Origin of the sequence: Sorangium sp. So ce128 (assembly GCF_051525245.1) — a bacterium.
In the GTDB taxonomy this organism is placed as follows: domain Bacteria; phylum Myxococcota_A; class Polyangia; order Polyangiales; family Polyangiaceae; genus Sorangium; species Sorangium cellulosum_B.
Window position 1 is genome coordinate 7235804 of sequence record NZ_CP150313.1, and the last position, 57671, is coordinate 7293474.

Here is a 57671-nt window from a genome sequence, read left to right on the forward strand (position 1 = left end):
CGCGGCCGACGGGCGCGCGCCGGAGCGGCGCGGCGTCGGCAGTCCCCGGGGGTGCTACCCGTGAAGCAGCCCTGCCTCGGCCATCGCGGCAAGGAACTGAGCGCCGAGCGCCTCCGGCAAAGCGCCCGCATCGCCGAGGCGCTGCAGATGCACGATGGGCGGCGCCGCATGGACCTGCGCGGTGACGAGAGGCGCTGGCGAGAGAAGCGAAGGGGGCGCTGGAGGCGCGCTGGATGACGCTGCCTGGCGCGGAGGCCCGGCAGGCGCGGCGACCGGTGCTCGACGCGCGTCGAACGGCGTCGCGGCGGAGGCGATCGCCCTGGCCGCGTCCTCGGGCTCGAGCGAGGTCGTCTCCCCGAGCGGATCGCGGACGCCGCCGGGCCGCGACGGCGCGACGGCTGCCGCGCGCGGGGCGACCGCCGGCTGCGACGTCGCCGGCGTCGTTGAGCGCGCAGGCTCCGAAGGCCCTCGCATTGTGCTGAACGGCATCGCCCCGGCGGCCACCACCCTGGCCGCGTCCTCGGGCTCGAGCGCGTCCGTCTCCCCGAGCAGATCGCGGACGCCGCCGGGCCGCGCGGGAGGGGCCGCATCAACGCGCGGGGCGACGGCCGGCTGCGACGCCGCCGGCGTCGCCGAGCGCGCGGGCTCCGAAGGCACTCGCGTTGCGCTGAACGGCGTCGCCGCCGCCGCAACCACCCTGGCCGCCTCCTCGGGGCTGAGCTGGTTGGTGCCGTCCAGCGTGCTGGCCTTGGGGTTTTGCTGCGAGGCCGATCCCGAGGGCGCGGCGCGCGCGGCGGACGCGCTGCCGGCGGCGAACGGATCGGCCCATGCGATCGGCTGCACCGGGAGCTCCACGCCCGCGAGCACGCGCAGCGACTCGATCTCCGCCTCCTCGACGGGCGTATGGCCGCGCCACACCACCGAGCAGCGACGCCGATCCACGTCGACGTGCACCGTGTCGGCGCGGAGCGAGATCGGCTCCCCGGCGCGCGGCGAGGCAAGCTTCTGGCGGTACAGCCGCGCGACGCCGCGCGCCTCGGGCAGCTGCGTCCGGAGCTTCGGCCGCAGCGCGATCATGCCTCCAAGCACGATCCACTCGTCGCCGCGCAGCGCCGGGATGCGCTGATCCATGGGCGCCGCCTGGAAGTAGCTCCAGTCGAGCCCCTCGGGGATGTCGAGCAGCGAGCCGTGAACGCGACGCGCGTCGACCGCGCCGAGCAGCCGGCTTCGCAGCGGCGAGGTGCGGGGAAGCGGCCCCAGGCCGTCGATACGGACGTGGGAGCGGGCTGGCCCGACGCGCGCGGAGCCGTCGAGCTGAGCTTGTTTGTCGATGCGGACCTGGCCGTCCTGCACGACCGTCAGCCGGACCATGGCGTGCGGCGACGAGAAGCCCGGCGGCAGCTCTGCATGGCCGGTCACCACGACGCCGCACGGATCGAGGTACGGCGCGAGATCGCTCGCGGCCTGGAGCCGCTGGCCAGAAGGATCCGGCTGCTCCTCCGCCGCGATCGGGTCCGGGGCAACGAGCGACATGCGCCCCTCGGGGACGAGCGCGAACGTCGCCTTCACGACGACGGTGACATGGAGCCGGCCGCGAAGGCGAAAGCAGACCGTCGCAGCGACAGATGGGCCGAGCGGGGTGACAGCGACTCGCTGGCTGGACGCAGACATCGAAGCGCGCGTCATGTCGGAGACGATACTACGTCGGAAGCTCGGAGTTGCGCCGTCAGGTGCGCCCGAGCCCTGCGCCGCGCCGCCGGGCCGGCCGCACGGGACGGACACCCCTCCCGCCCTGTGCTAGAGCGGCGCCTGAATGCGCATCGCGCTCGTTTATCCGCCGACCTGCGATCCCACAGCCCCGTACCTCGCGGTGCCGATGCTGACCGGCTTCCTCCGCGCGAACGGCGTGGAGGTCCTGCCCGTCGACGCGAACGTCGAGGCCTTCGACGCGCTCCTCACGCCGCAGCGCATGGCCGACCTCCGCGACCGCCTCGAGGCGCGCCTCGGGGAGCTCGACCGCCGCGCCTCGCTCGCGCACACAGACCAGCTCGAGTACCTCGCCCTCGCCCGCGCGCGCGGCGACGCGCACGCCGTCCCGGAGGCGGTGGACCTCGCCAAGGCCACGCTCCGCTCCCCTGACGCCTTCTACGATCCGGACGCCTACGCCCGCGCGGTCGCGACGCTCGACGCGGCGCTCGGCGTCGTGTCCGCCACCCACCACCCGCTCAAGCTCGACTTCACGGCGTACCGCACGCCGTTCGGCCTCACGTCGATGGACGAGATCGCCCGGTCGAGCCGGCCGGAGCACGACCCGTTCGACGCCTGGGTGCAGCAGACGCTCGTGCCCCGGCTCCGCGACGCGCGCGCCGACATCGTGGGCCTCTCCGTGTGCTTCCCGGGCCAGCTCCAGCCCGCGTACGCGTTCGCGCGCAAGATCAAGGAGGCGCTTCCCGGCGCGCACGTCACGTGCGGCGGCCCCGGCGTCACGCAGCTGCTCCTCCGGCTGTCGGGCGAGCGGCTCGCGCGCGCGCTCGGCCCGTTCGACTCGGCGTGCCTGTTCGAGGGCGAGCACACCCTCCTCGCGCTCGCGCGCGCGCTCGACGAGGGCCGGCCGCTCCGGGACGTGCCGAACGTCGTCGCGCGCGATCGCCTGATGGGCGCGCGCTGGACGTCCGGCCACGGCATGGAGGACCTGAAGGCGCTCCCCGCGCCCGACTTCGATGGGCTCCCCCTGGAGGCGTACCTCGCGCCGGCGCTCGTGCTCCCGTACGACCCGACGCGGGGCTGCTACTGGGGAAAATGCACCTTCTGCCATTACGGGCTCGCGGAGGTCGGCACGGCGGCGTACCGCGAGCGCGCCGTCGAGACCATCGTGGCGCACCTCGCGGCCCTCGGCGCGCGGCACGGCACGCGCCACTTCTACCTGTCGCAGGACTCGGTCGCGCCGAAGACGCTCGTGAAGATGGCGCAGGCGATCCTCGACGCCGGCCTCGACGTGCGGTGGGCCACCGACCTCAAGCCGGAGAAGTACCTGACCAGGGAGCGCGCGGACGTGCTGCGCCGCGCGGGCGCCGTCGCGTGCGCGCTCGGCGTCGAGTCCGCGTCGCCGCGCGTCCTCGGCCTCATCGACAAGGGCGCGCCCGTCGAGGTCGTCTCCGACGTCATCGACCACCTCGCGTCCGCGGGCGTGGCCGCCGAGGCGATGTGCTTCACGGACTTCCCCACCGAGACGCACGCCGAGGCCGTCGAGACGCTCGACTTCCTGCGCGCGCGGCGGGAGGCGCTCGCGGTCTACATCGTCGGAGAGTTCGGGCTGACGCACGGCTCGCTCGTCGCGCAGACCCCGGAGCGCTTCGGGATCGACGAGGTGTTCGCGCTCGAGGGCGACGAGCTCGGGCTCGGCCTGTTCTTCGTCCCGCGGGAGCCGTGGAAGACCGACGCCGAGCGCTCCGACGTCGACGCGCGGCTCTCCGACCTGTCGCGCGGCTGGACGTTGCGCAGCTATCCGTGGGCCGGCGCCGTGTCGACCGCACACACGATCCTCCAGTACGACCGCTTCGGCCCCGGCGTCTTCCGCGATCGCGCGGCGCGCCGCCCCGACGACAGCATCCCCGGAGCCAGCACCATCGAGCGCGGGCTGCGCTTCGATCCGCGCGCCGCCGAGCACGCGGAGGCGCGCGAGGCGGAGATCTGGGCGACGCTCGTCCACGAGGAGCGGCGCGTGGGGCGCGACGCCTACGAGCGGCTCGCCCGGTCGTTGCCGCCGCTCCGGCCGAGGCCGGTGCGCGTCAGGTTCGTCGCGGGCGCCGCGCCGGCCGTGACGTCGGGGCGACGGCCGTCGCACGCGGCCAGCTCGGCACGCTGAGCCTCGATCCGCACAGGAACGGCGATCGACGCATCACGCGATGGCTCGCCGTTGCGCATCGAGGCGTGGATCAGCCGACGATGCATGGGTGGCTTGCGTGCCTGGCCGCGCGCCGCGACGGCAATGTCGTCCGACGTGAGGTGAAAGCGGCCTATCGTCGCACACGCGATGAATCGATGCATCAACGATGAATCAAATGGACTTCCCACTAGCCTTCACGATCGGTTAAATTCCGTCGTTGGAGGTCCGTCGCCCCCGAGCCCCCGAGTCAGCGAAGCACAGGAGGAGGCTCCGGGAGTCGATAGGACATGCGCCTTCGGCGCGCTTTCTTGGGGAAGCCGCGTGCGGGTCGTCACGCGGTGGAGTTCAAAGGCATCATATAATGAAAAGTTTCAACGCATTCGCAATCCTGGGTTCGGTGTTCGCGCTGGCGGGGTGCGTCGTCGACGCCGACTCCTCGACGGAGCTGGGGGACGACGCGGAGGTCGACGAGCAGACCGCCGTCGCCGAGCAGGCGGAGACGAAGGGCGCGGTGAACGCCGCCTGCGCCCAGTCCCTCACCCTCCGCAGCTCGGCCGGCGGGCAGGCGGTCATCGGCACGATGTACACCGGTCCGCTCAACGGCGTCTCGAAGTTCTACGTGCACTCGACGAGCGGGAGCTGGTCCTACGGCTACTCGTACTCGCTCGGCCAGTGGGGCTGGGCGATGACGTACTACCTGACGGCGAGCTACACGGAGACGGGGACACCGGGGCAGCTCGGCTATTATTACGCGTGTTATCGATCGGACGGCACGGCCATGGGCGGCGGCGTCGGCTGACCGGCGCGGCGGGTCGCGGGCAGCGCTCCTGGGGCCGCCCACCCGGCGCTATACCGCCGCCGCCCCGCCGGCGGCCGTCGGCGCTCGGGAGGGTAGGGTGACGTGGCGGATGAGCCCATGACCTGAGGCGATGGTCAGAATCATGCCGGCTCTCTCCAGTTCTCCAGAACCAGTGGGTAGCCGGCTGATTGAACACGGCTGTAATCGGACGTGTTGCCTGTCACGAGGGGCAATCCGTGATGGATCGCCGTCGCGGCGATCATCGTATCCGGTACGCCGATCGGCGTTCCGGCCATCCGCAGGTCGGCCAGGATGCGACCAGCGAGCTCGGCCGCGGTCGCATCGAACAGCAAGACCTCGCTCCGGTGTGCCATTTCCAGGAACCGCCGCGTCTTCTGGCCGGCTCGCTGCTGCGAGTAGCCAGCGACGACCTCCATGACCGAGACGACGGAGAACGTGAAGCGGCCGTAGGCAGCGATGTACGAGCGCGCGCGCTCCACGACAGCCGGGCTCCTGGCCCTTGGTGATCTCGGACAGAATGTCCGTGTCAAGGAGAGCCCTGCTCATCCTCTTCCTCGACATCGCGCAGCCTGGAAGAGCGACGATTTTCCCGGACAACCTCCATCATGGCATCGACGGCCCCGGGGTCATCGGCGAAGAGCCCGATCAAGGAGGGTGCTGCCTCGGCTTCACGCGGCAAGCCCTCGCTCGCGGATCCATCCGCGAGCTCATGGACCACACGCTCGATGAGCCGGAGCCGCTCCTGGACCGGCAGGCCCTGGATGGCCTCGAAAATCTGCTCGACGCTGGTCACGGGGCCGACCTCCTGTTCGCACGAACCACAGCCAAGCGTACCCCGATCCGAGGGCGCACGGGGTTACCCTCTCCGTGCGCAGGCGGGCCCCCCGCCTGGGCCGGCTCGCAGACGCCCATCAGCGCGCCCGCGACCGCTCCCCGGCGGAGGGACCTCCCCCGGCCTCCTACACCGCCGCCGCTCCGCCCCCGCCGGCCGCCTGCGCGCGCGCCCGCTTGCGGACCATGATCTCCGGCGACTCCGCGACCGCCATCCCCACGAGGCGCATGCCCTCCAGGAAGTGCTTCACCCCGCTCCGGACGAGCTCGTGGCTCGCCTCGCCGACCTCCGGGTAGCCCCGCCCCGCCGCGTCGGGCTGCACCTTGCCCCAGTTCGCGAAGAGGCGCCCCCACGGGCTCTCCAGCACGGGGGCCATCTTCTCCTTCGCGTAGCGCGGGTACCAGAACATGTCGTGATACGTGACCGACGCCACGTAGGCCCAGGGGGCGAGCCACGTCTTGAGCGACCACTCGATCGGCTTCTTCAGGGGACCCCAGTAGATGCGGTGCTGGTTGCGCGAGGCGAACGTCATCTCCTTGAACGGTCCATCGAAGTTCCACTGCTCGTTCGCCGCGTCCACGTCGCCCACGAGCTCGATGTCGCGCACGTCGCCCGTCCCGAGGCCGAGGTCGTGCGCCAGCCGCACGAACTTGAGATCGCGCAGCGGGTCGAACCCCATCAGCTTCGCCGCCACGGCGTCGATCGCCACCTGGTCCGAGGACGCGAGCAGCACGTTCTTCACGTGCGGCACCATGCAGCGCGGCCCCGGGCCGTCACCCGCGAACGTCCCGTCCATCACCGCGAAGACCCCGCGGTGGATCTTCTTCTGGATCATCAAAAGATCCACGAGCGTCTCGTGGATCACCGGGTGCGTCCAGTGCCGGTGCTCGTTCAGGAGGCCGCCGAACGCGTTCTTCATCGCGCCCGTCGTCGTCGTGAAGATGTGGGTCTTCACCGTCGGCAGGTGGATGATGTTCTCCCCGATGAAGCGCTTCGGGATCGAGAACCCCTTCGGGTACACCTCGTTCAGACAGAGGAACTTCTTCCGCAGATCGCCGACCGCGTCCCCGATCGGGATCCACTCCTCCCCTTCGTAGAGGTGGACGTTGCGCAGGCCGTGCGCCTGCACGACGTCGATCTGCTTGTTCTCGCGCTCGCCGAGGTGGGCGTCGATGACGACCGTGCGGTTGTGGCAGGCGTGGATCAGGTCCTTCGAGTACCCGTCCTGCGTCATCGCCCGGATGACCCCCTCGAGCTGCCAGGGCGTCGTGGATGAGCTCGGGTAGAAGAAGTGCCAGGAGATGTTCACCTTGAGCGCCGTGTCGGCGTCCTTGGCGACCACATCCTGATAACCGGCCAGGTTCATCAGCCGGTGGTAGTCCGAGAGCACCGTCGCAGGCGACGTGCGGATCACAGCGACCTTCGATTTCGGCATGGCCGGGTCCTTATAGCCCGTCCAGAGTCGCCCGTTCCGGGAAGTTGCAGGGCGTCCGCGTGGAGCCTCCGTGCAGGCGCCGTCGACGCGGAGCAACGCGGCGCAGGGGCGCGCGCTCGCCCGATGCCCCTGTTCCGCGCTCCGCCTACGCGCAGGTCCACCATGTCACGATCGAGGCATCTTGCCCCAGACGTGAAGCGCCGCACGCGTGCCCGGACGGAAGCGGCTGGGCCGATCTCGGCGCTAGCCGCCTCGCGCCGCCGAGAACGCGCCGGCCGACAGCCTCTGCCGCCGGCCGGCACGGGGACTGCAACAGCCAGGGAGCAGCAGGGAACAGCAAGGAACCGCGGCGAACAGCCGCCATCAGGAACCACGTTGAGGTCGTCTCCACGAAACAACGGATCGACCCCTGACCCCCCCTTGGAGGACATCATGCTCGGCTGGACTGTCACCTTCTTCATCATCGCGATCATCGCCGCAATCTTCGGCTTCGGCGGGATCGCCGCCAGCGCCGCGTCGATCGCGAAGATCCTGTTCGTCGCGTTCCTGGTGCTCGCCGTGATTTCGCTCGCGCTCGGGCGCCGCATGCCGGCATGATCCGGAGACAGGGTGGAGGCCATGAAGAACGCGTCGCAACCGCGGAACGGTGAGAGGAACGATACGTTGAACAGCACGTTGAACAGCGCGCCGAACGGTGAACCCTGGAAGCCCGGCGCGCCGCAGCCGGCGGCGAGCCCCCCCGGCGAAACGCCAGCGCCGCCAGCGCCGCCAGCGACCCCCGGCTCGCCCGGTCGCACGTCGCCGGACCGCGAGATCCAGCTCCCGGGGACGGCACAGCCCGGAGGAGATCCGGGGACGAGGCACCAGCCCGAGGTGCCTGCGCCCGCGCACACGCAGGAGATCCCGGCGCCGCCGCCTCACGAGGTCCCCGGCCACGATTTCCCGCGCGCCGGGAGCGGCCCCTAGGCGATATGCCAGAGACTCCCGCCCTCCCTCCCGCGCCCGGCACCGGCGTCCCGCGCCGGCAAGGCCGCTTTCGCCGGGCGCTGGCCCGCGCGGCCGCGGTGTCGGCAAGCGTGATCGGCCTGGGCGGTGTCTTCGTCGCAGCGGCGGCGGTCGGCGCCGTCATCCACCTGAACGCCGGGTCGACCCGCAACCTGACAAGGCAGCTCGTCAACGACACCCTGCGGTCCACCCTCGAGGGACGGATCGAGATCGAGCATGTCGACCGCCTCGGCCTCTTCACCGCCGACATCTCCAGGGTGACGGTGAGCCACCCGAACGGAACGGAGCTCCTGCGCGTCAGCGGCGTCCACGCGGACTTCAACGCGCTGTCGATCGCGACGGAGCTCCTCCTCGGCGACGGCGACCTCGCCGTCACGATCCCGCTCGTCCGGGTCGCGGACGCGGACGTGCTGCTCGAGCAGGACGAGCAAGGCGCGCTCACCCTGGCCGAGGCGTTCACGCCGACGCCGTCGCCGCCGGAGGAGCCGCCCGCCGAGCCTGCGCGGCCGCTCCGCCTCGAGCTGTCGCGCGTCGTGCTCGATCGCGCGGCGGTCCACGGCACCGTCGCGCCAGGGAGCCCCATCGACGCGACGATCGAGGGCCTCGCCGGCGGCGTCGTCGTCGCGGACCGGAGCCGGTACGCGCTCGAGCGCGTGCGCATCACGGAGCGGCGCCTGCTGCCGGTCCCGGTCGAGGCGACCAGCATCTCCGGGAGCGTCAGCGTGCCCGCGGACGCGCCGATGGAGCTCACCGCGAAGCTCGAAGGGAGCGTCGGCGCGATCCCGCTCACGGCCGAGGGGACCCTGAAGGACGAGCGCCTCACGGCGCGGGTCTCGTCCGCGCGCGTGACGCCCGAGGCGGCCCTCGCGATCGATCCGAGCGCGCCGCTCGCCCGGCCGCTCTCGGTGCTGGTGACGGCCGACGGAGCGCTCTCGGACCTGGCCGTCACGGCGCGCGTCGCGGTCCTCGATCCGCTCGTCGCGAGCGACGCCGTGACCGGCGAGGTCACCGCCAGCGCCCGGCTCGACGCGCTCGATCCGAAGCGCATCACCGCCGAGGTGCGGATCTCGGAGCTCGACCCGCGCGCCTTCGTCGGGGCGGCGCCCGCCGCGCGGGTGAGCGCGGAGGCCCGAGGGGAGATCCACCTCGACGAGGAGGGCGGGCCGCGCATCGTCGCCGAGGCCAGGACGGAGCCGTTCGTCTTCGCGGGGCAGCGCGTGCCGGCGACGGAGGCGCGCGCGACGCTCGAGCGCGGCGCGCTGCGGGCCGCGGCGACGATCCACGAGCCCGGCGCGCCCATCGAGGCCAGCGTCGCCCGCTCGAAAGACGGGGTGCTCAGGTTCGAGGCGCAGAGCGAGATCCCGTCGCTCGGCGCGGTGCAGCGCGTCCCGCGCGGCATCCACGGCAGCGCCGCGCTCCACGTCGAGGGAACGCTCAGGGACGAGGCGCTCGACGCCGAGGCGACCGTGCGCGTCGCCGGGCTCCGCGTCGGGTCCGATCTGAAGCTCGGGCGCGGCGAGGTCCGGGCCAAGGCCAGGGGGCCGCTCGACAAGCTCACGATCGACGGCGTGTTCCGCGGAGCCGACCTCCGCGCCCAGCAGTACGCGTTCCGCAGCGTGGCGGCGAGCGCCGCGGGGCCCGTCACGGCGCCGCGCGTCCGCGTGTCGCTGGCCAGCGCGGAGCGCCGGATCACGGCCTCCGCCCACCTCGATCTGCCGCGGAGCGAGGCGCGGCAGCTCCGCGTCGAGGTGGCGCGCGGGGAGGACGAGGTGACCGCGCAGGCCGCCCGCGTCGCGTGGGACCGCGGGATCGCCCTCCGCGGGCTCGCGCTGCGCGGCGACGGCGTGGGGGAGATCGAGGGGAGCCTCTCGCTCGCCGGGGACGAGATCGAGGGAGATCTCCGCGGCACCGCGATCGACCTCGCGCGCATCGCCGACATCACCGGCGCGCCGCTCGGGATAGGAGGCCTCGCCAACCTCGACGTGTCGGTGCACGGCCGGGGGGCGCGCCGCGCGGGGCGCGTCCAGATCGAGCTCGAGGACGGCTCGGTCCCGGGCGTGGCGCCGCGGCTCTCGATGAACGTGACGGCGCGCCTCGACGGGGAGGCGCTGAAGGCGGACGGCCTGGTCCGGCTGCTCGCGCCGCCCGAGCCGCCGCCCGCGCAGGCGCAGGAGGCCCAGCGCCGGGGCGCGGCGCCCGACCAGACGCTGACCACGGCCTTCGACACGGCGTCGCAGCAGAAGGCGCCACCCCCGCCGGTGTGCCACGGCGCCATCGCGCGCGTGCTGGTCGACGGGAGCGCGGCGAGGCTGCGCGGGCCGCTCCTCTCGGCGCGCACCTGGCAGACGGTCACCGGCTCGGCCCGCATGGACGCCGACGCGTGGCAGCTCGGGTGCCTGGCGCAGGCGTCGCCGGTCCAGCTCGCCCTGAGCGAGCTCTCGGGCCGGCTCACCGCGCGCCTCGCGGTGGCGCGCGAGGCGGGAGAGCGGCTCCCGTCGGTGCGGAGCCTCCTTGTCCGCACGGAGGGCCTGCGCGCGGCCGGGCCGATCGACGCGCAGACGGGCGCGCCCGCGTGGGTGTCGAGGAAGCTCGACGCGCGGATCGCGGGGGATCTCGACGCGAAGACCGGCGACGCCCACGTCACGCTGTCGGTGTTCGATCGCCAGCTCGTGGCGGAGCTCTCGGCCGCGCTCGACGCCGATTTGCCGGCGCTCCTCGCCGATCCCGCCGCGGCGCTCCCGCGGACGTCGATCGCCGCGCACCTCCGCGTGCCGCGCCGCCGGCTCAACGATCTCACCGAGCTGGCCGCCCTCGGGAAGCGGACGCCGGTGCTCTCCGGCTCCGCGGGGCTCGACGTGTACTTCGCGGGGAAGCTCGCCGAGCCCCGGCTCGTGGTCCGCGCGACGGCGGCGAACGTGGGCGGCACGGCCGGCCCCTCGCTCTTCGGCAAGCTCCGGGTCGACACGCTGCTCGTCTATGACGGGCGCGACGCCGCGCTCGACGCGTACGCGTTCCGCGGACCGATCACGTACATGACGGCGAAGGCGAGGCTGGGCGCGGACGCCGCCGCCCTCCTCGGCGGGGCCCCTTCCGCTCGGCGCTTCAGCAACGGCAGCCTCGAGGCGAAGATCGCGGATCTGCCGCTCGCGGAGGTGCCCGTCCTCGCCGACATGCAGATCGGCGGCGAGGCGCGCGGCGAGATCTCCGTGCGCGGGCTGTTCGAGGCCGCGCCCGAGGTCAGGGCGCACCTTCAGTTCCCGGGCCTCACGCTCGGCCCCGACGCGCGGTACGAGACCGCCGAGGCGTCGCTCGACATCGCGCCGCCGGGCGGCGCGGGGCGCACCGCGGCCGTGGCCAGCGTGCGGCTCGAGGGGCGCGACGGCGGCCGGCTCGAGGCCAAGGCCCAGGCGCCCATGGTGTGGGACGCGAACGTGATCCCGACGCTCACCGACGATCGGAACGCCTCGGTGTCGCTCGCGGTCGATCGCTTCCGCCTTAGGGCGCTGGAGCCGTTCGTGCAGGGCTCGGTGAACCGGCTCGACGGCACGCTCGACGGCGAGGTGCGGCTCGGGCTCGGCGCGCAGGCGGGCTTCTCCGGCGAGATGCGCCTCGAGGGCGGCGTCGTCCAGGTGGCCACGATCGGCCAGCCGTTCGAGAACGCCTCGTTCCGCGTCGCCGCGAGCCCCTCCGGCGAGCTCCGCGTCGACGACCTCCGCGCCGACGCAGGCAACGGCCAGGTCCGCGGGAACGCGACCCTCCAGATGGAAGGGCTCGCGTTCCGGAACGCCCGCGCCGAGCTCTCGATCCCCAGCGGCCGGGCCCTCCCGATCGCGCTGGAGGGCGTCCCGATGGGCGAGGTGCGCGGCCGGGTGGCGCTCGCGGCGGAGAAGCGGGCCGAGGAGATCGCCGTCCGCGTCGACGTGCCCTCGCTCGATCTGACGCTGCCGCCCACGATCGGGCGGAGCGTGCAGCCGCTCGGCGAGAACGCGGACATCACGACGTCGGCGCCGCTCAGCCAGGAGGAGTACGAGGCGCGGCGAGCGCCGGCCGAGCCGCCGGAGCAGGCGAAGGAGAGCGCGGGCGGCACGCCGATCGCCATCGAGGTCCACCTGGGCAGGATCGGCGTCGAGGGCGACATGGTGCGGGCCTCGCTGTCGGGGGATCGGGCGCACCCCCTCCGCATCAAGGTCGCAGGGGAGACCGAGATCCGGGGCAACGTGAACATCGTGTCGGGCAGGCTCGAGGTGCTCGGCAAGGAGTTCGAGATCGAGCCTGGCGTGGTCGCCCTGCAGGGGGATCCGTCGAATCCGTTCCTGAACGTGAGGGCGTTCCACGACACGCCGGAGGGGACGCGCATCTTCATCGACTATGTGGGGCAGCTCAACCCGATCACCGAGGACAAGATCACCTTCCGTTCGGAGCCGCCGCGCCCGGAGAACGAGGTGATCGCCGAGCTCCTGCTCGGCAGGGAGTTCGCGGAAGGGACGCTGGCGGGCGGCACGTCCGAGCAGCCCGCGTCGGGCGGCGGCAGCGCCGCCGGCGGGGTCGCCGCCAGCGTGGGGACGGGGCTCGCGTCAGCGCAGCTCAACATGATCCTCCAGAGCATCGGTCCGCTCCGGAACTTCGAGACGAAGCTGGGCACGACCGAAGAAGGCGCGCTGAAGACGACCGTGGGCTACCAGCTCGGGCAGCAGGTGACCGCGAGCGCGAGCTACGAGGCGGGGCCGACGGGGCAAGGACAGGGGCCAGGGTCCGGGGGCGGCAACACCGGCGCGCAGGCGCGCACCGAGGTGAGCCTCGAGTGGCGCTTCCGCCGGGACTGGTCCGTGCGGGCGGCGATGGCCACCGGCGCGAACCCGGCGACGAGCCTCGACCTGCTCTGGAAGCACCGCTACTGAGCGCCGTCGCGCTGCGGGCGCGCCCGTTCGTCAGGGCGGCGCATCCCCTTCGGCGCCGGCCGCGCGCCGGCTCAGCGCGCGACGCAGATGCCGCCGCAGTCGGCGCCGATCGGCGGGCTGCAGTCGTCGCCCGGATCGTCGATGCAGGTGAGCCCCTCGGGGCACGGGCGCGCCGTGATGCCGCCGCACGCCTGCGGCCGGGGCTCGGGCACCACGCAGATGCCGCCGCAGTCCGCCCCGCCGTGCTTCGGGTCGCAGTCGTCGCTCGGATCGTCGATGCACTCGAGCCCCTCGGGGCACTCGATCCCCGCGAACCCCCCGCAAAACGGCGGCTTGGGCGTCGGCTCCACGCAGATGCCGCCGCAGTCCGCCCCGCCGCGCGCCGGGTCGCAGTCGTCGCTCGGATCGTCGACGCACTCGAGCCCGTCGGGGCACGGGAAACCCGCGAATCCGCCGCACATCGTCGTCGGCGGGTCCTCGACGCACACGCCGGGACAGTCCGCGCCGCCGTGCTCGGGGTCGCAGTCGTCGCTCGGATCGTCGACGCAGGCGAGCCCGTCGGGACAAGGGGTCCCGAGGAACCCGCCGCACGTCTCTGATCCGGGCGGATCCGGCGGCTCACCGGTGTCGCCGCCGCCGTCTCTGTGGCAGCCCACGAGCCCGATCACGATGAGCAAGAGAGCCATCCCTTTGTGGCGCATCAGAACCTCCGCGTTGCGTTTGTCCGAACCCCACCATGAAGCAGCTTCGGTGCCACGGGAAGCGGACGCAATTCGGGCGGAGCGCGCGGTCCTCGGCGCGGGCACCGCGATCGCGGCGTCTTGCTGTGTCGCGGTTGTGCCAACGGCTTGACGGGAGGATCCGCGGGCGGGCGCGGAAGTCGTCTCCTCCGCGAGCCCAGGGGCGGCGTATGCATTGTATGCATTCCGCGCGCCGCCCCTGGGCGGGCCGCGTCGACGGGGGCGCCGACGCGTCAGAGCGCGGTGGAGAGCCGGTCGAGCACGGCGTTCATGATCGGCCGATAGCCGTAGTCAGGCGACGAGGTGTCGACCAGCTGCCTCGGGCAGATCGAGCCGGCGACCCCGCGCTCCCCGAGGCTCCGGATCAGCTGCAGCTCGCGGAGGCCAGGGTAGGCCTTGGCGTGGTCCTGCGTCGTGGACCGCGCCCCGGGATCCGCCGGGTCGTTCGTGCCTTCCGGCTTGCACAGCGGGTTGTCGCTCGGCGCGCCGGTGATCGGCCTGCAATCGCACGACTGGGCCGCACCGTCGCAAATGCGCTCCTCGGCGAGGGGGAAGATGCAGGCGTACTGGAGATCTCCAGTGCTCCCCGTCGGGATCGTGTACTCGCGGCCGTTGATCGCGTTCCAACCCGCGGAGCTCGGGTGGACGATCGCGTCGCCGGTGATCGGGTTCATGCCCGAGCGGGGCGCCGCCGACTCGACCATGAGCGGATCCGCGGCGGGGACGTAGTTCGCCGGATCGCCGAGGATAGCTTCCCAGGTGCTGCTGAGGGTCGTGCCGGACGGCGGGTCGGCGAGCTCGGCGGCGTTCTTGAGCCCGCCGACCGGCTGGCCGAACTGGTTCAGGCCGCCCAGGAGATCGGGCTGGCCGAGCGCGTTCTGGCGCGCGAGGTCCTGCCACGGCACGCCGACGATGCCGGTGAACACGATGTGCTGCGGCCCTCGGGTCCGGGTGTTGTCGTCGCTCGGGTCCAGATCCGAGAAGATCGGGTTCGGCATGAGCTCTCCGCTCCTCGACACCACCGTGGGCTCCGTGAGCGCCCGGGTGTACCGATCGACCGGGTAGAGGAAGTCGAACCCGAAGCGGCGCTTATGGTCCCAGCACCGGAGGTTCACCGGGTCTTCCGCCGCGGTGAGCCTGGCGGCGTTGCCATCGGGGCCGTAGCAGACCGGATCGCTGGGGCAACCGTCCTGTTTCTGGTAGCAGGACCTGCAGCACGGATCGTTCGGGTCGGCGGCGCACTCGCTCCGCGGCCGCCACATCCTGAAGCCCGCTCCCATCTCGGCGACGAGGTAGTTCTTGCCTTCGTCCCTGATCGAGCAGTCGTTCTCGTCGGAGAGCATCACGATGAGCAGGAGCGAATCCGGCCGGAGGAAGGCCTTCCGCTGCGCCAGGAGCGTCGTGTCGATTCCTGCCGGTATAGCGTTCTCGCTCGGCGACGACACGGAGATCGTCGCATACGGCTCGGGATCGACGAGGAAGCGATAGAAGCTCTCCAGCGGCGCCTCGAAGCCGCACCCGGCTTGCCCGACCCCTTGCACGATGTCGCTGAGCTTCTCGGCGAGCGCCACCGGATCGGAGTCTCCCGCAGGGACGTGGCTTCCGGTCGGGTCCCACACGAGGAAGCCCTTGTCCTGGTAGGTCGGCAGGTCGTTCTCGCTCGTCTCATTGGAGCGCGCGAGGAGGCGGGCCATGTCGACGTTCGAAGCGGACGTTGCCGCCTGACAGGCGCTCGACCCGTGGCCGCCGAGGCTGCTGCTGATGACACCGATGTGCATGTCCTGCACCGGAGTGCGCACGCGCAATGTGCCTGCGGGGCATGCGCTCAACCCGCTCGGGGGCTGGACGGGGGGAGCAGCACCGGTCGGATCCACGCAGAGCGGGTTGGTCATGCCGTCGACGAAGTCGGCGAGCACCAGGCGCATCAGTTCCTGCTTGTCCGCCATCGAGCCGGAGTTGTCGACCACGAAGAGGAGATCGACCTTGTCCGGCGTGAACTGCGGCGGAACCCAGCCGCCTGCGCCCGTGCTGGAGTCGCCCCCGCTACCCACGGTAGCATCGCTGCCGCCGCTGCCGCCGCTGCCCCCGACACCGTCGCTGCCGCCGATTCCCGAGCTGGTGGTGGAGCTGGAGCCGGCCCCGCCGAGGGATACCTCGACTTGACATGCCACGAGCGAGACGGCGCTCAGGACGAGAAAGGGCGACAGTGCTCTTGATAGTCTCGAAGACATAATTCCTCCTTGCGCGGTGCCGTGACGCGCCGTCCAACACCGGCAGTGACCGAACGTGAAGGGACGCCCGCCCCGCTTCCCATTTCAAAAAAACCACCTGGCCCCAAAACGAGACGGACAGCCCTCTTTCCCGCCCCGCCCATACGCGTTAACCAAGCTCGTTCGGTCACGCTCAGGACACGAAGCCCGCCCCGCTCCACCTCACCATCGGGCACCAACGTGAACGTTTACGTTTACGTGAACGTGAACGTTTACGTGGTCGTGGTCGTTCACGGCCTACCGTTGACGACCACGACCACGACCACGACCACGTAAACGACCACGACCACGACCACGTAAACGACCACGACCACGTAAACGACCACGACCACGTAAACGTTCGGATGTAGGAGAACGCGGCGCGAGGCTTGGTTAACGCCTATCCCCCCGATCGCCCCCGCTCTAGGGGGTAAAGGAGCGGAGACGGGGGACGTGCGGGCTCGACGGATAGGCGAGGAGGAACGCCGACGCGCGCTGCGCAGCCGCCGCGCGATCGCCGCTCTGCCAGAGCGCCTCGATGGTGAGCGCCTCGCGCTCCTGCGCCAGAGCGCCGCCGGGGAAGCGGAGCCGCGCCTGCTCGGCGATCCTCAGCGCGCCGGAGGCATCGCCGCGCCGGAGCGCCGCGCGCGCGTCGCCGAGGAGCGTCAGCTCCTCGCGCAGCCGGCTCTCCCGCAGCCCCGGGCTGGAGGCGCCCTCCGCGCCTGTAGGCTCCGGCGCGGGCGCCGCTTCGAGGACGTCCGCCCCGGTCGCGGGCCTCGCGCTCGCGGCGCGCTCCGATAGCGGCGCGCCCGGCCTCGCGGGCGTCGCGGCCGCGCGGGGGCCGGTCCGCGCGGGCGACCTGTCCGGCAGCGGCGCCTCGGCCGGCGGCGGCGGCCTGGATCGCAGCGGCGCCTCGACCGGCGGCGGCTCGGCCGGCGGCGCCAGCTCGACAGGCGGCGGCTCGGCAGGTGCCGGCTCGGCCTGCGCGGCAGGCTCACGGCCCTCCGGCGGCGAAACCGGCGCGGATGCCGGCGCCGCGACGACCTCTGCGACCTCGACGATCCGAGCCGGCGGCGCCTCGCTCGACGGGGCCACGACGACATAGCCGGCGACGATCAGGCCCCCGCAGGCGGCGCCGAACAGCATCGCCTTCAGGATACCCGCAGCGCCCGCCGCTGCGGCCACGCCGCCGGTCACCGCCGCGCCGCCAGCGCCGGCGCCCGTCGCAGCGGAGACCACCTTGCCCGCGGACACAGCCGCGGCGATCTCGCCAGCACCCGCCGCCGCGCTCGCCGCGCCGCCCGCGCTCGCCGCGCCGCCCACGTTCGCCGGGAGCGCCCCTCCCGCGGCGCCTTGAGCCCCTCCGAGCCCGGCGGCTCCGGCGAGGCCGATCTGCGCGGCCATCGCGGCCCACATCCGCTCCTGCGCCCCGTCGGGCGGGTCCGCCGACGGCGCTGCTCGCAGGAGCTCACGCTCCGTCTCGAGCGCGTTCGCCTCGGCGTCGAGCCAGCGCACCGGATCGCTCATCGCTCCCCTCCCGCGCGCTTCCAGACGGGTTGCCGCTCCACCTCCGGCAGCGGAAGGACGACCGAGGGATGCCCCTCGGGCACCGGCGCGCGCTCGGCAGCCGCCGCCTTCAACACGGGCTGCGACCGCGTGGTGACCCGAGGCCCGCCCACGTGGAACTCGTCGCGCGCCTTCAGGCGCGCGACGGCGCGGCGGAACGCATCGCGGGCGAGGCGGAGGCGCGAGTAGACGGTCCCCAGCGGGACGTCGAGCAGCTCGGCGACCTCCTCGCCGCCCATGCCGTCGAGCTCGAAGAGCGTGAACACGGCGCGCTGCTCGAGGGGCAGCTCGTCGAGGATCGCCTCGAGCAGCGTGATCGCCTGCCGCCGCTCCGCCTCCGCGCCGACGTCGGCCCGGTCATCGGCGCAGTCGAGCAGCGGCTCGTCGTCGTGAGCACGCCGCCTCATATGCGCGAGCTTGCGCCGGTCACGGGCGGCGTGAAAGCAGATGCTGTAGAGCCAGGTCGTAATTTTGGACCGACCCTCGAATTCGGACAACCGCCGATGGACGACCAGGAACACGTCCTGGACCGCGTCGGCGACGTCGCTCTCGGGCACGCCGAGGCGGCGCAGCGATCGCCACACGAACCGGAAGTGCTGCGCATAGACCTCTCCGAAGGTCATCCTGTCCTGCCGCTTCTCGCCATGCCCATCACCTCCGTGGCGGGTTCCGTGGCTCGCCATCAAAAAATCGACACGCGGGCGCTCAGGCCGACGAGCAGGCCCACCGGGGAGGGGTCGAGCGCCACGTCCTGCGTCAGGGGCGCGCCGGCCTCGTCGCGCGCGCGGCGCTCGACCGTGAAGCGCGCCCGCGCGACCGGCGCGAGGAGCGTCGCGCGCGCGGACCAGCCCAGCGCGCTGGATCCGAGGAGGGTTCCTTCCGCGACGGCCGAGCCGCCGAGGGCGAACCAGGGCGCGGAGGCCTCGCGGTCCGGGACGAACCCCTTGCCGGACCCGTAAACGGCGCCCAGCACCGCCGCCGCGCAGGCCGAGAGCCGGAGGCCGTCGAGATCGCCCGCGATCGTCGCGCAGCCGCGCGCCGTGGCGGCGCCGAGCCCGAGGGAGACGACGCCCGGCGCGAGCTCGGTGTCCTGGGGGGGCAGCCATACCCCACCGACGCCAGCGGACCATGCGCGGCGCCGCAGGGAGACATCGGCGATCGCGGCCGCCCGGAAGGGATCGAGCATGCCCACGGTCTGCGCGGCGCCGAGCTCCATCGAGACGTCCCCGCGCGCCGCCCGAGGCGGAGGACGCGGCGGCGCCGGCACGACAGGAGCCAGCGCGGGCGCGACAGGGGCCGGCGCGGGCGCTGCCGGCGCAGGCGCGACAGGGGCCGACGCAGGCGGATCGCTGTCGAGCAGGATGGCGAGGGTCAGCGCCACGGCCTCGACGAGCTCGCCGCAGGACGCCCCCACCTCGGACGAGAGCTGCCGCGTGCGACCACCTGCCTGAAGGATGGCGGTGTACGTGGCACCGTCGTGGAGAAAGCGGACCTCGATCTCGGTCGCCCCGTCCGCGCTCGCCAGGGCGCCACCTGCGTTCGCTGACGTGTCGACAGGAGGGCCGCCGCCCGCGTTCGCTGACGCGTCGCGAGGAGGGGCGCCGCCCGCGTTCGCCGGCGTGTCGCCGGCAGGGGCGCCGGCGGTGCTCACGGGGTCGAGAGCCCGCCTCTCCATCACCCGCTCGACCGCGACGGCGAGCGACGGCGCGTCCGGGCAGTCGGCCGCAGCGGGCGCCCGCTGGACCGCGAGCCGCGGGAGCGGGGCGGCCACGACGACGCTCGGCCAGCCGAGGGAAAAGGCGCACACGGCCAGGACGCACAGCGCGCCCCGACGCGAGGGATGAGGGCAGGTCACAGGATGCCTCCCATTACCGCAAGGAACGGCGCAAGCGGAATTAGGACGCGCAGAGCTCCGTGGCCTTGGGCGAAATCGCCGCGAGGGCGAGACCGCCAGACGGCCAGGCCCCCGGCGCCTGCGAGAGACGCCGGTCGCGACGGCGCGCGTTCCATGGCGGAGGCGTCACCGCCTGCCACGCGGGAGAGCACGACGCCGCCGCCCGTGGCGCGACCGAGCGACCGATCGAACGACGGCGACGCCGGTCGCGAGCACGGCATGGGATCGGATAGAGTGCGCCCCATGAACTCCTACGAGCTGGTGACGTGCGCGAGCTGTTATGGCGAAGGCGAGATCAACACGGACTCCGGCCCCTATCTGTGCAAGGACTGCCACGGAAACGGCCGCATCCTCCCGACCGGAGAGCAGATCGAGGAGCGCATCCGCGAGATCGAGGTCGAGCTGGAGCGCCACCCGCAGGAGGCGAAGCCGGAGACCCGATGGCTCGTCTTCGAGCTGCGGCGCACCCGCAAGCTGCTCTGGCAGATCCGATCGTACTGCGAGGAGGCGCGGAGCGACACAGACGACGCGATCATCGTCAAGATCCGCGATCTCGCCGACGCGGCCGTCGCCCCGAGGAGCCCTGCGGTGCCGCGGGAGATGCTCCCAGAGGATGCCTGATGCGCGGCTCCGCCGGGGAGCCGGACAGTCGACCCCGGGGAGCTCCCGCGTCCTGCTCGAGCGCGGCGCGGGGTGTTCCAGCGCCTGCTCTCTACCCTGCCCTCCTCGGCGCCGCGTGGGCCGCGCTCGCGCCGCCGGTGCAGCGCCTCCACGCGGGCGGCGTGCGCGCTCGCGGCCGCTTCCGCGTGCGGCGCGGCCGGGGGCTCGCGGCGCGCCTGGTCGCCGGCCTGCTGCGCATGCCGGAGGCGGCCGAGGACGTGGCCGTGACGCTCGCCGTCGAGCCGGCGGGCGACGGCGAGCGGTGGCTCCGCACCTTCGGGGTTCGCCCGCTCTTCTCCTCGCAGTGGCGCGCGGGTGATCTCCTGGTGGAGGGGCTCGGCCTCGTCCAGTGCTGGTTCCGGCTCCGCGCCGAGGGCGGAGCGCTCGTGTTCGAGCAGGTGCGGTCGACGCTCGGGCTCCGCCGCCTCGGCCTGCCGCTGCCCCGGTGGCTCGCCCCGCGGATCGAGGGGCGGGCCGGGCCGCTCCAGGACGAGGTCCACGTCGACGTGCGGATCTTCGCGCCGATCGCCGGGCTGCTCGTCGCGTACGAGGGGCGCGTGGCGAACGAGGCGGGCGGCGAGGCGCCCCCCGCTCGCGCCGGCGGGTCCACGCCGGAGTCGACCGCGCTGTCAGCGCCGGAGCCCCGCGCGCCGGAGCCCCGCGCATGATCACGGCGCTCGTGCTCCTCGCCGTGCAGGGCGCGCTCGGCGCCTTCGACACGCTCTATTACCACGAGTGGCGGGCGCGCCTGCCCGGCGGCGTGCCGGGCACGGCGCCCGAGCTTGTCCTTCACGGCGTGCGCGATCTCCTGTACGCGGTGCTCTTCGCCTCCTTGCCGTTCGTGCGCTGGGAGGGGCTCGCCGCGTGGGCGCTCGCGGCGCTGCTCCTCGCGGAGATCGCGATCACGCTCCGCGATTTCGTCGTCGAGGACACGGTCCGGAGGCCGCTCGGCGGCGTCTACCCGGGAGAGCGGGTGATGCACGCCGTGATGGGCATCATTTACGGCGGCGCGCTCGCCCACCTCGTCCCCGAGATCTGGCGCTGGGCGCGCGGCCCCACCGGCTTTTCCCGCTGGGACGCGCCGCTCTCGCTCCGCGTGATCCTGCCGCTCATGGCCGCAGGCGTGCTGCTCTCGGGGCTGCGCGACCTCGGCGCCGCCTACGGGCCTCGCTGGCTGCGCTTCCCGTGGGGGCGCGCGTGATCCGCCGCCCGCGCCGCCCGACGCGCCGTCAGCCCTTCACCGCGCCCGCCGTGAGCCCCGCGAGGATCCGCCGCTGGAAGACCAGCGTCAGCACCACGAGCGGCACGGTCACGACGATGGAGGCCGCCATGGTCTGCCCCCAGGGGATCTCGTAGAGCCCGCTGCTCGTCGTCGAGAACGCCTGGATGGCATAGGTCACGGTGCGCTTGTCCGGCGTCTGGGTGAAGGAGAGCGCGAACAGGAACTCGTTCCAGGCGGCGATGAAGGCGAGGATGCCCGTCGTCGCCATCCCGGGGACCGAGAGCGGCAGCATGACCCGGGTGAACACCTGCCAGTGCGTCGCGCCGTCGACATAGGCCGCCTCCTCGATCTCGCGCGGGATCGCCTTCATGAAGCCGGTGAGCACCCACACCGTGAAGGGGAGCGTGAAGATGAGGTACGTCAGGATCAGCGCGGGGAGCTGGTTGTACAGCTTGAAGAAGTTGATCATCTGGAACAGGGCGCCGAGGACGGCGATCTGCGGAAAGATGGTCATCCCCAGGACCACGTAGAGCACGAGGCTGCGCCCTCGGAAGCGGAACCTCCCCAGCGCGTAGGCGGCCAGCGAGCCCACGGCGAGCGACACCGCGGTGACCGAGACGGCGACGATCACGCTGTTCAGGAGCGCCGTCTGGAACTCGCCGTTCGCCAGCACGAGGCGGTAATTCTCGAGCGTCGCGCGGCCGGGCCAGTAGCGGACCGGGGTCGTGAAGAGCTCGTCGTCGGGCTTGATGGAGGAGACGAACGCCCAGACGAACGGGAAGACGGTGAACACGAGCACCGCGGCAACGAGCAGGTAGAGCAGGGCCCGCAAGGCGCCCTGTCCCAGCGAACGGCGCCGCCCTGCGCCTCGCGAAGCGCCGCTCATCTCACACCTCCTCGGCGCGGAACACCGCGAGATAGATCATGATGAACACCGCGATGATGAGGAAGAGCGCGACGGAGATCGCCGAGCCGTAGCCGATGTCCGAGACGCTGACGAGGGTCTGCTGCGCGTAGGTCGCCATGGTCTGCATGTCCGGCCGGTTGCCGAACATGACGAAGAAGACGTCGAACACCCGGAGCGCGTCGAGCGTGCGGAAGATGAGCGCGACCAGCATCGCGGGCCTGAGGAGCGGCAGCGTGATCCGGGTGAACTGCTGGAGCGCCGTCGCGCCGTCGACCCGCGCGGCCTCGTACAGATCGTGCGGGATGAGCTGCAGCCCGGCGAGGAGGAGGAGCGCCATGAACGGCGTCGTCTTCCAGACGTCGATGAGCGCCACGGCCCAGAACGACACCGCAGGATCGGCGACGAAGGCGATGTTGCGGTCCAGGACGCCGAGCTGGTTGACGAGCAGGTCGTTGAAGACGCCGTAGACGTCGTTGTACATCCACTTCCACATCTGGGCCGAGATGACGGTCGGTATGGCCCAGGGGATGAGCATGGCCGCGCGCACCGCCGAGCGCCCCTTGAAGCGGGAGTTGACGACGAGCGCGACGCCGAGCCCGAGCGCGAGCTCGCCGAGCACGGTGACGACCGTGAAGAGCACCGTGAGCAGGACCGCGTCGTGGAAGTAGCTGTCCTGCACGAGATCGACGTAGTTCTGCGCCCCGATGATCCTGGCCGGCTCCCCGGTGCCGAGGCGCGCGTTCGTGAAGCTCAGGTAGAACGTCTCGGCGAGGGGGTAGAGGGCGATGAACGCGACGACCGCGAGCGTCGGCAGGAGGAACAGCCAGGCGCGCCGCTGTCGCCGCGCGTCGAGCGACGGGTGGTCTGGAGGGGCCGCCGCGCTCGTGGCCGCTGGGTTCGCCGGCATGCTCATGGGATATCCGTTCTCGCGAGGTGGTGTGGCCGGGAGATCTCGTGGGCCGCGCCGCGCGCCGCGCGCCGTGCCACCGGTGGGCGAGGCGCGCGAGGGCGGCGCGCGGCGCGCGGCGCGCGGTGTCAGCGAAGCGCGCGCGTGAGCCGCTGCTCCACCTGCCCGAGCACCGCCTTCGGCTCCTTGCCCTGCAGGACCTGGCTCACGCCCTGGAAGAAGGCGATCGACGCCTCGTTGTACCGGGCGCCGGTGCTGTTCGAGGGGCGCGGCACGAGCGCGATGTCCTTCGCGCTCGCCAGGAAGGGCAGCGACTTCACCACCTCCGCGTCCTGCTGCACCGACCGGATCGTCGGGAGGAAGGAGCCCGCGGTCGCGCGGAACCGCTGCGCCTCGGGGCTCGTCATGTAGCGGACGAGCTCGATCGCCGCGTCCTTGTTCGGCGAGAACTTCGACACCGCGAGCTGCCATCCGCCGATGGTGCCCGCGCTCTTCTGTCCGGGCTCGTGCGGCAGCGGGCCCGCCGCGAACTTGCCCTTGATCGGCGACCGCTCGGCGTTGCCCGCCGCGTAGGCATAAGGCCAGTTGCGCATGAAGGCGGCGTTGCCGCCCTGGAACGCGTTGCGCGCGTCCTCTTCCTCGTAGCTCGTCACGCCGGCGGAGGAGATCGAGCCCACCCAGCCCCTGGCGCGCGCGAGCGCCTTCTGGGCTTCCGGGTTGTTCACGGTGATCTTGCCCTCCTCGATGATCGCGCCGCCGCCGTGGGAGGCGATCCACTCCAGCGCGTTGCACGTCAGCCCCTCGTAGGCCTTGCCCTGCCAGACGAAGCCGAGGAAGTTCGGGCTCGCCGCCCGCTCGCCGTCCTGGATCTTCTTCGCCATCTGCTCCAGCTCGTCCCACGTCTCCGGCGGCTTCTGATACCCGTACTTCTCCAGAAGGTCGGTGCGGTAGTAGAGCAGCCCGAAGTCGGTGAACCACGGCATCGCGACGAGCTTGCCGTCGACCGTGTTGTTCTGGACGATGCTCTCGATGTGCTGCTTCGCCGCCTCGCCGAGCTTCTCGCTCAGATCGACGAGGTTCTGCGCGAAGGCGCCGGGCCAGATGACGTCCAGCATCATGACGTCGATGTCCCCGGACTGCGCCTGGAAGAGGCGCTGGTAGACGGAGTAGGTCTCGGTCGCGTCCTTGGGACGGGGGATGATCGTCACCTCGATGCCGGTGTCCTTCTGGAACTGCTGGATCATCACCCTGTCGAGCTCGGCGCCCACGCCCACCGGCTCGCTGTAATACTTGAGCTTGCTGCCGGCGTATCGCTTCGCCTCGGCGGCGTTCGGCACGGCGGGGGGCTGCGCCTTGATCGCCTTCTCGCCCGGCGCCTCCGATACCGCGGCCGCCGTCGTGGCCGCGGCGCCAGGGGGGTTCTCGCGGGCAGGCGGGCTCTTGTCTCCGCGGCAGGCGCACAGCCCGACGACGAAGAGGAGCAGCGCTGCGGTTCGCCATGCGCGGAGATCATGCTGCCGAGTGGGGTCCATCGCAGGATCCTTTCTGAGCTCTGTTCTGGAGAATTTTCGCATTCCCGGTGGCCGGCAGAGCTATCGAGACGCGCCGCTCACGCCCGCGCCGCGAAGGGCGAGTGCCCGCGGCAGCATCGACCAGATGCGCGCTCGGGGGCAAGGGATCGCGCCGCCTCTCCAGGGGTAAAAAGCCCAGGAAAGAGCCGTCGATCACAGACGGGACGGAGCGCGCGCTGCTCGGCACTGCTCTGCTCGCTGATCGCTGGCAGCGCAGCACAGCAGACGGCGCGCGGCGCGCCGCACGCAGCGCCTGGCGAAGGCGCGTGGCGCGATGCGCTGCTCGGAGACGCGAAGCGCGCTGGCGGCGAGGTGAGGTGAGACGAGACATCAGCGCTGGCCGCGAGACGCGACACGACGCGCGCTGGCGGCGAGATGAGGTGAGACGAAACGCGATGCGCCTGCGTCGCGCGGAGACAACGCGCGCAATACGTGCGCGCGCGCGTGCGCCGACGCCACCACCTCGCCTCGAAGCGCAATTTCAGCGGCAATTCAGCGGTAGACGCGCGTCGCGCGCGCCCTGAACGTGGGCTGCTTTGCGCTTGCGGAGCCTTTCCGGAGGCGGTAGAGCCGATGCTGCGTGGCCGGCGCTCGCGATCCGGCACGGTGCCGCGGGCTCGTGGCCTGCTGGCTCCAGGCTGGTCCTGCCGAGCAGGACGAGCCCGAACCGGCCTGCGCACGGCGGTGCATGACTCCCCTGACGTTCTCCTCCTCGGCCGACGCCCCCCGCCAGGCGGCGCGGCTCGTCGCCCGCACCTTCCGGCTCGACGCCGACACGCTCGCGAAGCTGCCCGGCGGCGTCTCGTCGCTCATGGGAGACGGCGCGCGCGTCTGGCTGCACCCCGGCATCCAGCTGATCGCGCACGGGGTCGCCGCCCGCCTGGAGCTGCCGCACGGCATCGAGGGCGGCGTGGCGTGGATCAAGGAGGCGCTCGCGTCCATCGAGCCCACCGACGCCGTGGGCCGCCCGGGCTGCGGCCCGGTGGCGCTCGGCGCCCTGCCGTTCGACCGGACGGAGCCGGCCGCGCTCGTCGTGCCGGCCCAGATCGTCGGCGCGGCCCCCGACGGGACCGCATGGGTCACGACCATCGGCGAGGGCGCCGCCCCGGCGCCGCACCTGGCGCGGGCCGAGGACCACCGGCGCTCGCCCGACAGCTTCACGCTCCGCTCGGCGCTCCCGCACGAGGAGTGGTGCGGGCGCGTCGCGCGCGCGGTGGCCGACATCCAGCAGGGGGCCCTCTCCAAGGTCGTGCTGGCCCGCGCGGTCGACGTCGAGGCGAACCGCCCCATCGTCGTCGAGGAGGTCCTGCGCCGCCTGACCGCGCTCTACCCCTCGTGCGCGATCTTCCACGTCGACGGCTTCCTCGGCGCGAGCCCCGAGCTCCTGCTCTCCCGCCGCGGGCGCGCCGTCTCCTCGCACCCCCTCGCCGGCACCTACGCGGTCTCCGCCGACGTCGACGCCGACCGCCGGTTCGCCGAGGTCCTGCGGCGCTCGGCCAAGGACCAGCGCGAGCACCGCTTCGTGGTCGACGCCGTGGCCGCCGCGCTCGCGCCCGAGTGCGCGTCGCTCGAGGTCCCCAGCGAGCCGTCGATCCTGAGCCTGCGCAACGTGATGCACCTCGGCACCCCGATCCACGGCCAGCTCGCGGAGGCGGCGCCGGACGCCCTCACGCTCGCCGCGCGGCTTCACCCGACGCCCGCCGTGTGCGGCACGCCGCGCGAGGCGGCGGAGGCCTGGCTGGGCGCCCACGAGGGCATCCGGCGCGGGCTCTACGCGGGGCTCGTGGGCTGGGTCGACGCCCGCGGCGACGGCGACTGGTTCATCGGCATCCGCAGCGCCACGGTCGACGGCGCGCGCGCGCGGATGGTCGCGGGCGTCGGGGTCGTCGCGGGCTCTAGCGCCGAGGCGGAGCTGGTCGAGACGCAGCTCAAGCTCCAGGCCATGCTCGCGGCCATCATCCGCCCCTGATGCCGCGCCCGCCGCCGGGGCGCCTCACCCGAGCCGGGATCCGCGCCGGCTCGCCTGCATCGACGGCCTCGATGCGGGCCCCGAGGCGAGCTTCGCCGTGAAGACACTCCTCATCGACAACTACGACTCGTACACCCACATCCTCGGGCAGTACCTCTGGGAGGTGAGCGGCGAGGAGCCGATCATCGTCAAGAACGACAGCCTCTCGCTCGCCGAGATCGAGGGCCTGGAGCTCGACAGCATCGTCATCTCGCCCGGCCCCGGCCGCCCGGAGCGACGGGCCGATTTCGGCGTTTGCGCCGAGGTGATCGAGGCCCTCGCCGGGACGCCGATCCTCGGCGTCTGCCTTGGCCACCAGGGGCTCGCCGCGCGCTTCGGCGGGCGCGTCCAGCACGCCCCGCGGGTCATGCACGGCAAGATCGTGGAGATCGAGCACGACGGCGCCGGGCTCTTCGAGGGCGTGCCCAGCCCGTTCCAGGTGGTGCGCTACCACTCGCTCATCGTCGGCGACGGCGAGTTGCCGGCGGAGATCCAGGTGACCGCGCGCACGCGCGGCGACGGGCTCATCATGGCCCTCAAGATCAAGGACCGGCCGTTCTACGGCGTGCAGTTTCACCCCGAGTCGATCGGCACCGAGCACGGCAAGAGAATCATCGGCAACTTCAGAACTATCGCCATGAACACGCCGCGCGACCGGAGGGGCGCGGCGCTCCACCGGATCGCGCGCGCGCCGGGCCTCTCCGCAGGCGCGCTGGGTGGTTGCGCGCCGGGCGCGCCGGCGGGCGCGCGGCGACGCGGGCGCATGCGTCACCTCCGGCTCCCGTGGGTCGATCCCGAGCGGGCCTTCGCCGGGCTCTTCGCCGCGGCGCCTTACGCGTTCTGGCTCGACTCGAGCGCGGCCGGCCGCGACGGGCGCTTCTCGTTCATGGGGAGCGCGACCGAGGCGATCGAGAGCCGCGGCGCCGCCGTGACGCGGTGGAGCGCCGGCGGCCCTGGGGACGCCCTCACCTCGACCACGTCCGAGGGGAGCCCGTTCGTCGCGCTCCGGCGGGAGCTCGCCTCGATATCGCTCGATGCGAGCGGCCTGCCCTTCCACTTCACCGGTGGCCTCGTGGGCTACCTCGGCTACGAGCTCAAGGAGCACCTCGGCTTCGGCGCGTCCGCTCACCCGCGCCGCGCGCTCCCGGACAGCGCGATGATGATCGCGCGGCGGATCCTGGCCTTCGACCACGTCGAGCGCGCGGTGTACGCGTGCGCGATCGACGCGATCGACGCGATCGACGCCGACGAGCCTGCGTCGCCCCCGTCCGGACCGTGGCTGGACGAGATCGCGGCGCGCCTCCAGGGCCTCCCAGCGCTCTCGGAGCCGCTCCTGCCGCCCGTCCCGGAGGGCTTCGCCGACCGGATCGCGCGCGCGCCGCGCCTCTCGCGCCGGGAGCACCTCGACGCCATCGAGGCCATCCTCCGCGAGATCCGCGAGGGCGAGACGTACGAGGTGTGCCTCACGAACGAGTTCCACGTACGGACCTCGCTGGATCCGTTCGCCCTCTACCGCGTCCTGCGCCGCACGAACCCCGCGCAGTTCTCGGCGTTCCTCAGGCTGCCGGAGGGCGCGGTGCTCTCGTCCTCGCCGGAGCGGTTCCTGGCGGTCGACCGGGAGCGGCGGGTGCGCAGCGAGCCCATCAAGGGGACGCGACCGAAGGGCGCCACCGAGGAAGAGACGCTGGCCCTGCGCCGCGATCTCGCGACCAGCGACAAGGACCGCTCCGAGCTCCTCATGATCACCGACCTCGTCCGCAACGACCTCAGCCGCGTCTGCGCCATGGGCTCGATCGACGTCGAGGCGCTCCAGCGGATCACGGAGCACGCGACCCTGCTCCAGCTCTCCTCGGTGGTCACGGGCGCGCTCCGCGAGGGGAAGGGCGCGCTCGACGCGCTCGAGGCGTGCTTCCCCGGCGGGTCCATCACCGGCGCGCCGAAGCACCGGACGGTCTCGATCATCGACGCGCTCGAGCGGCGCACGCGGGGCGTGTACACGGGCTCGATCGGGTACCTCGCGTACGAGGGCCCCATGGATATGAACATCGCCATACGGACCCTCGTCGCCGACGGCCGGGGGCTCAGCTTCGGCAGCGGCGGCGCGGTGGTCGCGGAGTCGAGCGCGGAGGCCGAGTACGAGGAGGTCCTCGTCAAAAGCTTCCCCCTGCTCCGCGCCATCTACCTCGCGGAGCGCGCCGCGGACGCCGGTCGAGCGCCCGCGCGGGACGCACGCGCCACGAGCGCGCAGCGCGGATGACGCGCCCGACGGAACCATGCACGCGGCGAAGATGCCGGTACGGCGCGCATGCCGCACCGCGTATACTCATCGCACAGAAGGAGACGCGGTCGTGAAACGAGAGAGCAATATTACGCGGAGGGGCGTCGCGGTGCGGCGGACGGTCGAGGACCTCGCCGTCGACGGCGCCATCCAGCCCATCGTCGAGGCGCTCGACAGCCACCTCGGCGTGGTCCTGGCGTCCAGCTACGAGGTCCCGGGCCGGTACACGCGCTGGGACATCGGCTTCGTCGATCCGCCGCTCGTGCTCGTCTCCCGGGGCCGCGACTTCCGGTTCACCGCGCTGAACGAGCGCGGGCGCGTGCTGCTGCCGGCCATCGACGAGGCCCTCCGTGATCTCGACGCGGTCGTGGCCCTCGAGCGGCGCAGCGACGAGGTGGTCGGCGCGGTCCGGCCGCCGGGCGAGCGGGTGCCGGAGGAGCTGCGCAGCCGACAGCCGTCCATCTTCTCGGTGCTGCGCCGGCTCATCGAGCTCTTCGGGGTTCCCGGCGACCCGCTCTTCGGGCTCTACGGCGCGTTCGCGTACGATCTCGCCTTCCAGTTCGAGCCCATCCGCCTCCGCCTGGAGCGCCCGGCGGATCAGCGGGATCTCGTCCTCTACCTCCCCGACGAGATCGTCGCCGTCGACCACCGCCGCGAGCGCGCGACGCGCACGCGCTACGAGCTGACGTACGGCGATCGCTCGACCGACGGGCTGCCGCGCGAGGGCGCGACGCACGCCTACGTCGGCACCGACCGCGCGCCCCAGAACGAGTACGCGCCGGGCGAGTACGCCGAGCTCGTCCGGTTGGCGCGCGAGTCCTTCAAGCGGGGCGATCTCTTCGAGGTCGTGCCGGGGCAGACGCTCTACGAGCCGTGCCCGGTCGCGCCCACCGAGCTGTTTTACCGCCTGCGCGAGCGCAACCCGGCGCCCTACGGCTTCCTGATGAACCTGGGCAACGCCGAGTATCTGATCGGCGCCTCGCCCGAGATGTACGTCCGCGTCGAGGGCAATCGCGTCGAGACCTGCCCCATCTCGGGCACGATCCCGCGCGGCAGCGACCCGCTCGCCGACGCCGCGCAGATCGCGCGCCTGCTCGCGTCCGCGAAGGACGAGTCGGAGCTCACCATGTGCACCGACGTCGATCGCAACGACAAGTCCCGCATCTGCGTCCCGGGGAGCGTCCGGGTGATCGGGCGCCGGCAGATCGAGATGTACTCGCGGCTGATCCACACGGTCGATCACATCGAGGGCCGCCTGCGCGACGGCTTCGACGCGCTCGACGCGTTCCTGGCGCACACGTGGGCGGTCACGGTCACGGGGGCCCCGAAGGCCTGGGCCATGCAGTTCATCGAGGATCACGAGCGCTCGCCGCGCGCGTGGTACGGGGCGGCGGTCGGCATCGTCGGCTTCGACGGCAGCATGAACACGGGGCTCACGCTGCGCACGATCCGGGTCAAGGACGGCGTGGCCCAGGTCCGGGTCGGCGCGACGCTGCTCTTCGACTCCGATCCCGACGAGGAGGAGCGCGAGACCCAGGTGAAGGCGTCGGCGCTCCTCGACGCGATCCGGAGGCCTCGCGGCATCGCCACGCCGCCTCCGGCGGCCATCCACCCGGTGCCTGGCGGCACGCGCAAGGTCCTCCTCGTGGATCACCAGGACTCCTTCGTGCACACGCTGGCCAACTACCTCCGGCAGACGGGCGCCGAGGTGATGACGCTCCGCGCCGGCTTCCCTCACGAGGAGCTCGACGCCTACGCTCCCGACCTCGTGGTGCTCTCGCCCGGCCCTGGCACGCCCAGCGATTTCGATCTCTCCGGCACGCTCGCGGCGCTGCTCCAGCGCCGGCTGCCCGTCTTCGGCGTCTGCCTCGGCCTGCAGGGGATGGTCGAGCACTTCGGCGGCAAGCTCGGCGTCCTCGACTACCCGATGCACGGCAAGGCCTCGCAGGTGCGCGTGCTCGGCGGGCGCCTCTTCGAGGGGCTGCCCCGCGAGTTCCGCGCGGGTCGCTACCACTCGCTCTACGCGTTGCGCGACGCGCTCCCTGCGTCGCTGAAGGTCACGGCCGAGACCGAGGATGGGGTCGTGATGGCGATCGAGCACACGGAGCTGCCCCTCGCGGCCGTTCAGTTCCATCCGGAGTCGATCCTGTCGCAGGACGACAACGTGGGGCTCCGGCTCGTGAGGAACGCGGTCACCGAGCTGCAGCGGGGCGGCGGGCGGTGACGGTCGATCGGTAAAGCGGGGCGCTGGCGGCGAAATGAAAAAGCGCCGCCGGGGCCTCGGGGGGGGAAAGGCCACGCCAGCGGCGCTGAACCAGAATATCAGCATGAGGCGTGCCATGGCTGACTTCCGTCAGGGTCGGGCATTTCGCATGGATGTCCTGGGCGTTCATTTCGGTTCTGCACGAACAGCGCTGCACACCTGAAATGTGCGCCGCCGTCGACGAGGCCCGGGGCGCCCGGGAGCGGCTCAGGCAGGCGCCTCTGGGCTCTCGCTCCGCCGCGTGAAGATCCCCTTGCTGTACGCCATGAAGAAGCCGAGCCGCATCGCGTTGCGCTCCGTGGGGATACCGGGGCTCGCGCTGATGCACGCCAGCAGGCGACCCTGCTCGCGCACCCGCTCCAGGCGGCGGGCGATGAGCGCCTGCTGGATGCCGCGCTCGCGGAACCGGGGGAGCACCGAGGCGCCGAAGAGCGCGGCGCCCTCGCCGGAGATCTCCACGCTGCCGCCGCCGGCGGGCTCGCCGTTCACGAGCGCCAGGTACGAGTCGCATCCGGGGTGCGCGACCACGCGGCGCGTGATCTCGAAGAGCACCGGCGAGATCGGCGCGTCCGCGGGCCGGAAGCCGCTCGTCGCGATCTCGATGAACACCCGGACCTGCGCCTCGTCGCCCGGATCGATGCGCACGATCTCCAGCTCCCCGGGGCCACCATACGACGCCAGCGCGCGGAGGTCCTCGTCCGGCGCGAGCTCGCGCGCCAGCACGTTCTCGAACTCGCGCAGCACGAACCCTCGATCGGCGAGGCCGCGCACCAGCGATCCGTGCGCGAAGGGGCAGACCTGTATCTGCGGCTCCGCGCCGCGCGCCGCGTAGAACGCCACGAGGTGATCGAGATCCTCGCTTGAGACAGGCCCGTCGAGGCCGAGCCCGACAGCGAAGTTTCCCCAGGAGCCCTCTCCATCAAAGGCCATCCACCCGCCCGCGATGGGCTCCGCGCAGGCGACCACGGCGGCGATGCCGACCGCCAGCCGGCGCTCCTCGATCCGGGCGATCTCGGCGTACGACAGCTTCGGCATGGCCTTGCACCTCAGTTGCGAGCAGGGCTCGCGCGACACGGTGTCCTCCATCCTAGTCCGATGAGGCCCGGTCTGCGCCGTTCCGTGCAAGCCAGCGCGCGGCCGCGCCGCCCCGGCGGAGCGGGCGGGCGGAGCCTCTGACGTCGCGCTCGCGCGCACACGCGCGCCGTCAGGCGCCTCCGCCGCCCCGCGATCTCCGCTCGCGCGCTCGCGGGCGTTGCGATTATGCTGCGCCGCCATGAGCAGGATCTTCCGTTCACTCCCCCCGGCGGGCACCCACCTCGGCATCGCGTTCTCGGGCGGCCTCGACACGCGCTGCGCGGTGGCGTGGCTCTCGCGCAACGGGCTCAAGGTGCACGCGTACACCGCCGATCTGGCGCAGCCGGACGAGGACTCCCCCGGCGACATCCCGCCGATCGCCCTGCAGCACGGCGCGGTCTCCGCCAAGCTGGTGGACTGTCGCGAGGCGCTCGTCCGCGAGGGCATCCTCGCCATCCAGTGCGGCGCCTTCCACCTCTCGACGGGCGGCAAGAAGTACTTCAACACCACGCCGCTCGGCCGCGCGGTGACGACGACCGCGATCGTCCGCGCGATGCGCGACGACGACGTCCACGTCTTCGGCGACGGCAGCACGCACAAGGGCAACGACATCCAGCGGTTCTACCGTTATGGCATCTTCGTCGACCCCTCGCTCAAGATCTACAAGCCCTGGCTCGACCCGAGGTTCGTGGGAGAGCTCGGCGGGCGCAAGGAGATGAGCGAGTACCTCGAGCGCCACGGGCTGCCCTACCGCATGGGGACGGAGAAGGCGTACAGCACCGACGCCAACGTGCTCGGCGCGACGCACGAGGCGAAGGACCTCGAGCACCTGAACACCGGGATCAAGATCGTCCAGCCCATCATGGGCGTCGCCTCCTTCCGGCCGGAGGTCGCCATCGAGGCCGAGACGGTGACCCTCGGGTTCGAGCGCGGCGTCCCGACGACGATCAACGGCAAGCGCTTCGGCTCCGTGTTCGAGCTGTTCGTCGAGTGCAACCGGATCGGCGGGCGCCACGGGCTCGGCATGAGCGACCAGATCGAGAACCGGGTGATCGACGCCAAGAGCCGCGGAATCTACGAGGCGCCGGGCATGGCCCTGCTCCACGCCGTCTACGAGCGGCTCCTGTCCGCCATTCACAACGAGAACACCCTCGACGTGTACTTCACCCAGGGCAGGCGCCTCGGGCGTCTGCTCTACGAGGGCAAGTGGTACGACCCCGAGGCCATGATGCTGAAGGACGCGCTCTCGCGCTGGATCGCCCCCGGAGTGACCGGTGAGGTGACGCTCGAGCTGCGCCGCGGCGACGATTACAACATCCTGAACACGCGCGCCGACTACATGGCCTATGCGCCGCACAAGCTCTCGATGGAGAAGGTCGAGGAGGCCTATTTCACCCCCGAGGACCGCATCGGCGCGCTCGAGCTCCAGAACCTCTCGGTGACGGACAACCGTCAGTTCCTGATCCACCTCATCGAGAGCACGCAGGCCCTCGGCCCGGGCGGCGCCCCCGCCATCGGCGAGCTGCTCGGCGGCGACAAGCCGAAGGAATGAGCCGGGGCGGCCCCTGAGCGGAGGCCGCGCGCCGGCTCCGCTCGCGATGCGCCGGACGAGGTTGCGCCCGGCACCTCCCTGGGTCACGAGGAAGGTGCGAACGCCGGCCCGCACGAGCGGTGCCGGCCCAGGGAGGTGGTCATGAAGGCGCTCATCATCCAGGCACTCGCCGCGGGCCTCGCGGTCCTCGTCGGAACGAAGATCCTGCCCGGCGTGCGGATCCGAAAGACCCAGACGGCGCTCGTCGTCGCCGCCGTGTTCACCGTCCTCAACCTGCTGCTCGGCTGGCTCGTGAAGTTCCTGGTCGCGGTGGCGCTCCTGCCCGCCGCCATCCTCACGCTGGGCCTGGCGTATCTCTTCTTCGGCCTCGTCGTGAACTCGGTGCTGCTCTACGCCACCGACAAGCTCATCGACGATTTCGAGATCCGGGGGCTAGGGCCGCTCTTCGGCACGGCGGCCCTCATCTCGTTCGCAGGATGGCTGTTGCCGCGCATCCTGTGAGCCCTCGCCCGGGCGCCTACCAGAGCTGGTGAACCTGAGGCCGGAGCCGCCGGTCGTAGATCTCACGGATCTTCGCCATCGTCTCCTGCGGCACGGGCGGCAGGTCCGCCGCGCTCGCGTTCTCGTCCACCTGCTCGGGCCGCTTCGCGCCGGGGATCACGCACGTCACCGCGTCCTGCATCAGGATCCAGCGCATCGTCCACGCGCCCATGCTCACGCCGGTGGGCACGAGCGGGCGGAGCTCCTCGACGACCTCGAGGCCCAGGTCGTAGTCGACGCCGGAGAACGTCTCGCCCTTGTCGAACGCGGCGCCCTCGCGGTTGAAATTGCGGTGATCGTCGGCCGCGAACCGGGTCGCCGCGCTCATCTTTCCGGTGAGCAGCCCCGAGGAGAGCGGCAGTCGCGCCAGGACCCCGACCTGCCGGCGCTTCGCCTCGGGGAAGAAGAGCTCGGCCGGGCGCTGCCGGAGGACGTTGTAGATGATCTGCACCGACTGCACGCCGGGGTACTCGATGGCCTTGAGCGCCTCTTCCACCCGCTCGACGCTGACGCCGTAAAACCGGATCTTGCCCGCCTTCACGAGCCTATCGAGGGCGTCGAACACCTCGGGCCGATAGTAGACATCCGTCGGCGGGCAGTGCAGCTGGACGAGGTCGAGCGCGTCCGTCTCGAGGTTCTTCAGGCTGCGCTCGATGAAGGCCGTGAGGTTCCCCTCGTTGTAGCTCGCCGCCGTGTGTGGGCTCAGGCGCCGGCCCGCCTTCGTCGCGATGACGATCTCCTCGCGCCGCTCGCGCCTGAGCCGCGCGAGCAGCCGCTCGCTCCGGCCGTCCCCGTACACGTCCGCGGTGTCGAAGAAATTCACGCCTCGATCGACGGCCCGGTGCAACGCCGCGAGCGACTCCTTGTCGTCGACGTCGCCCCAGGTGCCCCCGATCGCCCAGGCCCCGAAGCTCACCGAGGAGACGCGGAAACCCGTCCTGCCAAGAGGTCGATACTCCATGGCGGCGCATACAACCAGATTTCCCCCGCCACGGCGAGCGTGGCCGCGCTCAGGCGGGCTCGGCCCCGCGGCGGCGGTGCGCGCGCTTGCTGCGCTCGACGAGCGCGACGAGCTCCTCGCGCGTGACCCCGAGCCGCGCCGCCGTCCGGTGCGCGAGCGACGTCCGGGCGACCCCATCGACGAACTGGTATGTCGGCCACTGCTGCGCGTCGAGCTCGACCTGCAGGAACACGAGCCGATCGACCGGCCGCTCCCGCTCGAGCCGCGCCGCGAGCTCGAGGAAGTGCGTCGTGATGAAGGCCTGAGGGCGGAGCTCCGAGAGGAGCGAGATCACGAGCTGGAAGATCTCCTCGCCTTCCGACGGGTTCGTGCCCGAGCAGAGCTCGTCGAGCACCACCATGTCGCCGACCTGCATCGCCTCGAACAGCGACCTGATGCGGAGCAGCTCCATCCCGAGGCGGCCCTCGCTCTGATCGGCCTGCGCCTGCTCGATCAGCGACACGAAGAGCCCGTGGCACGGCGAGAGGCGCGCCTCCGCGGCCGGCACGAAGAAGCCCGCCTGCCCCATCATCTGGGCCAGCGAGAGCGCCTCGAGCAGCCGGGTCTTCCCCCCCGAGTTCGGCCCGGTCACGATGACGGTCGCGTCGTGGTGATCGGTCGCGATGTCGCACGGGACCGTGCTCACCGAGCTCGCCAAGAGCAGCGGGTTGAACAGCCCCTTGAGCTCGCGCCCAGGGCTCCCGCCGCGCGCGCCGTGCGCGCCGTCGGAGGAGCCCGGCGAGACGAGCTCGGGCAGACACACGGAAAGCCCGGCCGCGCTGGCGCGATCGCGCAGCGCGAGGCCGGCGAGGTAGAACTCGAGATCTCCGAGCAGCTGGACGAGCGCGACGAGATCGTCCTCGATGCCGTCGAACACGCTGTTGACGTGGCGGGTGAGCAGCTCGTCGTCGCTGAACCGGTACCCCCTCCACAGCATCACGAGCTTCGTGACCAGGCGCCCTAGCGGCGACTGGTAGAAGCGGTTCTCGCTGTTCTCGCGGATCGACAGGGCGCGCAGATCGCGGACATGGCCGTCGGAGCCGACGCGGATCCGGACATCCAGCGTCGCGATCTCCTCGTCGTACGCGAGCAGATCCGCGAGGCGGCGGTACGCCTCGCTCTCGCGCACGGCCGCGCCGAACGCCGAGAGCCGCGACAGGCCCGAGCGAGCGCCCGCGAACCCACCGGCGAGCGCGTCGAACGCGTCCTTGGCGGCGGCGAGGATGTCCAGCCGGCGCCGGCTCCCTTCGCCGCGAGAGATGGGGATCGTCTCGATCTGACCCACCCAGCGGCGCAGCGCCGCGTAGGCGCGCTCGAGATCGCGGCGCTGCGCCTCCGACCCGGTGAGCTCCCGGAAGATCGCGCGCCGGAGCTCGACGGTGTCGCGATCGCTCGGCGGCTGGGAGAGGGCGCGGCCCAGCAGCGCTGGGCTCGGGATGTACGTGCGGCCTTCGCTCGTGAAATGGAGGCATCCGACGATGAGCTCACGCAGGAAGACGTGCTGCGCGAAGCGGGCTGGATCCCACGTCGACGCGGGCAGCGAGGCCGACTCGACGTGCCGATCGAACGCCCCCGCGGGCGCGCCGCCCGCGAACGCGAACGCCAGCGACTCCTTGACCGACCGCGCGTCCACCCGGAGCGCCGGCCGGTGCGAGAGGAGATCGGGCGCGGAGCGCTGTCCGGGCGGGGCGTCAGGCAGGACGGGTTCCGGCGGCGCCGCGCTCACGACCTCGAGCCTACTACGATGCGTCGGGCCGGAGCGTTCGTCCGGTGTCCGGTGCCGCCGCCGCGCGGTGGCCAGGGAGGGTCTCGGCATGCCCCCGTCGACACGCGCGGCGCGCCGTTGTTCCCGGGCGGCCGGGAACGACCGAGTTCCTGGCACGACGTCTGCCTCGGTGTGCACCCGGAGATGCACCATGAGCTATCGCTGCACGATGAGCAGAATACGCTGGTTCTCCGGCCCAACCGTCCTCGCGCTCGCGCTTGCCGGCACGGCCTGCAGGAGCGAGAGCGAGAGAGCTGAAGGAGCGGTCCGCGAGCCCGAGGACCAGACGATCAGGAGAGGCGAACCGCCTCCGGGCCCGAACCAGACGCCCAGCAAAGACCTGCGCGAGCAGGCCGGGCGCGTGGGCGAAAAGGCGGAGCAGCTCGCCCAGGAGGGCAAGGAGCTCGGCAGGGAGGCGAAAGAGCAGGCCGGGCGCGCGGGTGACAAGGCAGAGCAGCTCGCCCGGGAGGGTCAGCAGCTCGGCCAGGAGACGCGCGAGAAGGCCGAGCGCGTGGGCGAAAAGGCGGAGCAGCTCGCCGAGCGCGGGCGCCAGGCGGGCCGCGATGTCAACGACCAGATGAACAGGGTCGGCGAGCAGACCGGTGCGCTCAAGGACGACCAGGGCGCGCGCCCGCAGTCGGCGCCGCCCGCCGCTCCCAAGGACAAGGCCGCGCCGCAGCCCCCGCAACAGGGCCAGGCTGAGGGAGCCAAGAAGCAGGAGGGAAATGCCGCCGCGATGGAGCGCGACGAGTGGACGAAGGCAGCGAAGGACAACGACTATCAGGTCACCTTCGGCCGCGACGGCTCGGTCATCGCCACGAAGGAGGCGAAGCGGACCGGCGCGCGCCCGTCCGACGAGACGCTCCGCAACGCGGTCGGCGGCAAGCTCGCGGAGAGCGATCATGACGCGGTGAAGAAGCTGCACGTCACGGTGCGCGACGGCGTGGTCACGCTGCAAGGCACCGTCGCCAGCGTGAAGGAGGCGACCGAGGCGGTGAAGGAGGCCATGGACGCTGACGGCGTCACCAAGGTGATCTCCTTCATCCGTCACGGTTCATGACGCCATGAGGTCGTCGGCCTAGCCGTGGTCACGGAGGTGCATCCGGTCGCCGACGACGGGCGGATGCACCGCCCGGATCCTTCGGTTTCCGCCCCCCTCTGCACCATCCAGAGCCGCAGCAGAGCGGCGGTCACCCGCACAGGAGACGGGCCCAGATCGGCGTTTTCGGCGCGGAAGCGCACTCCGGTGCGCTGAGCACCGAAAACGCCGAGGTGGGCCCGTATCCGAAGCGGGTGACCGTCGCTCTAGTGCGCGAAGTCCTTGGGGCGGAGCTTGACGGAGCGCTCCACGGCCTCCGCGGGTGAGAGCGCCAGCATGAGCGTCTCATCGAAGCAGTCGGACCTCGAGACGACCACGACCTGCGTGCCCACGGGCAGCTCGGTCTTGAGCGGCGTCTTGCCGAGCGTCTTTCCCTTCCAGCTCACGATCGCGTCGGGTGGCTCGCTCGAGATCGTCACGCTCGCCCTGGGGCCCTGCTCGGGCTTCTTCTCGACGGTCTCCCCGGCCTCGGCGCCGTGCGAAGCGACCGAGGTCGCAGGAGCATCGAGGGCGGGCGCGCGCTGATTCGCGACGTGAACCGCGCCGCCGACCAGCGCGACCAGCGCGGTCAGGGCGGACGCGCCGATCAGGTAGCCGCGCTTCGAGGCCGACACGGGCCCCGACGTGGTCGCTCGCAGGCTCACCGAGTCGCTCACGGGGGTCCTGGGCCGCTCGACGCCCGACGCCCGCTCGACGCCCGACACGCGCTCGACGCCCGACCGGCTGGACTCCCCGACATAGGGCAGCCTGCTGCCCGAGCCGGAGCTCAAGGGAACCATCGCGACGCCGATGCCGCTCATCGTCACCTGGCTGGAGGCGTCGCTCAGCAGCGACGCGCTGGCCACCCGCTCGATCTGCGCCTTGATCTGCTGGCGTATGGAGGCCCGGCTCTCGGCGAAGATCCCCCGCATGCAGGCGCCGAGGAACTCGCTGCGGACGTCCTCGCCCGACCACTGAAGGTAGTTCTCGAGGACATCGCACATCTCCTGCGCCGTCGCGAAGCGCTTCGATGGCTCGCGATCAAGGGCCTTCGCGGCGATCTGATCGAGCGCGATGGGGATCCCCGGAACGACGGTGGAGAGCCGCGGTATCTTCCCCAGCAGGAGCTGGTGCATCACGGTGATCTGATCGCCCTCGAACAGCCGCCGCCCGGCGAGGAGCTCCCAGAGCACGACGCCGACCGCGAAGATGTCCGCCCGGCGGTCCACCGTCTTGCCCGCCGTGACCTGCTCGGGCGCCATATACGTCAGCTTGCCCTTGAAGGTCCCGCTCTCGGTGCTGGAGGCGTTGACGACGGCCTTGGCCACGCCGAAATCCACGAGCTTCACCGCGCCGTCGTACGTGATGAAGATGTTGTGCGGCGAGACGTCGCGATGCACGATGCCGAGAGGCCGACCGTCGAAATCGCAGAGATCATGCGCGTAATGGAGCCCGCGCAGCACCTCGGCCACGATCCGGATCCACGTGCCGCGGACGAGCCCGCCCGTGCCGGACTCCCGCTCGACAGCCGCCTTCATGACGCGCTTCAGCGGCTGGCCCTCCAGGTACTCCATCACAATGAAGTAGCCGTCCCGATCGCTACCGACCTCGTAGGTCTGGACGACATTCGGGTGGTTCATGCGAGCCGAGAGCTTGGCCTCGTCCATGAACATGAGGACCTGGCGATCCTCCTCGTCCCCGGAGCTGCGGAGACGCTTGACGACGACCAGCTTGTTCACCGAGGCGGGCCCGTGAGCCATCGCGAGGAAGACGTCTGCCATCCCGCCGCGGCCGAGCTTCGCGATGGGACGATACCGGCCGAGCCCAAGCTGGGTCGGTGTGTCTCTCAAGATCGACGCTCCGTGTTCTCCGATCACACTCACCTCAGTGTGCAAAATCCGATAATTGTGCGCCCGAGTCAATGCGAAGAGTTTGCGTCCTCGCCATCAAGGAAAACATGCTCCAATGAAGTGAATGGCCGACAACCGTATGAGCACGAACGGCAAAAGACGACATCCGAACACACGCGCTCACGCGCACTCGCGAACACCGCACCCCCGCACGTAGGTCCCGCGCTGCGCTTTGGCTGCTGCGCGCTACCTGCTGCGCGTTAGGTGCTTCGTGCGCAATTCGCCGCTGGCCGGGGAGGGGCCGTGCAGCCGAGCCCTGGGGTGACTCCCTTCCCGGTAGCGCCCGCGCCTGGTCGCCAGGTCGCCAGGTCGATCACACTGCAAACACGGGGTCTGCTGCGGGCGTTGATGGAAACGTAACAAGGGATACGCCACGTGCAATCCGTCGCGACACGATCGCACGAAATTTCCGCAGCGTTCCGCACCGGACGCAATACGCCACGCGCAACCGCCGCGGCTCGATGACGATGACGATGACGAGGATGACGGTGACGCCTGCGAGCGAGGCGCCGCCGCTCAGCCGCTCAGAGCTTCCAGAGCGCGCAGCCCCAGTGGACGCCGGTCCCGAGCGCGAGCACCATGGCGAGTTGCCCTTTCTTCACCCTTCCGGCGCGCATCTCCTCGTCGATGAGGATGGGCACGGTGGCGCCGCTCGTGTTGCCGAATCGATCGATGTTGCTCGGGAGCTTCTCGACGGGCACGCCGAGGTCCTTGCGAATGTGCTCGTTGATCCGTCCGTTCGCCTGGTGCGCCAGGAACACGTCGATCTGCTCGATCGCGAGGCCCTGAGAGGCGCAGAGCTCCCGCGCGGTCGCCGGGAGCTTGGTCACCGCGAACTTGAAGAGCTCGCGGCCATCCATGCGGGGGATATGCAGGTCCTCGTCGAACGACGTCGGCTTCCAGTACGGGCGCGAGCGGAAGCCGCCGCCCGGCACGAAGAGGAGCTCGGCGAAGCGTCCGTCGGAGCAGATCTTGTTGGCGCGCAGGCCCGCGTCGCGATCGGTCGCGCGGAGGACGAGCGCGCCCGACCCGTCCCCGAACAGGACGGCGAGGTTCCGGTGGCGGTCGGCGTGCGCCCGCGCCTCCGGCGTCGCGGAGCGACCATTCTTCGGGTCGAGCGCCCCCCAGTCCTCCCAGGGCATGAAGCCGGCGTGCGCCTCTGCGCCCACGAACAGGATGGTCTTGGCGGCCCCGGTCTGGATCAGCCCGTCGATCGTCTGGAGGCCGAACAGCATCGCGGCACACTGCTGCCGGATGTCGAGCGCGGGGACGCCCGGAATGCCCAGCTTCGCGCCGAGCAGCGCCCCGGAGCCAGGGAAAATATAGTCCGGCGTCATCGTGGCAAAGAGGATGTAATCGATCTCCGACGGCGCGATGCGCGCCGACGCGATCGCGCGCTTCGCCGCTTCGCACGCGAGATCGCTCACCCCCACGCCATCCGGCGCGTAATGGCGCTGGCGGATACCGGAGCGCTGGTAGATCCACTCGTCGGAGGTCGTGATCACCCGCGCGAGGTCGTCGTTGGTGACAGGTTCTCCGGGCACGTAGTGGCCCGTCCCGATGATCTCAAATCCAATCTTTGTCACAGAAGTGCCTTACCCGAACCGCAGGCGCGCCGCGACCGGGAACCGCACACCCGCACACGACCGCGCCCGGCCGCCTCGCGCCGCAGCGCGGCGGGCGTGGTCGCGCTCATGAGATCGCCGGGACGTTGCACCCTGCTTGACGGAAACGCGCCGCCTCGATAAGCTGCCAGCTTTGCTGGCGGCGTTGTACCCGCCCCCATCTTCGGCGGCCGCAGGGCGCCGCGATCATCGTCGGCGGGCGGCCCAGCTGCAGATGGGGCAGCCGGTCATGTCGTGGCGCAGCGCCGGGCAGTGCTCGCGGCCGAAGTAGATGAGCTGCAGGTGGAGCTTGTTCCACTGCTCGGGTGGGAACGTGCGCTTCAGGTCGCGCTCCGTCTCGACGACGTCCCTCCCGGACGACAGCCCCCAGCGGAACGCGAGCCGGTGAATGTGGGTATCGACCGGGAAGGCGGGGTGGCCGAAGGCCTGTGCCATGACGACCGAGGCCGTCTTGTGACCGACCCCCGGCAGGGCCTCCAGGGCCTCGAATGAGGCGGGGACGACGCCGCCGTGCTCGGTCGCGATCCGCTCGCTCAGCGCCTTCAGGTGCCGCGCCTTGGTGGGCGCGAACCCGATCCTCCGGATGAGCTGGGCGATCTCCTCGGTGGGCACTGCCGCCATGGCCGCGGGCGTCCGGGCGCGCGCGAGGAGCGCCGGCATCACCGCGTTGACCATCTTGTCCGTCGTCTGGGCGCTGAGCATCACCGCGACGAGCAGCGAATACGGATCGTCGTGGGCCAGCGGAATGGGCGGGGCCGGGTACAATCGATCGAGGATCTCGGCGATCCTCGCGGCTTTCTCGGCGCGCTTCACGGGGGCCAGGGCAGCCCGTAGAACGAGAGCAGATCGCCGAGCTCTTCATCGGAGAGGACCTCGCGGGAGAACGGCGGCATCTGCCCGCCGTAACCCACGAACCCGCCGTGCCGGACCTTCTCGATGAAGACCAGCCGCCGGTCGGCCTCCGTGTACTCGCCGAGCGGGTGCTCCTTCAGCGTCTGGTCGGGCAGCGCCGGCGCCCGCGCCACGAGCCGGCCTTCCCCCGAATGGGCGCGCCCGTGACACGAGGCGCAGGCGCGCTCGTGGATGCGCCCGCCCGCGGCCGCGTCGCCAGCCGGGATCTGGCTCAGCTCGTAGACAGGCGTGAAGGGGACGGCCTCGGCCGCGCCTCCATCGCTGGGCAGCGACTCCAGGTAGGCATAGATGGCCTGCGCGGCGTCGTCGTCCGCGGTCCAGGGCAGGTCCTTCGTCATGAAGTAATAGAGGCAATGGTTGATCGCGCCGAGGAGCTCGACCTCTTGCCCGCCCCAGTAATGCGGGCGCTCCACGGCGCCGGCCAGCGGGGCGCCCGGGAGCATGGCGTCGCCCGCGTCGCCGGTGACAGCTTCATGGCACGTCGAGCAGGAATAGCGATTGAAGCGCGTCTCCGCGATCGACGGGTCCCGGAAGAGCGCCGCGCCGTGGTCGACGGCCGTCGCGTCGACGACCTTCGTCTCGGGATCGCCAGGACAGCCGCAGAGGAGCGCCGCGCACGCGAGCGCGGCCGCAAGGTTGCGGGGCGTCCTCACGGCGCCTCCGGCGCGACGCGCACGAGCCCGTCGGGATAGAGGCCCACCTCCGTGTCGCTGAGCGTCTCCAGCGTCTCTGGATCGAGCCGGAGCACCCTGCCGGGCGTCGCGCTCCTGTCGCCCTCGCAGACGAGGAAGAGCCCGTGCTCCTCGTCGAGCTGCGCGAGGTGCGGCCGCATGCATTCGTCGGCGATGTTCCGGGTGACGACGCCGTCGTCGTCCGGGGTCACGCCGATCCGCACGATGGTGTCGGGCACCTGGGTCGGCACATAGATGGCGCTCCCGTCGGGGGTCCACGCGGGGAAGTAGGGCGCGCCGATCGTGAGGATCTTCCGGGAATCGTCGAACGTCTCCGACGCGACATCGAAGAAGCGCACGTCCCTGCTCTCCGTGCTGCTCACGGCGATGGTCTTCCCATCGGGCGACATGACGGCCGCGTAGGGTCCGTAGTTGTTGGCATGAGGCGACGGGCTGGAGGTAGACCCCACCGGCACGCGCTTCACCTCGGCCGAAGGGTCCGTCAGGTCGACGATCGCGAGCACGTCCTCGCCGTAACAAGCGACGTAAGCGCGGGCGCCGTCCGGGCGCGAGAGGGCGATTCCGTGGGCTGCCATGCAGACCGGGATGAACACCGGATCGGCCGATCCCGAGAGCAGGACCTTCTCGGGATCGATCACCGCGAGGGACGAGCGCGCCGCCTCGACGTCGCCCGGGTTGTCGAGCACGCGTTTCAGATCGAAATGAGAGACGACCACGCGCTTGCCGTCCTCCGAGATCACGATATCGCCCGGGTTGGCCTCGACGCGCACCTGCCCGAGGATGCGCAGATCGTCGAGCGCGAGCTTCTGGACGTAGCCCGCCACAACGCTCCCGCCGTGCACCGCGTGGGGGCCGATCGCGCCGGCGACGTCAGGGTACGACAGCGCGACGTAGACGGCGCCGTCCTCGGCGTCCACGGCCACATGGTGAGGCCCGTCGATCGTCACGGGATCGCGGCCCACGGGGTGGACGCCGAACCGCTCGCCGGTCGCGAGCGAGACAAGAGAGATCGTATCGGAGAGGCTATCGCTCACCAGGCCCATCCCGCCCTCCGGAATCGTGATCTCAGGGAGTCGATCCGGATACGCGTCGCCCTCGTAGGCGCTGTAGCGGTATTGGATGATGGGCTCGGGATCGCTGCAGCTCACCAGCATCGCCGCCGCGAGCGCGCAACCCAGGAATCGCGAAATGACCATAGATGACCTCGAGACGAGCGCCTCTGGCTCGGACGCGCCGCATCCTAGCAGCCGCCGGCGCGCCGGCCGCGGCTCCGCCCTACCATGGCTCGGCTCGCTCGTGCGCCTCGACGTGACGCTCCGCGGCGCCGCACCGCGCTACGTGGGACGTACTACGCGCGTTCTGCGCTCTCTCTTCCTTGGTCGGCGCCGGCCCCCAACGGCAACGCTACCGCCCGAGTGAACATTTCTTGATCTGGCGCTGTGGTGTTGTCATGTAAGGAAGCGATGAGCCAGACACGAGCGGTGGGCATCGCAACAGGGGAGCCCGGTCGGCGGCGGATCGCGCGAGCGCGCCCAGGTCGCCCCGCGGCGCGCTTCTTCCTTGCGTCCCTTGCGCTCGCCGCGTGTGCCGGGGAGGAGTCCATCGCTCCGGCGCCGCTCCCTGCGCCGGTACCGCTGCCAGCGCTCCGCGGCGCGCCGCCGCTGACGACCGCTCGCACCTGGGCGCCGCGCGCCGCGGTGGCCGATCCACCGGACAGGAACCCCGCTGTCCCGGCGGAGATCGAGCAGATGCTCGCGGAGGGCTACGGCGAGCTCGAGAGCGGGCCGGGGCAGCCGCTCGCCCCGGCGACGCTCGACGACACCCCTCCACCGCCGCGCGGCGAGCGGCCGACGCTCCTGACGAGGTTCGTCCACCTCGCCGACACCCAGCTCGCAGACGACGAGTCGCCTGCTCGGCTGGCGATCTTCGACTCGCCCGGCGTGTTCGCGTCGGCGTTCCGCCCGCAGGAAGGGCACGAGTGCCGGATCCTCAACGCCGCCGTCCGCACGATCAACGCGCTCCATCGCAGCACGCCGATCGACTTCGTCCTGCTCGGCGGCGACAACGCCGACAGCGCGCAGACGAACGAGATCGCGTGGTTCTCGGCCATCCTCGACGGCGCCGAGCGCGTCGAGTGCGACTCGGGCGCTGACGACGACCCCGTGCCAGGCCCGGACAACGATCCCAAGGATCCGTTCTTCGCCGAGGGGCTGCTCGTGCCCTGGCGATGGGTGACCGGCAACCACGATGTCCTGCACCAGGGGAACTTCCCGGTGCACACGCGCGCCGAGCTCGCGACGGGGAGCTGGTCGGACGGCGGGACGCGCGACTGGTCTCTCCCCGGCGCTCCGGTGATCACGGGCCAGGTCGTCCCCGACCCGAGGAGAGCGCTGCTGAGCGGCCCCGAGCTGCTCGATCGGGTCGCGGCGACCGGCGACGGGCACGGGATCGGGCCCGACGAGCGCGCGTACGGCAAAGCGTTCTACGAGTTCGACATGAAGGACACCCCCCTTCGCGTCATCGTGCTCGATACGGCCGCCGAGACGGGCGGGCCGAACGGCGTGATCCTCCAGGACGACCTCGATCGGTTCATCCGTCCCGCGCTCGACCGCGCGAAGCGCGAGCGCAGGTGGGTCATCCTCACGTCCCACCACGCGTCGCGCTCGCTCGGGGACGGCTCCTTCGCCGCGACGGGCACCCCCGCCGTGCCCGGCGCGATCGACGTCGATGCGTGGCAGTCGCTCGTCGGCGGCTACGACAACGTCCTGCTCCACCTCGCCGGACACACCCACGTGCACCGGGTGACGCGGGTCTCTCCGGCCGGCGGGCACGCGTACTGGGAGCTCGAGACCTCCGCGCTCGCCGACTACCCCCATCAGGTCCGCGTCATCGAGATCTGGGACGAGGACAACGGCTTCGTCGCCATCCGGGGCGCCGCCCTCGACTACGCCGTCGGCGACGACCCGGTCGCCTCCGAAGGGCGCCGCCGGGCCGTCGTGGACGTCACCTCCGGCTTCGGCGACGACGGCCGCGGAGAGCCCTCGTGGCGCAACGTCGAGCTCTCGATCGCGCGGCCTGACTGACCTCGCGCGCCGCGCGCCGGGGCCGCGGGCGCGCTTCCCCAGCCAGCCGGGGGCCTGCCAGGGAGGGATGCGCGTCGGCCCCGCCGCGCGGCGGCCTCGCGCGGACGGCCCCGGCCGTCGCTCATCCGCCGTCGCGCAGCGGCACCGTCTCCCGCAGCTCGATCGACAGCGGGGGTCCGCCCCCGCTGCGGATCGCGGCGGCCATCGTGTGCCGCGCCGAGGGCTGGTAGAGCGCGAACTGCCAGGCCGAGCGGTCGTCGCCGAGCCGAGGATCGAACGAGATGCCGATCGCCGGTCCATCGTCCAGGTGGAACGAGAACTGATCGAGCGGGATCGCGAGCCCCATCCCGCGCGCCTTGATGTACGACTCCTTGAGCGTCCAGTACTCGAAGAAGCGCGCGCGCTGCCTCTCCGGCGGCAGCGCGCGCAGCGCCCTCACCTCGCCCGGCGAGAAGAAGCGATCGGCGATGTCCACCGCGCCGCTCGCGCGCTCGGTGTCCTCGACGTCGACGCCCACGTCGCGATCCAGCGCGACCAGGCAGGCGATCAGCCCCCGCGTGTTCGACAGGTTGAACCGGATCGGCGGCACCCCCGGAGGTCCGGCGATCTGCGGGCGGCCAAACTCGTTCCGGACGAACGACCACGCCTCGGGCGCGACGTTCGCGTACTTCGAGAGGACCGTGCGCACGAGGGCGCGGGTGAGCAGGTACTCGTGCCGGTTCTCGGCGAAAAGGAAGCGCGCCTGCTGCGCCGCCTCGTCAGGGGCCATCAGCCGGTGGTACGCCTCGAGCAACGCCTCGTCGCGAGCCGAGTCGCAGAAGACGTACCAGAGGTGCGCGGCGCCGGGGCCGATCGTGAGCATCTACATCCTCGGCGGCGCCGCGCCTGCAGGGCCCGGCAGGATCTCCCGAAGGCAGCTGTCGGCGCTGCGCTCGATGGGCCGCTGGCGCGGGTATCCGAACGACACCTCCTCGAAACGAACACCGTCGATCCAGTCGGTGCGGGGGATGTGGAGGTGCCCTGACACGACCACCCGCGCGCGGAACCGCGTGTGCCAGTCGTGCGTGCGCCGCGTCCCGCACCAGATCGAGAAACGCGGGATGTGCCGCAGCCGCACGAGCTCTTCGCGCAGCGGGAAGTGGTTGATGAGCACCGTGGGGCGCCCCTCGATCGCGCCGAGACGGGCCTCCGTCGCGGCGAGGCGGGCCCGGCACCACTCGGGTCGGCTCGCGTAGGGGGCCGGGTCGAGCAGCTCCTCGTCGCTGCAGAGGACGCCGCTCTCCATGGCCCACGCCACCGCGTCGCGCTCGGGCACGCCGTCCGGCCGGAAGCTGTAGTCGTAGAGCAGGAACATCGGCGCCAGCACGTGCGGTCCGCCCTCGCCGTCCCAGAGCACGTAGGGGTCTTCCGGCGTGAGCACGCCGCGGCTCCGACACAGCTCGACCAGCCGCTCGTACCGGGCCTGGCCGCGCGGGCCGCCGCGCTCACTCGGCATCGTATAGAGCTCGTGGTTGCCCGGCGTCCACACGAGCCGCTTGAACCGGGGACCCAGCGTCTCGAGGACGTAGAGGAGGTGCTGCTCCGTCTCCCCGAGATCACCGGCGAGGATGAGCCAGTCGCTCGGCCGCGGCGTCATGCGCTCGATGGCCCACCGGTTCTCCGCATACCCGACGTGGAGATCGCTGAGTGCGAAGAGCTTCATCCGAATACCGCGCGGCCGGGGGCCGGCCCGGCGAGCCGGCCGCCCCCACCCACACCACGGCCGACGACGTGCGTCCACTGCCGAGCGCCGCCGCCGGGCGCGGCGGCACACGGTCAAGGCGACGCGACACCCCTCCCCCATTTTGGGCCCGGTTCCGCGGCTCCTGGCGCGCCGCATTAAACTAGGGCTCCAATCCTTGTGCCACCTGTGCTACGCGCGTGTGAAGTCAGCACCATGCCTCTGCCCCAACGACAAGGTCTTTACGATCCGGCTTTCGAACACGACGCATGCGGTCTCGGATTCGTCGCCACGCTCCGCCGTGAAGCGACGCACGAGGTCGTTTGCCAAGCGCTCGAGATCCTCGAAAATCTAACCCATCGCGGCGCCGCTGGCTGCGACCCCTGCACCGGCGATGGCGCGGGCGTCCTCCTCCAGATCCCGCACGAGCTGTACGCCACGTCCCTGGCCGCCCTTGGCATCGCGCTGCCTGCTCCCGGCGACTACGCCGTCGCGACGGCGTTCTTCTCCCAGCTCCCGTCGCGGCGCCGCCAGTGCGAGGCGATCCTCGAGGCCGCGGTCGTGCACCACGGACAGCGCGTCCTCGGCTGGCGCGACGTCCCCATCGACGACGCGGCGCTCGGCCCGATCGCGCGCGACTCGCGCCCGGCGATCCGCCAGCTGTTCATCGGCAGGGTCGCGCCTCGCCAGTCCTTCGAGCAGGTCCTGTATGCGATCCGCAAGCGCGCCGGCCGCGCCGCCAACGCCGACGACTTCTACATCACGTCGTGCTCGTCGCGGACGGTCGTCTACAAGGGCCTGATGCTCGCGGAGCAGGTCGCGGCGTTCTACCCCGATCTGTCCGACAAGCGCACCGTGTCGCGGCTCGCGATGGTGCACTCGCGCTTCTCCACGAACACCTTCCCCACGTGGGAGCGCGCGCACCCGTACCGGGTCATCGCGCACAACGGCGAGATCAACACCGTGCGCGGCAACACCGCGTGGATGTCGGCGCGCGAGGCGCTGCTGAAGAGCGATGTCTTCGCGAACGCGATCGAGGACTTCAAGCCGATCATCCGCCCGGGCGGCTCCGACTCGTCCGCGCTCGACAACGTGGTCGACTTCCTGCTCGCGAGCGGCCGCTCGCTGCCCCACGTGATGATGATGCTCGTGCCCGAGGCCTGGGCGCTCGACCCGGACATGTCGGCCGAGAAGAAGGCGTTCTACGAGTACCACGGCTGTCTGATCGAGCCCTGGGACGGCCCCGCGGCGCTGTGCTTCACGGACGGACGGCTGATCGGCGCGACGCTCGACCGGAACGGGCTGCGCCCCGCGAAGTACGTCGTGACGAGCGACGGGCTCGTCGTGCTCGCGAGCGAGTTCGGCGTCCTCGACATCGAGCCGGCGCGCGTGATCCAGAAGGGGCGCCTCCAGCCGGGCAAGATGTTCCTCGTCGACACGACCGAGGGTCGCGTCGTCAGCGACGACGAGATCAAGCGCCGCGTCGCGACGCAGAAGCCCTACGCGGCGTGGGTCGCCGAGAACAAGATCGATCTGCGCGCCCTCGAGGACGTGCCGAGCCTCTACACCATCCCGCACGCGGACCTCCGGGGCCTGCAGCAGGCGTTCGGCTACACCGAGGAGGACCTGCGGATGATCCTCGGGCCGATGGCCACCCTCGGCGAGGAGCCGGTGGGCTCGATGGGCATCGACATCCCGCTCGCCGTGCTCTCCGAGAAGCCCCAGCTGCTCTTCCGCTACTTCAAGCAGCTGTTCGCGCAGGTCACGAACCCGCCGATCGACCCGCTCCGCGAGGAGATCGTGATGTCGCTCGTGAGCTGCGTCGGCGGCGAGGGCAACCTCCTCGAGGAGACGCCCCGCCAGTGCCGGATGCTCGAGCTGCCGCACCCGATCCTCACGCAGGACGACCTGTCGAAGCTGCGGAAGAACGTCTTCCCCGACTTCCGCGCGGCCACGCTGCCCATGTATTTCCCGGTCGACGGCGACCCGGAGGACAACCTGCGCGCCGCGATCGCGAAGCTCTGCAAGGACGCGAGCCGCGCGATCGCCGACGGCGCGAGCATCCTCATCCTCAGCGACCGCGGCATCGACGAGACGCTCGCCCCCATCCCGAGCCTGCTCGCGGTGGGCGCCGTGCACCACCACCTCATCAACGAGGGGGCGCGCACGCGCGCGGGCATCATCGTCGAGACCGGCGAGGCCCGCGAGGTCGGCCACATGGCGCTGCTCATCGGCTACGGCGCCGGCGCGGTGAACCCGTACCTCGCGTTCGAGTCGATCGCGGCGATGTGCCGCGACAAGACCCTCGGCGCCGACCTCTCGCCGACCGCGGCGGGCTCGCGCTACGTGAAGGGGCTCAAGAAGGGCATCCTGAAGATCATGTCGAAGATGGGGATCAGCGCGCTCTCCAGCTACCAGGGCGCGCAGATCTTCGAGGCGATCGGCATCGATCAGCTCGTCATCGACGCGTACTTCACCGGCACGGCGTCGCGCGTCCGCGGCGTCGGGCTGCGCGAGATCGCGGAGGAGGCGCTCGCGCGCCACCACGCGGCGTACGGCGAGCGGGCGCGCGCGCACCTCGACGTCGGCGGCCACCACCACTTCCGCGTGTCCGGCGAGCGGCACCTCTGGACGCCGCAGTCGATCGCGTCGCTCCAGCGGGCGGTCCGCCTCGACGACGCGAAGAGCTACGCCGAGTACGCCTCCGTCATCAACGAGCAGCAGGAGCACCCGATGTCGCTCCGCGGGCTGTGGGACTTCAGGCCCGCGGGCCCGCCGGTGCCGATCGAGGAGGTCGAGCCCGCCGCCTCGATCGTGAAGCGCTTCGCCACGGGCGCCATGTCCTTCGGGAGCATCTCGAAGGAGGCGCACGAGACGCTCGCGATCGCGATGAACCGGATCGGCGCGCGGTCGAACACCGGCGAGGGCGGCGAGGACCCGGTGCGCTTCCTCCGGCTGCCGAACGGCGACTCGAAGCGGAGCGCGGTGAAGCAGGTCGCCTCGGCGCGGTTCGGCGTCACGGCCGAGTACCTCGTGAACGCCGACGAGCTGCAGATCAAGATGGCGCAGGGGGCCAAGCCCGGCGAGGGCGGCCAGCTCCCGGGCCACAAGGTCGACTCGGTGATCGCGAAGGTGCGCCACTCGACGCCCGGCGTGACGCTGATCTCGCCGCCGCCGCACCACGACATCTACTCGATCGAGGATCTCGCCCAGCTCATCTTCGACCTGAAGAACATCAACTCGAAGGCGCGCATCAGCGTGAAGCTCGTCGCCGAGGCGGGCGTCGGCACCATCGCCGCGGGCGTCGTGAAGGCGCACGCCGACGTGGTGCTGATCAGCGGCGACTCGGGCGGCACCGGCGCCTCCCCGCTCACGTCGATCCACCACGCGGGCGTCGCGTGGGAGCTCGGCCTCGCCGAGGCGCACCAGGTGCTCGTGATGAACGGGCTCCGCGGCCGCGCCATCGTGCAGACCGACGGCAAGCTGATGACGGGCCGCGACGTCGCGTTCGCCGCGCTGCTCGGCGCCGAGGAGTTCGGCTTCTCCACGGCGCCGCTCGTCGCGACGGGCTGCATCATGATGCGCAAGTGCCACCTGAACACCTGCCCGGTCGGCATCGCCACGCAGGACCCCGAGCTTCGCAAGAAGTTCACGGGCGCGCCGGAGCACGTCATCAACTTCTTCTTCTACGTGGCCGAGGAGCTCCGGCAGATCATGGCGCGCCTGGGCTTCCGCACGCTGACCGAGATGGTCGGGCGCTCCGACTGCATCGTGCAGCGGAGCACCGGGCTCCACCCGAAGGCGAGGAAGATCGACTGCTCCGAGGTGCTGTACCGCCCGAAGGAGGCGCTCACGAGCCCGACCCACTGCGTGGAGCTGCAGGACCACAAGCTCGACCGGGTGCTCGACCTCAAGCTGATCGAGAAGGCGCGCGCGACGATCGACGGCGGGGCGCCCGTCGTCATCGAGACCCGCGTCAAGAACTCGGATCGGACGCTCGGCGCGATGCTGAGCGGCGAGATCGCGCGCCGCCACGGCAGCGCCGGGCTCCCCGAGGACAGCATCGTGGTCAAGTGCGCCGGCAGCGCCGGCCAGAGCTTCGGCGCCTTCGCCTCGCGAGGCATGACCCTCGAGCTCGAAGGCGACGCGAACGACTACGTCGGCAAGGGCCTCTCGGGCGGCGTGGTCGCGGTGCGACCGCCGCGCGAGGCGCCGTTCCGGCCGGACGATCAGGTCATCGTGGGCAACGTCGTGCTGTACGGCGCGACGGGCGGCCGCGCGTTCTTCAACGGCCGCGCCGGCGAGCGCTTCGCGGTCCGGAACAGCGGGGCCACCACCGTCGTCGAGGGCGTGGGCGACCACGGCTGCGAGTACATGACGGGCGGCACCGTGATCATCCTCGGCACCACCGGCCGCAACTTCGGGGCCGGCATGAGCGGCGGTCTCGCCTACGTCTTCGACGAGGACGCGCTCTTCGAGGCGCGCTGCAACAAGGAGATGGTGCAGCTCGAGACGATGACCGCCGCCGACGCCGAGTCGGTGCGGGCGCTGCTCGAGGAGCACGTGCGGCGCACGGGCAGCCGGAAGGCGATCGAGCTGCTCGAGTCCTGGCAGGCCGTCCTGTCGAAGTTCGTGAAGGTCGTCCCGAGCGAGTACCGCCGCGCCTTGGAGGCCGCGGCGTCACCCGCGACGAACGGAGCGGACGGGTCCGACAGGCTCGTGTCTCTCCTTTCTCCTTCCACCCCCTATGTTTCCACTGGACGTTACATCCCCGCCAACGCGGGTCCCCTGAGCACGGGAGAGAGGTCGGCCGCCCATGGGTAAGGTACGAGGCTTCCTCGAGATCCAGAGGGTCGACATCAAGAAGCGGCCCGTCTCCGAGCGTTTGAACGACTGGCAGGAGTTCGAGCTCCCGGTCCCCGACGCCGAGCTGCGCGATCAGGCAGCGCGGTGCATGGACTGCGGCATCCCGTTCTGTCACGACGGATGTCCGCTCGGGAACCTGATCCCCGACTGGAACGATCACATGTTCCGCGATCGCCTCCCGGAGGCGATCGCGTCGCTCGACGCGACGAACAACTTCCCCGAGTTCACCGGGCGCGTGTGCCCCGCGCCTTGCGAGGCGGGGTGCGTGCTGAACATCGAGAACAAGCCGGTCACCATCAAGAACGTCGAGCGGGCGATCGCGGATCGCGCGTTCGACCGGAACCTGGTGGCGCCGGTCATCGCGAAGCAGCGCACGGGCAAGAAGGTCGCGGTGATCGGCTCGGGGCCCGCCGGGCTCGCTGCTGCCCAGCAGCTCGCGCGCAAGGGCCACGACGTGACGCTCTTCGAGCGTGACGACCGCATCGGCGGCCTGCTCCGGTACGGCATCCCCGACTTCAAGATGGAGAAGCACCTCATCGACCGGCGCATGGAGCAGATGCAGGCCGAGGGGGTGACGTTCCGCACGGGCGTCCATTGCGGCGTCGACATCACCGGCGACGCCCTGCGCGAGCAGTACGACGCCGTCGTGCTGTGCGGCGGGGCGCGCCGGCCGCGCGACCTGCCGGTGCCCGGCCGGGAGCTGAAGGGCGTCCATTTCGCGATGGATTTCCTGACCCAGCAGAACAAGCGGGTCGCCGGCGACGTGATCCCCGACAGCGAGGCGATCTTCGCCACGGACAAGCGGGTGGTCGTCATCGGCGGCGGCGACACCGGCTCCGACTGCGTCGGCACGAGCCACCGCCACCGCGCGGCGCACGTGACGCAGCTCGAGCTCCTCCCCCGCCCCCCCGAGCAGCGCTCGCTGACGAACCCGTGGCCCGCGTGGCCGCTCATCCTCCGCACGTCCTCCTCGCACGAGGAGGGCGGCGAGCGCGACTGGTCGGTATCGACCACCGCGTTCCTCGGGGACGAGCAAGGGCACGTCCGCGCGCTCCAGGCGGCGCGGGTGAAGCTGGAAGGCGGGAAGTTCGTGCCCGTCCCGGGGAGCGAGTTCGAGATCCCGTGCGAGCTCGTCCTGCTCGCGATGGGCTTCGTCGGCTCCGAGCGCGAGGGGCTGCTCGAGCAGCTCGGCGTCGAGATGGACCAGCGCGGCAACGTGAAGGCCCACGGCGGGCGCACCAGCGTGGAGGGCGTCTTCGCCGCCGGCGACATGTCGCGCGGACAGAGCCTCGTCGTCTGGGCCATCGCCGAAGGGCGCAAGGCAGCGGACGCGGTCGACGCGTACCTGATGCAGCCGGCGAAGCGCCGGTTGGCGCTCGCGGCGGGCTAGAGCTCGACCGTGCGAGCGCTGGTCTGGGACGGAACGGCCGCGCGCGTCATCGACCGCGACCCCCCCTCGACCACGGCCGGCATGGCCGTGGTCGAGGTGCGGTGCGCCGGGATCTGCAACACGGATCTCGAGATCATCAAAGGTTACATGGGCTTCCGCGGCACGCTCGGGCACGAGTTCGTCGGCGACGTCGTGGAGGGCCCGGCCGCCTGGCTCGGCCGCCGCGTGGTGGGCGAGATCAACTTCGCGTGCGGCCGCTGCGAGAGCTGCGCGCGCGGGCTGGGCAGGCACTGCCCGACGCGCACGGTCATGGGCATCGTCGGCGCCGACGGCGCGCTGGCGGAGCGCGTCGCGGTGCCCGTGGCGAACCTCCACGCCGTGGCCGACGGGGTCGACGACGAGGAGGCGGTGTTCGCGGAGCCGCTCGCGGCGGCGTTCGCGATCCTGGAGCAGGTGCGTGTGTCGCCGGGCGCGTCGGCGCTCGTGTTCGGCGACGGGAAGCTCGGCCTGCTCATCGCGCAGGTGCTCCACCAGGCTGGCGCCCGCGTCCTCGCGGTCGGCAAACACGAGGAGAAGCTCGCCCTGATGCGCGCGCAGGGCATCGCGACCGAGCTCGTTCGCCCGGAGCCCTCGGGCCAGACCGACGCCGGTGCCTCGCCGCCTCCGTGCGCCTGGGCCGGAGATCCGGCCGAGCTGGTGGTCGAGGCCACCGGCACCGCCGAGGGGTTCGTGAGGGCCGCCCGCGCGACCCGGCCCAGGGGCACGCTCGTGCTCAAGAGCACGGTGGCCGGGCTCTCCAGCGTCCACCTCGCGGAGCTCGTCATCAACGAGATCACCGTCGTTGGGTCGCGCTGCGGGCTGTTCGGGCCAGCGCTGCGCGCCCTCGAGGCCCGGACCGTCGACGTCCGCTCCCTCGTGTCGGCGCGGCTCCCGCTGGAGCGCGCCGCAGAGGCGCTGGCGGCCGCTGCGGCGCCCGGCGCCCTCAAGGTGCTCGTCACCTGCTGAGCTCGATGAGCTCGCCGCTCGCTGACTGTCAGCTGCTCGTCCGGGTGGCCTGCGGCCAGCGCGGCATGTTCGCCAGGCGCATTGTGTGAGAATTTCTCGCGGCTGACCGGAATAGATCCTCATAGGGAGCCGCAGACCGCGCCCCCGATCAGGAGCTGCGATGAGCGCGAAGGACAGCCCACACCACGACGACCGCCGAGAGGACGCGCACAACGAGGCCCGGCAAGCCAGGGAGAGCTGGGAGCAGCAGCGGCTACGAGAGCTCGACCTCGTCGGCATTGAAGAGGATGCGTCGACGTTTTGCCTTCATTGTCGCCGTGAGCTGCTGGGGCAGCTCGCACGGGCCCAGGCGCGCGGCTCGGTGTTGTTCGAGCTCGTCAGGCGCGAAGGGCTGAGCCCTCTTCCCCTCCACGACCCCCGGTCCGCGGCCGAGGGCGGTCACACGCCGGGGTACCGGCGTGACCTCTGGGAAACCGCAATGCACAAGCGCCGCGCCCTGTGGCTCCCCCTCGCGTGCCTCGCGCTCGGCGCGCTGGTGCTCTGGGTGGCATTCGTCCTCCTGAGGCGCTGAGGGCGAGGAGCCGCTCGCGTCCGGATGTGATCCGGACAGGGAAGCGGTTGTTGGTAGAGGGGCGCAGATTCGTGCGTTATGGGCTCACCTGCGCTGTGCGGCGCTCCTAGCGGCGGAACAGCCCCGACATGAACCGCGATGGCGGCGGGAGCTGCCGCGGACGCCACGCCGACGCGGCCACGATGGACACGCCGTTGCGCATGAGCAGGAGCGCGGGCTCGTCGCTCCGGACGTCGAACCCCTGGCTCAGGCGGAGCGCTCCGCGGACCAGCGACTCGTGCGGCGAGACGCGGAGCGGCTCGAAGCCGTTCATGCGGAGGCGGCGCTGCCAGGCGCCCCGGCGCTCGTGCCGCTCGACCCGCGCGGCCCCCTCGCCCACCACCACGTTCATCACCTCCTGCCCGAAGAAGACCTGCTCGATGGTCTCGCGCGCGGCGATGTGCGGCGGGAGCAGCGCCTCGAGCGCCTGGAATACCGCGTAGTAGTGGCCGATCGCCTCCGACAGCCGCGGGAGGAACTGGTGCGCGTTGTGCTCCACATCCGGCTCGACGAGCGTCAGCACGCGCGGCGACAGCGCGCGGATCCTCGTGAGGATGGTGTCGCGGTTCGCGGTGGCGTGCACCGAGGCATCCGGCACGTGGTGCAATGCGAACGCCGCATTGACCGCGATGGGCGCCGTGGAGCGGGACGCGATACGGCTCCAGTCGACGCGCTCCACCGAGGACGCGACGCCGTGGAACTCGAAGGGGACCTTCAGCCGCTCCGCCCACCCCCCGATGAACGCGCCCGCCCAGCGCAGCCGCTGCTCGGGATCGGGGCCCCGGCACGGCAGGTCGATGCCGGTCAGCCGGACCCGCGGCGGGCCGCCGGGCCGCGTCGCCAGCCGGTGTAGCAGGAATGGCCACTGCGTACCGCCGCCAACGCCGATGTCGATGACATGGATCTCCCCTTCGTCCTGGAACGCCTCGACGATGGCCGCGTTCGCGCTGAGGTAGCCGAACCGGATGAGCGGCGTCGCGTGAACGAGCAGCTGAAACGCCGCGAGCATGTCCCGCGGCCCGGCGCTGCGCAGGTACAGATTCCCGTCGCCGGAGCGATCTCCGTCCAGGCGGGCGAGCAGCGCCCGGCCAAACACGCCAGAGATGCGCTCGGACGCGTCCCCCGTATCGGGCTCGGCCCGCAGGATGCCCTCGATGAGGGCCCTCGCGCGCTCGCTATCCCCTGCCTCGATCGCCTCGCCCGCCGCCAGGAGGCGGCTCAGGAACGGGCGGCGACGCGAGTGGGTTTGGCGGGTCCCCGAGCTCGGCTGCTGCCCTGGGCTGGACGCGGTCGAGCTGGTGGGCCCCTCGATGTGCGCTCGTAGGCTAAGAGGCGCCTCTTCGGCCGATACGTGTCTACGGATCGCGTTCATGGTGTCCAGGGCTGTTCAACCAGGCAGCCCGCCGTCCTGGCTGGGCTCTCCGCGGGCAGCCGATTTCAGGCGAGAACGCATGACGTCGACCACCTCGCAGGAGCCAGGGGTTTCAATGTTTGCAGATGTCGCTGAGGGAGAGCCCGACGACGAGCAAGGGGCAGGCGCTCGGCGGCCGCGCGCCCGCGGCAAGGCCGCGAAGCGCGGCGCCCGCCCGTGACGCGACGGGGCCTGAGCTCGCAGGGAGACCCGACAGACAACTCTCTGTACATCGATGAAGCCGCCCGCCCGGTCAAGTCCAAGATCGTCATTGTGCGTCGCGCCCCCGTCCTCGTG

42 protein-coding genes are annotated in these 57671 nt (G+C 71.6%); 19 read left to right on the forward strand and 23 right to left on the reverse strand.

The window, feature by feature from the left end:
• Positions 1-54 precede the first annotated feature (54 nt).
• Entirely contained in the window at positions 55-1686 is a 1632-nt protein-coding gene (locus WME82_RS27475; protein WP_438044939.1) for a DUF2169 domain-containing protein, read from the reverse strand.
• Positions 1687-1813: 127 nt separating this feature from the next.
• Here WME82_RS27475 and WME82_RS27480 point away from each other — a divergent pair, with 127 nt between their 5' ends.
• Together WME82_RS27480 and WME82_RS27485 are read left to right on the forward strand one after the other, a co-directional pair.
• Positions 1814-3865, forward strand: coding sequence for a B12-binding domain-containing radical SAM protein (locus WME82_RS27480; protein ID WP_438037712.1), 2052 nt, complete (start codon positions 1814-1816; stop codon positions 3863-3865).
• A gap of 382 nt (positions 3866-4247) precedes the next feature.
• Positions 4248-4685, forward strand: a complete 438-nt coding sequence (locus WME82_RS27485; RefSeq protein WP_438037713.1) for a hypothetical protein — start codon at positions 4248-4250, stop codon at positions 4683-4685.
• Positions 4686-4825: 140 nt separating this feature from the next.
• On the opposite strand, the gene WME82_RS27490 is transcribed toward WME82_RS27485, so the two are convergent.
• From WME82_RS27490 to WME82_RS27500, 3 genes are all read right to left on the reverse strand, one after another.
• On the reverse strand, positions 4826-5185 hold the full coding sequence (locus WME82_RS27490; protein ID WP_438037714.1) for a PIN domain-containing protein: 360 nt from the start codon (positions 5183-5185) through the stop codon (positions 4826-4828).
• A gap of 47 nt (positions 5186-5232) precedes the next feature.
• Complete coding sequence (locus WME82_RS27495; protein WP_438037715.1) at positions 5233-5499, reverse strand: hypothetical protein; 267 nt, start codon at positions 5497-5499, stop codon at positions 5233-5235.
• 166 nt (positions 5500-5665) lie between these two features.
• Positions 5666-6973, reverse strand: coding sequence for a DUF362 domain-containing protein (locus WME82_RS27500; RefSeq protein ID WP_438037716.1), 1308 nt, complete (start codon positions 6971-6973; stop codon positions 5666-5668).
• Between the two features lie 432 nt (positions 6974-7405).
• On the opposite strand from WME82_RS27500, the gene WME82_RS27505 reads away from it, so the two are divergent.
• The 3 genes from WME82_RS27505 (at position 7406) to WME82_RS27515 (ending at position 12876) form a co-directional block, all read left to right on the forward strand.
• Positions 7406-7570 carry a DUF1328 family protein gene (locus WME82_RS27505; protein WP_012237660.1) on the forward strand — a complete coding sequence of 55 codons (165 nt, stop codon included), beginning with the start codon at positions 7406-7408 and terminating at the stop codon, positions 7568-7570.
• Positions 7571-7636: 66 nt separating this feature from the next.
• Positions 7637-7939 carry a hypothetical protein gene (locus WME82_RS27510; protein ID WP_438037717.1) on the forward strand — a complete coding sequence of 101 codons (303 nt, stop codon included), beginning with the start codon at positions 7637-7639 and terminating at the stop codon, positions 7937-7939.
• Between the two features lie 5 nt (positions 7940-7944).
• Positions 7945-12876 (forward strand): translocation/assembly module TamB domain-containing protein, encoded by a 4932-nt coding sequence (locus WME82_RS27515; protein WP_438037718.1) that lies wholly within the window; start codon positions 7945-7947, stop codon positions 12874-12876.
• 71 nt (positions 12877-12947) lie between these two features.
• Here WME82_RS27515 and WME82_RS27520 read toward each other — a convergent pair whose 3' ends face one another.
• From WME82_RS27520 to WME82_RS27540, 5 genes are all read right to left on the reverse strand, one after another.
• A complete protein-coding gene (locus tag WME82_RS27520; protein ID WP_438037719.1) occupies positions 12948-13562 on the reverse strand; it encodes a hypothetical protein in 615 nt (204 codons plus the stop codon).
• A 287-nt stretch (positions 13563-13849) separates the two neighbouring features.
• Complete coding sequence (locus tag WME82_RS27525; protein WP_438037720.1) at positions 13850-15847, reverse strand: hypothetical protein; 1998 nt, start codon at positions 15845-15847, stop codon at positions 13850-13852.
• A gap of 441 nt (positions 15848-16288) precedes the next feature.
• On the reverse strand, positions 16289-17392 hold the full coding sequence (locus WME82_RS27530; protein WP_438037721.1) for a hypothetical protein: 1104 nt from the start codon (positions 17390-17392) through the stop codon (positions 16289-16291).
• The gene (locus WME82_RS27535; RefSeq protein WP_437911524.1) at positions 17389-18054 is read right to left on the reverse strand and encodes an RNA polymerase sigma factor; all 666 of its coding nucleotides are present in this window, start codon (positions 18052-18054) and stop codon (positions 17389-17391) included. Before WME82_RS27535 ends, WME82_RS27530 begins: the two co-directional genes overlap by 4 nt.
• Positions 18055-18113: 59 nt before the next feature.
• Complete coding sequence (locus WME82_RS27540; protein WP_438037722.1) at positions 18114-19202, reverse strand: hypothetical protein; 1089 nt, start codon at positions 19200-19202, stop codon at positions 18114-18116.
• Positions 19203-19568: 366 nt separating this feature from the next.
• On the opposite strand from WME82_RS27540, the gene WME82_RS27545 reads away from it, so the two are divergent.
• The 3 genes from WME82_RS27545 to WME82_RS27555 are packed head-to-tail and all read left to right on the forward strand — an operon-like array spanning position 19569 to position 21186.
• On the forward strand, positions 19569-19946 hold the full coding sequence (locus WME82_RS27545) for a hypothetical protein (RefSeq protein ID WP_437739461.1): 378 nt from the start codon (positions 19569-19571) through the stop codon (positions 19944-19946).
• The gene (locus WME82_RS27550) at positions 19946-20653 is read left to right on the forward strand and encodes a DUF4166 domain-containing protein (protein WP_437911526.1); all 708 of its coding nucleotides are present in this window, start codon (positions 19946-19948) and stop codon (positions 20651-20653) included. Before WME82_RS27545 ends, WME82_RS27550 begins: the two co-directional genes overlap by 1 nt.
• Entirely contained in the window at positions 20650-21186 is a 537-nt protein-coding gene (locus WME82_RS27555) for a hypothetical protein (protein ID WP_437850014.1), read from the forward strand. Before WME82_RS27550 ends, WME82_RS27555 begins: the two co-directional genes overlap by 4 nt.
• Before the next feature lie 28 nt (positions 21187-21214).
• Here WME82_RS27555 and WME82_RS27560 read toward each other — a convergent pair whose 3' ends face one another.
• From WME82_RS27560 to WME82_RS27570, 3 genes are all read right to left on the reverse strand, one after another.
• The gene (locus WME82_RS27560; RefSeq protein WP_438037723.1) at positions 21215-22093 is read right to left on the reverse strand and encodes a carbohydrate ABC transporter permease; all 879 of its coding nucleotides are present in this window, start codon (positions 22091-22093) and stop codon (positions 21215-21217) included.
• 1 nt (position 22094) lies between these two features.
• A complete protein-coding gene (locus tag WME82_RS27565) occupies positions 22095-23027 on the reverse strand; it encodes a carbohydrate ABC transporter permease (protein WP_437979843.1) in 933 nt (310 codons plus the stop codon).
• 122 nt (positions 23028-23149) lie between these two features.
• Positions 23150-24553: an ABC transporter substrate-binding protein gene (locus WME82_RS27570; RefSeq protein WP_438037724.1), complete on the reverse strand. Its 1404-nt coding sequence runs from the start codon at positions 24551-24553 to the stop codon at positions 23150-23152.
• A 727-nt stretch (positions 24554-25280) separates the two neighbouring features.
• Here WME82_RS27570 and WME82_RS27575 point away from each other — a divergent pair.
• From WME82_RS27575 to WME82_RS27585, 3 genes are all read left to right on the forward strand, one after another.
• Positions 25281-26561 carry an isochorismate synthase gene (locus tag WME82_RS27575; RefSeq protein ID WP_438037725.1) on the forward strand — a complete coding sequence of 427 codons (1281 nt, stop codon included), beginning with the start codon at positions 25281-25283 and terminating at the stop codon, positions 26559-26561.
• A gap of 97 nt (positions 26562-26658) precedes the next feature.
• Entirely contained in the window at positions 26659-28857 is a 2199-nt protein-coding gene (locus WME82_RS27580) for a chorismate-binding protein (RefSeq protein ID WP_438037726.1), read from the forward strand.
• A gap of 31 nt (positions 28858-28888) precedes the next feature.
• Positions 28889-31102, forward strand: a complete 2214-nt coding sequence (locus WME82_RS27585; RefSeq protein ID WP_438044940.1) for an anthranilate synthase component I — start codon at positions 28889-28891, stop codon at positions 31100-31102.
• Between the two features lie 246 nt (positions 31103-31348).
• Here the strand turns inward: WME82_RS27585 and WME82_RS27590 are convergent, their stop codons facing one another.
• Entirely contained in the window at positions 31349-32176 is an 828-nt protein-coding gene (locus WME82_RS27590) for a GNAT family N-acetyltransferase (RefSeq protein WP_437739468.1), read from the reverse strand.
• 238 nt (positions 32177-32414) lie between these two features.
• Between WME82_RS27590 and argG the strand changes: the two genes are divergently transcribed.
• Both argG and WME82_RS27600 read left to right on the forward strand, forming a co-directional pair.
• Complete coding sequence (gene argG, locus WME82_RS27595) at positions 32415-33767, forward strand: argininosuccinate synthase (RefSeq protein ID WP_437739469.1); 1353 nt, start codon at positions 32415-32417, stop codon at positions 33765-33767.
• A gap of 141 nt (positions 33768-33908) precedes the next feature.
• Entirely contained in the window at positions 33909-34268 is a 360-nt protein-coding gene (locus WME82_RS27600) for a phage holin family protein (protein ID WP_437766365.1), read from the forward strand.
• Between the two features lie 16 nt (positions 34269-34284).
• On the opposite strand, the gene WME82_RS27605 is transcribed toward WME82_RS27600, so the two are convergent.
• Entirely contained in the window at positions 34285-35268 is a 984-nt protein-coding gene (locus tag WME82_RS27605; RefSeq protein WP_438037727.1) for an aldo/keto reductase, read from the reverse strand.
• A gap of 49 nt (positions 35269-35317) precedes the next feature.
• Complete coding sequence (locus tag WME82_RS27610; RefSeq protein WP_438037728.1) at positions 35318-37033, reverse strand: MutS-related protein; 1716 nt, start codon at positions 37031-37033, stop codon at positions 35318-35320.
• 190 nt (positions 37034-37223) lie between these two features.
• On the opposite strand from WME82_RS27610, the gene WME82_RS27615 reads away from it, so the two are divergent.
• Complete coding sequence (locus WME82_RS27615) at positions 37224-38132, forward strand: BON domain-containing protein (protein WP_438037729.1); 909 nt, start codon at positions 37224-37226, stop codon at positions 38130-38132.
• 245 nt (positions 38133-38377) lie between these two features.
• On the opposite strand, the gene WME82_RS27620 is transcribed toward WME82_RS27615, so the two are convergent.
• From WME82_RS27620 to WME82_RS27640, 5 genes are all read right to left on the reverse strand, one after another.
• On the reverse strand, positions 38378-40000 hold the full coding sequence (locus tag WME82_RS27620; RefSeq protein WP_438037730.1) for a protein kinase domain-containing protein: 1623 nt from the start codon (positions 39998-40000) through the stop codon (positions 38378-38380).
• A gap of 584 nt (positions 40001-40584) precedes the next feature.
• Positions 40585-41646 carry a 3-oxoacyl-ACP synthase III family protein gene (locus WME82_RS27625; protein WP_437541539.1) on the reverse strand — a complete coding sequence of 354 codons (1062 nt, stop codon included), beginning with the start codon at positions 41644-41646 and terminating at the stop codon, positions 40585-40587.
• Positions 41647-41871: 225 nt separating this feature from the next.
• Positions 41872-42498, reverse strand: coding sequence for an endonuclease III domain-containing protein (locus tag WME82_RS27630; protein ID WP_012237685.1), 627 nt, complete (start codon positions 42496-42498; stop codon positions 41872-41874).
• Complete coding sequence (locus WME82_RS27635; protein ID WP_437850023.1) at positions 42495-43250, reverse strand: c-type cytochrome; 756 nt, start codon at positions 43248-43250, stop codon at positions 42495-42497. Before WME82_RS27635 ends, WME82_RS27630 begins: the two co-directional genes overlap by 4 nt.
• Positions 43247-44485, reverse strand: coding sequence for a YncE family protein (locus WME82_RS27640; protein ID WP_438037731.1), 1239 nt, complete (start codon positions 44483-44485; stop codon positions 43247-43249). The genes WME82_RS27635 and WME82_RS27640 overlap by 4 nt, the downstream gene beginning before the upstream one ends.
• A gap of 267 nt (positions 44486-44752) precedes the next feature.
• Between WME82_RS27640 and WME82_RS27645 the strand changes: the two genes are divergently transcribed.
• Complete coding sequence (locus WME82_RS27645; protein WP_438037732.1) at positions 44753-46372, forward strand: metallophosphoesterase; 1620 nt, start codon at positions 44753-44755, stop codon at positions 46370-46372.
• Between the two features lie 121 nt (positions 46373-46493).
• Here WME82_RS27645 and WME82_RS27650 read toward each other — a convergent pair whose 3' ends face one another.
• The gene (locus WME82_RS27650; RefSeq protein WP_437739479.1) at positions 46494-47234 is read right to left on the reverse strand and encodes a 4'-phosphopantetheinyl transferase family protein; all 741 of its coding nucleotides are present in this window, start codon (positions 47232-47234) and stop codon (positions 46494-46496) included.
• Positions 47235-48074 carry a metallophosphoesterase family protein gene (locus WME82_RS27655; RefSeq protein WP_438037733.1) on the reverse strand — a complete coding sequence of 280 codons (840 nt, stop codon included), beginning with the start codon at positions 48072-48074 and terminating at the stop codon, positions 47235-47237. It lies immediately after the preceding gene.
• A gap of 234 nt (positions 48075-48308) precedes the next feature.
• Here WME82_RS27655 and gltB point away from each other — a divergent pair, with 234 nt between their 5' ends.
• The 4 genes from gltB to WME82_RS27675 all read left to right on the forward strand — a co-directional run bounded on the left by gltB (position 48309) and on the right by WME82_RS27675 (position 55924).
• The gene (gene gltB / locus WME82_RS27660; RefSeq protein WP_438037734.1) at positions 48309-52916 is read left to right on the forward strand and encodes a glutamate synthase large subunit; all 4608 of its coding nucleotides are present in this window, start codon (positions 48309-48311) and stop codon (positions 52914-52916) included.
• Positions 52909-54348 carry a glutamate synthase subunit beta gene (locus WME82_RS27665; RefSeq protein WP_438037735.1) on the forward strand — a complete coding sequence of 480 codons (1440 nt, stop codon included), beginning with the start codon at positions 52909-52911 and terminating at the stop codon, positions 54346-54348. Before gltB ends, WME82_RS27665 begins: the two co-directional genes overlap by 8 nt.
• Positions 54349-54357: 9 nt before the next feature.
• Positions 54358-55353, forward strand: a complete 996-nt coding sequence (locus WME82_RS27670) for an MDR/zinc-dependent alcohol dehydrogenase-like family protein (RefSeq protein WP_438037736.1) — start codon at positions 54358-54360, stop codon at positions 55351-55353.
• Between the two features lie 160 nt (positions 55354-55513).
• The gene (locus WME82_RS27675; protein ID WP_437739484.1) at positions 55514-55924 is read left to right on the forward strand and encodes a hypothetical protein; all 411 of its coding nucleotides are present in this window, start codon (positions 55514-55516) and stop codon (positions 55922-55924) included.
• Between the two features lie 106 nt (positions 55925-56030).
• Here the strand turns inward: WME82_RS27675 and WME82_RS27680 are convergent, their stop codons facing one another.
• A complete protein-coding gene (locus WME82_RS27680) occupies positions 56031-57335 on the reverse strand; it encodes a GRAS family protein (protein ID WP_437739485.1) in 1305 nt (434 codons plus the stop codon).
• Positions 57336-57671 lie beyond the last annotated feature (336 nt).

Bases quoted from the DNA above. Each gene is read 5' to 3' on its own strand.
- WME82_RS27475 (WP_438044939.1), bottom strand. From the start codon at position 1,686: ATGACGCGCGCTTCGATGTCTGCGTCCAGCCAGCGAGTCGCTGTCACC.
- WME82_RS27480 (WP_438037712.1), top strand. From the start codon at position 1,814: ATGCGCATCGCGCTCGTTTATCCGCCGACCTGCGATCCCACAGCCCCG.
- WME82_RS27485 (WP_438037713.1), top strand. From the start codon at position 4,248: ATGAAAAGTTTCAACGCATTCGCAATCCTGGGTTCGGTGTTCGCGCTG.
- WME82_RS27500 (WP_438037716.1), bottom strand. From the start codon at position 6,973: ATGCCGAAATCGAAGGTCGCTGTGATCCGCACGTCGCCTGCGACGGTG.
- WME82_RS27505 (WP_012237660.1), top strand. From the start codon at position 7,406: ATGCTCGGCTGGACTGTCACCTTCTTCATCATCGCGATCATCGCCGCA.
- WME82_RS27515 (WP_438037718.1), top strand. From the start codon at position 7,945: ATGCCAGAGACTCCCGCCCTCCCTCCCGCGCCCGGCACCGGCGTCCCG.
- WME82_RS27520 (WP_438037719.1), bottom strand. From the start codon at position 13,562: ATGGCTCTCTTGCTCATCGTGATCGGGCTCGTGGGCTGCCACAGAGAC.
- WME82_RS27525 (WP_438037720.1), bottom strand. From the start codon at position 15,847: ATGTCTTCGAGACTATCAAGAGCACTGTCGCCCTTTCTCGTCCTGAGC.
- WME82_RS27530 (WP_438037721.1), bottom strand. From the start codon at position 17,392: ATGAGCGATCCGGTGCGCTGGCTCGACGCCGAGGCGAACGCGCTCGAG.
- WME82_RS27535 (WP_437911524.1), bottom strand. From the start codon at position 18,054: ATGACCTTCGGAGAGGTCTATGCGCAGCACTTCCGGTTCGTGTGGCGA.
- WME82_RS27545 (WP_437739461.1), top strand. From the start codon at position 19,569: ATGAACTCCTACGAGCTGGTGACGTGCGCGAGCTGTTATGGCGAAGGC.
- WME82_RS27550 (WP_437911526.1), top strand. From the start codon at position 19,946: ATGCGCGGCTCCGCCGGGGAGCCGGACAGTCGACCCCGGGGAGCTCCC.
- WME82_RS27555 (WP_437850014.1), top strand. From the start codon at position 20,650: ATGATCACGGCGCTCGTGCTCCTCGCCGTGCAGGGCGCGCTCGGCGCC.
- WME82_RS27560 (WP_438037723.1), bottom strand. From the start codon at position 22,093: ATGAGCGGCGCTTCGCGAGGCGCAGGGCGGCGCCGTTCGCTGGGACAG.
- WME82_RS27565 (WP_437979843.1), bottom strand. From the start codon at position 23,027: ATGAGCATGCCGGCGAACCCAGCGGCCACGAGCGCGGCGGCCCCTCCA.
- WME82_RS27570 (WP_438037724.1), bottom strand. From the start codon at position 24,553: ATGGACCCCACTCGGCAGCATGATCTCCGCGCATGGCGAACCGCAGCG.
- WME82_RS27575 (WP_438037725.1), top strand. From the start codon at position 25,281: ATGACTCCCCTGACGTTCTCCTCCTCGGCCGACGCCCCCCGCCAGGCG.
- WME82_RS27585 (WP_438044940.1), top strand. From the start codon at position 28,889: ATGCCGGTACGGCGCGCATGCCGCACCGCGTATACTCATCGCACAGAA.
- WME82_RS27590 (WP_437739468.1), bottom strand. From the start codon at position 32,176: ATGCCGAAGCTGTCGTACGCCGAGATCGCCCGGATCGAGGAGCGCCGG.
- argG (WP_437739469.1), top strand. From the start codon at position 32,415: ATGAGCAGGATCTTCCGTTCACTCCCCCCGGCGGGCACCCACCTCGGC.
- WME82_RS27600 (WP_437766365.1), top strand. From the start codon at position 33,909: ATGAAGGCGCTCATCATCCAGGCACTCGCCGCGGGCCTCGCGGTCCTC.
- WME82_RS27605 (WP_438037727.1), bottom strand. From the start codon at position 35,268: ATGGAGTATCGACCTCTTGGCAGGACGGGTTTCCGCGTCTCCTCGGTG.
- WME82_RS27615 (WP_438037729.1), top strand. From the start codon at position 37,224: ATGAGCTATCGCTGCACGATGAGCAGAATACGCTGGTTCTCCGGCCCA.
- WME82_RS27640 (WP_438037731.1), bottom strand. From the start codon at position 44,485: ATGGTCATTTCGCGATTCCTGGGTTGCGCGCTCGCGGCGGCGATGCTG.
- WME82_RS27645 (WP_438037732.1), top strand. From the start codon at position 44,753: ATGAGCCAGACACGAGCGGTGGGCATCGCAACAGGGGAGCCCGGTCGG.
- WME82_RS27650 (WP_437739479.1), bottom strand. From the start codon at position 47,234: ATGCTCACGATCGGCCCCGGCGCCGCGCACCTCTGGTACGTCTTCTGC.
- WME82_RS27655 (WP_438037733.1), bottom strand. From the start codon at position 48,074: ATGAAGCTCTTCGCACTCAGCGATCTCCACGTCGGGTATGCGGAGAAC.
- gltB (WP_438037734.1), top strand. From the start codon at position 48,309: ATGCCTCTGCCCCAACGACAAGGTCTTTACGATCCGGCTTTCGAACAC.
- WME82_RS27665 (WP_438037735.1), top strand. From the start codon at position 52,909: ATGGGTAAGGTACGAGGCTTCCTCGAGATCCAGAGGGTCGACATCAAG.
- WME82_RS27675 (WP_437739484.1), top strand. From the start codon at position 55,514: ATGAGCGCGAAGGACAGCCCACACCACGACGACCGCCGAGAGGACGCG.
- WME82_RS27680 (WP_437739485.1), bottom strand. From the start codon at position 57,335: ATGAACGCGATCCGTAGACACGTATCGGCCGAAGAGGCGCCTCTTAGC.